Source organism: Bradyrhizobium frederickii (assembly GCF_004570865.1).
In the GTDB taxonomy this organism is placed as follows: Bacteria; Pseudomonadota; Alphaproteobacteria; order Rhizobiales; family Xanthobacteraceae; genus Bradyrhizobium; species Bradyrhizobium frederickii.
In genome coordinates this window covers 394,551-450,708 of the sequence record NZ_SPQS01000003.1, presented here as the reverse complement: position 1 = coordinate 450,708, position 56,158 = coordinate 394,551, and the positions used below count along the sequence as shown (strand labels likewise).

Here is a 56,158-nt window from a genome sequence, read left to right as displayed (position 1 = left end):
CGGCAATTACATCTTTGCCGGACTTCAGACCCAGAACTGGGTGTTCGTGCTGTTCGGCTGCCTTGCCTCGGCCCTGCTGGCACTCGCTGTCGATCAGCTGCTCGGCCTGATCGAGGGCGGCCTGCGCCAGCGCAGCCGCGCCCGCTCCGTGCTCGGCGCGGCCGGCATCGCAGCGCTGGTCGCCGCCACGCTGGTGCCGTCGATGGGGCGCTCGTCGCAGGGCTATGTCGTCGGTGCCAAGACATTCGCCGAGCAATATGTGCTGTCGGCCCTGCTCAGGGACCGGCTGCAGGCCGCCGGCCTCTCCGCGACGGCGCGCTCGGGCCTCGGCTCCAGCGTGATCTTCGGGGCGTTGAAGGCCGGCGACATCGATCTCTGTGTCGATTATTCCGGCACGCTGTGGGCCAACCAGCTGCATCGCACCGACATCAAGCCGCGCGCCGAGCTGATCGCGGAGCTGAAGACCGCGCTGGCGAAGGACAACATCACTTTGCTCGGCGAGCTCGGCTTCGAGAATGCCTATGCGCTGGTGCTGCCGAAGAAACGGGCCGAGGCGCTTGGCATCCGCACCATTACCGATCTCGCCGCGCACGCATCGACGATGTCGATCGCTGGCGACTACGAATTCTTCTCACGGCCGGAATGGGCGGCGCTGCAGAAAGCCTATGGGCTTTCGTTCCGCGCCCAGCGCCAGATGCAGCCGGACTTCATGTATGCGGCGGTCGCCAGCGGCGAGGTCGACGTCATCGCCGGCTACACCAGCGACGGCCTGATCGCGAAATATGACCTGGTCGTGCTCGACGATCCCAGGCAGGCCATCCCGCCCTATGACGCGATCCTTCTGCTCGCGCCGAAGCGCGCCGGCGACGAGCGGTTGCAGGCCGCGCTCAAGCCGCTGCTCGGCAAAATCGACATCGCCACGATGCGTGACGCAAATTTGCGCGCCAGCGGCAACGACGCGAATTCGTCGCCGGACGTGGTGGCGAAGTGGCTGTGGGAAAAGGTGGGCAAACAGTAGATTCGCCGCAAGACCGTCATCCTGAGGCGCGAGTGATGGGACGCAGAGCGCCCCATCGGGAGCCTCGAAGGATGAACGGCCACGATGCGGCTCCCGCCGGGCCGTCGCCCTTCGAGGGCCGCCGAAGGGGCGGCCGCCTCAGGGTGACGGTTAGAGAGTGGCGCGGAATTCGTAGGGTGGGCAAAGGCGCGTCAGCGCCGTGCCCACCATCTCTGGATAAGCGCGGGAGGTGGTGGGCACGCTTCCGCCTTCGCTCTTCGAGCTACGGCGGAGTCGCTTTGCCCACCCTACAAGCGATGGTCTGGATGACGGAGCAATCGGGACTACAGCCCCCGGATCATCCCGGCGTCGATCAGCAGGCGGTTCAGTCGCCGCGCTTCGGCGCCGTCCTTGCAGGCGTAGAAGGCGCCCTTGCAGCGGAGCATGATCTCCTTCTGCTCGGCAAAGGACGGGTCGAGCGGGATGCCCGCGGCCTCCTGGATGACCAGCGGCAGATAGGGGCCGTCGATCGTCTCCATCACGGCCTCGCTTCTGACCGGCTCGAAATTGACGGCGTCGATCGCGTAATAGGTCGCATAGAGGCGCGGATCGTAGGCGTCGAGCTTCTTGCCGAGAGCGCCCTCGTCGAGCCCGGGCTCGAGGATACCAGGCGCGAACTCCGGCTGATGATCGCCGTAACGCACGATCAGGAAGGGCTCGCCCGGAAATTTCTTCTTCAGCCCCGCGACGAACGCCTTGTACTGCTCGGCGCTCATCGCCTGCCGGCGCAGATATTCGTCGATGGAGGCGGCGTTGCCCGGCGCGCGCCAGTTCGGCAGCAACTCGGGACGAAAGCGCGTCTCCCAGGGGAAATGATTGGCGCCGAGATAGATGAAGGTGAACAGCGGCTTGTTGGGCGGCTGCTGGCCGATCAGCTGCAGCGCCTTGTCGTAGAAGAAGCTGTCGGGCTCGACATCCTTGGCGCCGAGATCCTTCGAATCGAGGAAGCGTTCGATGCCGGTCGTCATCTGAAAGCTGCGGGCCGCCATGAAGCCGCCATGGGCGGGATAAAGCGACATCGTGTCGTAGCCGCAGCGGCGCAGCGCCAGCGGCAACCCGCGCTCGACGCGGTTCGAGGCGATGCGTGTCACGAAATAGGCGAAGCGGCCGAACGAACGCGAGGACAGCCCCGCAAGCACGTTATATTCGGTGAACCAGCTCGGCCCGCCATTGCTCTCGGCCAGGAACGTGCGCTGCTTGCCGTCCCAGGATTTGAAGTGGCTGCCATAGCCCTGCGGCACCTTGATGCCGCGGGCGGCGCGGATGTCGAAGCTCGATTCATCATGGATCATGATGATGTTCGGCCGGCGCCCGGCGGGGTGACAGGAATCGACCAGCGGCATGTTGAGACGCTCATTGGTCGCAGCGGCCGATTCCATGAAGCCGTATTGCACGAAGTCGGAGACCGAACTGACGCCGGAGCGGAAGAATTTCGACAGATAGCCGTCGTCGTAATAGCCGCGCCAGGCCTCGTCAGGATGATAGAGCGAATAGCCGACCAGCGCGGCGAGGCAGGCCAGCTTGCAGGCGAGCGCGGGCAGGCGGCGGATGCGGAACGGATCGAGCCACCACAGCGCATACATCAGCGGCAGCGTGACCAGGCCGGCCAGGATCACCGACCAGCGCAAATTCGGGAAGATCGTGAACAGGAACGCGACGGTGTCGCGGTCGATCATCATCAGGTCGATGAAGTTGACCGTCATCTGCACGACGTCGTGCTTCAGCCGCGACAGCAGCACCAGCACGACCACCATGGTCAGCGACAGCGCGCCGGAGAGCGCCGGCCGGCGCAGCAATGTGATCCAGAAGAAATTGAGGATGCCCCAGGCCAGCGCGAACGAGAGCCGCGAGCCGAAATCGGTCTCGGTCTGGTACATCAGGGCGAGGGCGGCAAGGTGCGGCGTGGCAACGGCGAGCAGCCGCCAGATGCCAAGCGCGGCAACGCTCGCCAGCACGGCGGTGGTGGCAGAAGGACTTGGATTGGGCGCGGACGCCATCGAGGACACGCAACTCTGGTCCGGTGCGGTGATGCCAAGCCGTCTGGCCGGCCCGAAAACGACCAAGGCCTCCGGCGCAGCCGGAAGCCTGCACCGTGTCATAAAACTGTAACGGAACGGTCAAGGACAGGCAACGCGCGTCGTGATCCGACCTTCGCTTCATCCCGGTGGGCGGCGACGAGGTGCCCCACGTTTCGAGTGCCCGCTTGCCCAACTCCATCTCCTCACCCTGAGGAGCCCGCGAAGCGGGCGTCTCGAAGGGCGAGGCCCGGACCGGGGCTTTCATGGTTCGAGACGGCGCTGCGCGCCTCCTCACCATGAGGGTCCAGCGGCGGTTGCTGCGCGTCAGGATTTCGCGATCCCGGCAATGAACAGGTCGAGCATTGCTTCCGCCATCCGCTCGATCTCGCCTTCCTCGACGCCCCAGCGCGGAAAATGGCCGTCGAGATTCATCCGGGCAAAGCCGTAGACCAGCGCGCGGCCAGCGATCTGGACCTGCTTGAGGTCGGCCGGTCGCAGCAGGCCCTCTTCCGCCGCCTCGGCCAGGAGCCCCTCGGTCAGCGCGATCAGCTCGGCATTGTCGCGGCTCAAGTCGGCGGAGCTGCCGTGGGCGAAATAGCGGCCGGTGGAGATGATCTCGAAATGGGCGGGATTGCGCATCGCCCAGCGCAGGTAAGCGAGCCCGAAGGCGCGGAAACGAGCGAGCGGGCCGGCGGCCGGAGCCTCGCTCAGCGCCGCCTCGATCTCGGCACGAAAGCGCCGCTGTGCCTCCGCCGCCGCTGCCGCCATCAGGGCATCGCGGTTCGGAAAGTGCCGGAATGGCGCACCGGGGGACACCGCGGCCCGGCGCGCGGCCTCGCGGACTGAAACCTCCGCGCCTTCCGCCGCGAGCTGCAGCGCAGCATCGATCAGGACGCGGCGAAGGTCGCCATGGTGATAGGGCTTGGCTTGGGCCGTGGGGCGGCGGGCACGCGGCTTGGAGGGCTGACGAGCGGACATAGGCGCTTCTAGCATCACCCGAACGTGAATGTAAGCAGTGATTACACCATTGACCAGTCCGACGCCCTGCAATGTAATCGATGATTACATAACGAAGGGAGATCACCATGTCGCAACGTCAAGGCTGGCTCGAAGGCTGGCGGCTGCTTGCCACCCTCTCGTTGAGCCTGATCGTCCTCAGCCTCTGGATCGCCTCGATGCGGCAGTTCGAGGTCGAGGGCGTGCAGATGGTGATCCGTTTCACGGCGCGCAGCTCGCTCACGCTGTTCTGCCTCGCCTTCAGCGCCGCGGCGCTGGCGCGGCTGTGGCCCAATGCCTGGACCCGCTGGCAGCGCCGCAACCGGCGCTATCTCGGCCTCAGCTTTGCGACCTCCCACGCCATCCACGCGGCCGCGATCGTTGTTTTCGCCTGGATGGATCCTGCCAGCTTTGCGGAAGCAACCTCGGTCGTCTCCTACATCTTCGGTGGCCTGGGCTATGTCGTCATCATTGTCATGAGCGCGACCTCGTTCGACCGCACCGCTGCGCTGATCGGCCTCCGCGCCTGGCGGACGCTGCACCTGGTGGGCGGCTACTATCTTTGGTTTCAGTTCCTGGTGTCGTTCGGCAAGCGCGTGCCGGCGATGCCGCTCTATGCCGCGTTCCTGATTCCGCTCCTGATCGTGCTGGCGCTGCGCATGATCGCGATGGCACGCCATCCGCGCGGGCAGACCGTTGCGGCGGGCTGAAGCGCCTGCCTTACTGTGGCAGGAACCCGAGCCGCTTGGCGATGATGCGATCGAGCATCCGCTTCGGCAGCACGGCCGCGATCAGGTGGCGCATCGGGTCGGGCGTGATCTGGTAGCGCACCTTGGGGCTCGCCGCCGTCAGCCCCTCGAACACGATCTCGGCGATCCGCTCGGCCGGCAGGCCCTTGGCGCCGAGGTCCATCATGAAGGCCATGACCTTGTTCAGCGCCGGCAGATAGGGCGAGTTCTGGTAGACGGAGAGGTCGATCTGTTCGGCCTTGCTCCAGATCGGCGTCTTCACTGCGCCGGGAGCGACGATGATGACGTCGATGCCGAACAGCATCAATTCGCGGCGCAGGCTTTCCGACAATCCCTCGATGGCATGCTTGGAGGTGCAATAGGGCGCCGACAGCGGATTGCCGTTCTTGCCCGCGACCGAGCTGATCATCACGATCCGCCCCTTCGGCCCCTTCAGCGAGGGATCGGCGCCGAGCAGCGGCCCGAACGCCTGCGTCGCGATGACGGGGCCGATGACGTTGATGTCCATCTGGCGGCGAAAATCGTCGGCCGACAATTCGAGCACGGGACCGGCGACCGCGACGCCCGCATTGTTCACGAGGCCGGCCAGCGTCTGCCCGCCCAGCGCCTCGCGGACTTCTCGCGCAGCCGCGAGGACTGCGGCTTCGTCGGTAACGTCGAACAGCAGCGGCGTGAAATTGACACCGAACTCGGCCTTGAGCCGCTCGGCATCGGCCTGCTTACGAACACTGCCGAAGACACGATAGCCGCGCCCGATCAGGAATTTTGCAGTAGCCCAGCCGATGCCGGTGGACGCACCGGTGATGACGACAGATCGCATGGTCTCCCTCCCTCAGGTGCCCGCGATCATGCCTTGGATTCTTGGCGGTGTCCCGGACAAGCGCAGCGAAGCGCAGAGCCGGGACCCAGAGCCACAATGAACCCCGGATCAGCAGCGCAGCACCAACGTGCTGCGCTGCGTCCGGGGCACAAATACTTAGTTCTTGCTCTTGTCGACCAGCGCGCCCTTCTTGATCCAGGGCATCATGTCGCGCAGCTTCGCGCCGACTTCCTCGATCGGGTGCTGAGCGAGCTTGGCGCGGGTCGCCTTGAACGAGGTCTGGTTGACCTTGTTCTCGAGCATCCAGTCGCGGGCGAACTTGCCGCCCTGGATGTCGGCCAGAACCTTGCGCATCTCCTTCTTGGTCTCGTCCGTGATGATGCGCGGACCGGTGACGTACTCGCCGTACTCGGCGGTGTTGGAGATCGAGTAGTTCATGTTGGCGATGCCGCCTTCGTAGATCAGGTCGACGATCAGCTTCACCTCGTGCAGGCACTCGAAATAGGCCATCTCCGGCGCGTAGCCGGCTTCGACCAGCGTCTCGTAGCCGCCCTTGATCAGCTCGACCAGGCCGCCGCAGAGCACCACCTGCTCGCCGAACAGGTCGGTCTCGCACTCTTCCTTGAAGGTGGTCTCGATGATGCCGGCGCGGCCGCCACCGATGGCGGAGGCGTAGGACAGGCCGAGGTCATGGGCGTTGCCCGAGACGTCCTTGGCGATCGCGATCAGGCAGGGCACGCCGCCGCCGCGCTGATATTCCGAGCGCACGGTGTGGCCGGGGCCCTTCGGCGCGATCATCAGCACGTCGAGATCGGCGCGCGGATCGAGCAGGTTGAAATGGACGTTGAGGCCGTGCGCGAACACCAGGGCGGCGCCTTTCTTCATGTTGTCGTGCAGGTGCTCACGATAGATGTCGCCCTGGAGCTCGTCCGGGGTCAGCATCATGACGAGGTCGGCCCATTTGGCGGCTTCGGCAACTTCCAGCACCTTGAAGCCGGCGGCTTCCGCCTTCTTGGCCGAGGCCGACCCCTTGCGCAGCGCAATGGCGACTTCCTTGACGCCGGAATCCTTCAGATTGAGCGCATGGGCATGGCCCTGGCTGCCATAGCCGACGATGGCGACCTTCTTGCCCTTGATCAGGTTCAGGTCGGCGTCGCGATCGTAATAAACACGCATGGTCGTTTCCTCGTTCAGGGCCGAAATCGGCCAATGGTCAATGTCCGAAGGGTGAAATTTGCGGATTTCGAGGGCTGTCTAGAGCATTTTCAGCCCTGAGGGAAACCCGTTTCTGCATGGAAATCCGCGACATCATGCATCCACGAAAACGGGGTAGAGGGAGGCCAGCAGCAGGATCGCCATCAGGATATTGAAGGCGCGGACCAGCCGCTCCGAGGTCAGGACCGGCCGCAGCGCGGAGCCGAACAGGGCCCAGACCACGGTCGAGACGGTGCCGACGATCAGGCTGATCAGGGTCTGGATCGCGATATTGAGCGGGAATTGGGCGATCGCCGCATAGGCGGTGATGGTGCCGATCACGATCACCCAGCCTTTGGCGTTGATCCATTGGAACATCGCCGCGCCCCAGAAGGTCATCGGGCCGCGGCCATCCCCCTCCCCCGGCCTGGCCGGGCCGGACATGGCGATCGCGGCGGCAAGATAGATCAGGTAGGCGGCACCGGCATATTTCAGGACGGTCTGAAGGATCGGATAGGCCAGGAACACGGAGCCGAGCCCGAGGCCGACAGCTGCAACCATGAAGGCAAAGCCGAGGACGATGCCCACGATGTGAGGAATGGTGCGCCGGAAGCCGTAGGTCAGGCCCGAGGATAGCAGCATGATGTTGTTCGGCCCGGGCGTGAAATACATCACGACCATGAAGATGAGGAAGGCATAGAGCAGCGACTGGGACATGCTCACCTCACGCCGTCTTCGCAAGGACTTGTGGCCGCTTCGCCAGCACCATCACGGCGATACCGCCGATCACGGTCACCATGCCGGCAAGCCGCAAGGGTCCGAACCGCTCGCCGAAAACGATGCTGGAGGCGGCCGAGCCGACGAACGGGACCAGCAGTGCAAACGGCACCACTTGCGCGGCGAGATAGTCGCGCAGCAATCGGCCCCACAGCCAATAGGCGATGCTGGTGGAGATGCCGCCAAGCGCCAGCATGCAGAGAGCTGATGTCAGCGACATCCGGCTCAGCGACATCCAGGTCGGCGCCGCGCCGTTGGCGATCAGCGTCAGCACGAACAGCGGCACGGCCGAGGCGAGGCACAGCCACGCGAACAGGTCGAACATCGGCACGCCGCGGGCACTGCGCAGCAGCAGATTGCCGACCGCAAAGCTGAGCGGCGAGATCATCAGCACGGCAAACGCAGCGACGCTGAAATCGTAGCCGACGGTGCCGCAGATCATCAGCAGGCCGATCGCAGCGATACCGATGCCGAGCGTCTGCATCGGTGTCGGACGCTCGCCAAAGGCGATCGCGGCAAAACCGATCGTAAACAGCGCCTGGCTCTGCACCACGACGCTGGTCAGCCCGACCGGCACGCCGTGAGCGATGCCATAGGCCTGGCTCAGGAACTGGCCGAGGAACAACGTGGAGCTGATCGCGATCAGCAGCGACCAGGCGATCTTGGGCTTGCGGATGAACAGGCATGGCACCGCGGCAATGGCGAAGCGCAGCGCCGTCATCAGCTCCGGCGAAAGCTCGTCGAGCGCGATCCGGCTCGCCACGAAGGCAAGCCCCCAGATGATCGCCACCAGGATGGCGATGAGGATATCGGCCGGCTTCATTGTTGTTCTCGGTTCTGCCCTGTCGTGCAGCCCTGTTGTTATTCGTCTAGCCTTGCTCGCCGGCCTTTGGTTTGCGCAGCAGATACGTGCCGTGCATCGGTGCGTGGTAATCGGCCGAGACCAGCGTGAAGCCGACGTCGGTCAGCATCCGCTCCATCACCCAGCCGAAGGTGGAATATTCGTCGCGCATATGCGTCACCACGCTTTCGCGCGCGAAATCGTGGTTCTTGATCTGGAAGTCGGCCCATTGCTCGACGTCGCGCTCGATTGCGTCGGGCATCGCGGTGTAGACGATGTCGCGCAGGTAGAACGTTGATCCCGGCTTGAGCGCGCGAAAAATCCGTGACATCGCCACTGCCTTCCAGAAATCCGGCAAATGGTGCAGCGTGAATTCGCTGACGATGAGATCGTAGGACTCCGGCCGATAGGCGAAGCTGAGCAGGCCGGCGGACTGGGTCGCGACCTTTGCCTTGCGATCGCGCGCGTAGATCTCGGCGAGCGCCAGCATCGCCGGCGAGATGTCGATGGCGTCGACCTCGGCGCCCAACAGCGCCGCCTCGGTCGCCAGCACGCCGTTGCCGCAGCCGATGTCGGCGATGCGCCAGCCGCGCTGGACTCCGAGCATCTTCAGTGCGGCGCGCGCCCGCAGATCGGCATCGTCGTGGGCGTCGTAGATCGAGGCCACCGCGGGCTCGATCCCCATCCGGTTCCGCTCGTTATAGTACCAGTCGCGCGCCAGCATGGTTCACATCCCTTCAGGCCCGCGGCCGATCGCGGCAACGCCGGTGCGCGACACCTCGACGAGGCCGAGCGGGCGCATCAGGTCGATAAATTGGTTGATCTTGTCCGTGTTGCCTGTGATCTCGAACACAAAGCTCTCGGTCGTGGCGTCGATCACCCGGGCACGGAACGCATCCGCGAGCCTGAGCGCCTCGACGCGATGCTCGCCCTGCCCGCGCACCTTCACCATCGCGAGCTCGCGCTCGATCGAGCGCCGGGTCTGGGTCATGTCGACGACCTGATAGACCGGGATCATGCGGTCGAGCTGGTTCTTGATCTGCGCGATCACCATCGGCGTGCCGGTGGTAACGATGGTGATGCGCGACAGATGCTTCTGGGCCTCGGTCTCCGAGACCGTGAGGCTTTCGATGTTGTAGCCGCGGCCCGAGAACAGGCCGATGACGCGCGCGAGCACGCCCGGCTCGTTCTGCACGAGCACCGCGAGCGTGTGCGTCTCGTTCGGATCGTGGCGCTCTTCGATGAAATAGGCGGATGCGGGCTGGTTCATTGTCGTCCCCTCAAATGTCGCTCGTCACACCAGCGCCTTGCCGCCGGCGAACGCCTTCGCGGTCGCCTCGTCATTGGCCTGCTCCGGCAACAGCATCTCGTTGTGCGCCTTGCCGGACGGAATCATCGGGAAGCAGTTTTCGAGCGCCGCGACGCGGCAGTCGAACAGCACGGGGCGCTTGACCGAGATCATCTCCTGGATGGCGCCGTCGAGATCGCCGGGCTTGTGCACCTGGAGGCCGACGGCGCCATAGGCTTCCGCGAGCTTGACGAAATCCGGCAGCGCCTCCGAATAGGAATGCGACAGCCGGTTGCCGTGCAGCAGCTGCTGCCACTGCCGCACCATGCCCATGTACTGGTTGTTCAGGATGAAGATCTTGATCGGCAGCTCGTACTGCACCGCCGTCGACATCTCCTGCATCGTCATCTGCACCGAGGCGTCGCCTGCGATGTCGATGACGAGACTGTCGGGATGGGCCACCTGCACGCCGACCGCGGCCGGAAGGCCGTAGCCCATGGTGCCGAGACCGCCCGACGTCATCCAGCGATGCGGCTCCTCGAAGCCGTAGAACTGCGCCGCCCACATCTGGTGCTGGCCGACCTCGGTGGTGATGTAGGTGTCCCTGCCGCGCGTGGCCTCGAACAGGCTCTGGATCGCATGCTGCGGCAGGATGACGTCGCTGCTCTTCTTGTAATAGAGCGAGTTGCGGGCGCGCCATTGCGCGATCTGCTGCCACCACGACTTGATGTCCGGCTTCTTCGCCTCCGCCTTGAACACCTGGAGGATGTCGCCGAGGACATTGCCGCAATCGCCGATGATCGGCACGTCGACGCGGATGTTCTTGTTGATCGAAGACGGGTCGATGTCGATGTGGATCTTCTTCGAGCCAGGGGAGAACGCGTCGACGCGGCCGGTGATGCGGTCGTCGAAGCGCGCGCCGACGCACAGCATGACGTCGCAATCATGCATGGTCATGTTGGCCTCGTAGGTGCCGTGCATGCCGAGCATGCCGAGCCAGTTCTTGCCCGAGGCCGGGTACGCTCCCAAACCCATCAGCGTGGAGGTGATCGGGAAGCCGGTGACCTCGACCAGCTCGCGCAACAGCCTGGTCGCCTCGGGGCCGGAATTGATGACGCCGCCGCCGCTGTAGATCACGGGGCGCTTGGCATTGGCCAGCAGCGCCACCGCTTTGCGGATCTGCGCCGCATCGCCCTTCACGCGCGGTGCATAGGAGCGGTGCACGTCGGATTTGCGCGGCGGATGATAGGTGCCGGTCGCGAACTGCACGTCCTTGGGAACGTCGACCAGCACCGGGCCGGGACGGCCGGAGGTCGCGACGTAGAAGGCTTCGTGCAGCACCTTGGCAAGATCATTGACGTCGCGCACCAGCCAATTGTGCTTGGTGCAGGGGCGCGTGATGCCGACAGTGTCGCATTCCTGGAACGCGTCGTTGCCGATCAGATGCGTCGGCACCTGGCCCGAAATGCAGACCAGCGGGATCGAGTCCATCAGCGCGTCGGTCAGCGGCGTCACCATGTTGGTGGCGCCTGGGCCGGAGGTCACCAGCGCGACGCCCGGCTTGCCGGTCGAGCGCGCATAGCCCTCGGCGGCGTGGCCCGCGCCCTGCTCGTGCCGGACCAGGATGTGCTGGACCTCGCTCTGCTGGAAGATCTCGTCATAGATCGGAAGCACGGCGCCGCCGGGATAGCCGAAAATGTCGGTCACGCCGTGATCGATGAGCGCGCGAACGATCATCGCGGCGCCGGTCATCTGGTTCGGATTGTGGCTCTTGTCGCTCATTTGGCTTGCTCCGGATGCGCTGTTGTCAGCGGCTTCGTTCGTGTCGGGTTCAGGAAATAAAAAAGGCCCCGAAGAGGGCCCATGCACACCGCCTGTCTTGTGGATGGCAGCTAGCCATCCCCGGCGGTGTGCCTGGGTACGACGGCGATAAGGAGTTTGGTAATAATGTTACGCATGGCAGGCGCTCGGCTTCCCAAAGGTTGCGCGAACATAGCGGCCAAAGCCTGGATGTCAAGGCAATGCGGCCGTCCGCGCGCGATTTTGGCAGTGTAGCGGTGTTCCCCGGGTTCGGCGAGAAGTAAATTGGGGAACCCGGACGGAAAAGCGCGTCAGCCGCGGTGGCGGACCGCGTCCACAATCGCAGCGAGCCATCGCCTCGCCTCCTCCGGCTTGACCCATTCGAACTCCGGCAATTGATGCCGGAACCAGGTGAATTGCCGCTTGGCATAGTGGCGGGTGTCGGCGCGGCCGATGGTGGCGGCCTGCTCCAGGCTGAACTCGCCGCGCAAGTGCCGGATCAGGGCCGGCACGCCATGAGCCTTCATCGCCGGCAGCAGCGGATCGAGCTGCCTGGCGGCGAGCCGCTCGACCTCCTTCAACGCGCCGGCGGCCAGCATGGCATCGAAACGGGCGTCGATCCGTGCGTAGAGCGCGTCGCGCTCGGGCGCGAGAAACACCGCGCGAAAACTGTCCTTCGGCAGCAGCGGAGGCTGGCCCTCCCGGTGCCAGTCGAGCAGCGAACGGCCGGTCGCCTCGACCACTTCGAGCGCACGCGCGATCCGGGTGCGATCGCGCAGGTTCAATCGCTCGGCGGCGTGCGGATCGCGACGCGCCAATTCCGCGTGCAGCGCCTCCGCACCGTTCCGTTCCAGCCGCGCGCGCACGTCCTCCCGCACCTCGGCAGGAATTGGCGGCACCACGGAGAGCCCGGCCGTCAGCGCCTTGAAATAGAGCCCGGTGCCGCCGATGAAAATCGGCAGGCGGCCTTGCGCACGCGCCTCCTCGAGCGCCTTTGCCGCGTCGGCCACCCAGGCCCCGGCCGAGAAATTCACGGCTGCATCGACATGCCCGTAGAGACGGTGCGGAGCGCGCGCCTCCTCGTCCTGTGTCGGCCGTGCCGTGATGATGCGCAGGTCGCGGTAGACCTGCATGGAATCGGCATTGACGACGATGCCGCCGGTGGCGAGCGCGAGCTCCAGCGCCAGCGCCGACTTGCCGCTGGCGGTCGGGCCTGCGATAAGCACGGCCTCGCCAACAGGCCTTCTGCCGACTTGCTCCTCGCTCACGAAACCCTCAAATGTCCCTCGTCGCCACGCTGATCTGCAACCCCGACAATCCCGCGCTCGATACGACCATCGTCGACGGCGCCCGCGCCGTGCTGCCGCAGGCGGCACCCGCGCACTGGCTGTTCGACGGGGTCGCGGTCGATATCCCGTTCGGCGCCGACAGTAACCTCGAACCCGACCGTCACGCCATCGAGCAGCGGCTCCGCGAGCTTCGCGGCGACCTGCCCATCGACATCGTCGTGCAGCCAGTCGGCGCCCGGCGCAAGAAGCTTTTTCTCGCCGACATGGATTCCACCATGATCGGCCAGGAATGCATCGACGAGCTCGCCGATTTCGTCGGGGTGAAGGCGCATGTGGCCGCCATTACCGAACGCGCCATGCGCGGCGAGATCGAGTTCGAGCCGGCGCTACGCGAGCGCGTCGCGCTGCTGAAGGACCTGCCCGCCAGCGCGGTCGACGAGGTGCTGGCCAAGCGGATCACGCTGACCCCGGGCGGCCGCGAGCTGGTCGCGACGATGCGCAAGCACGGCGCCTATACCTGCCTCGTCTCCGGCGGCTTCACCCTGTTCACGACCGCGGTCGCCGCCAGGATCGGCTTTCAGGAGAACCGCGCCAACGAGCTCGTCGTGCGCGACGGCAAGTTCACCGGCGAGGTGAAGGAGCCGATTCTGGGGCGCGCGGCCAAGCTTGCCACGCTGGTCGACCTGATGGAGTCGTTCGATCTCGACGACATCGACTCGGTCGTGGTCGGCGACGGCGCCAACGATCTCGCGATGATCCAGGCGGCGGGGCTCGGCGTCGCCTATCACGCCAAGCCGGCTGTGGCTGCTGCGGCAGCTGCGCGGATCGATCATGGCGATCTCACCGCGCTGCTCTATGCGCAGGGGTACCGGCGGGACGAGTTCGTGGAGGGGTAACCGCTCTTGCTGCTCGCCCAGCAGCCGTAGGGTGGGCAAAGCGAAGCGTGCCCACCAATTTTATCCATTACAGCAAGAGAGCGTGGGCACGGCGCAAGAGCGCCTTTGCCCACCCTACGAGACCGTACTTGCGGCTACTGCACGCTCAGCGCCACAAAGCGCAGCTCGCCCTCGGCATTCGAGACCAGCAGCAGCACTGATTTCTTGCCGTCCTTCTTGAGCTGATCGACCCGCTTCTGGATGTCAGCACCGCTCGACACCGCTTCCTGCGCGACCTCGACGATGACGTCTCCGGCCGAGAGGCGCTTCTCCGCGGCGTCAGAATTGGCATCGACATTGGTGACGACCACGCCCTTGACGCTGTCCTTGATCTTGTAGCGCGTGCGCAGATCCTTGTTCAGCGCGGCGAGATCGAGGCCCAGCGCCTTCTGCGTCACCGGCTTCTCGGGCGCCGGCTCGTCGGTCTTCACCGCGGCCTGCACCTTCTCGGGATCCTGGAGGCGGCCGAGGGTGACCTTCTTGGTCTGCTCCTGGCCCTTGCGGATGATGACGACGTCGACCTCCTTGCCGACCGCCGTGTCGGCAACGACGCGAGAGAGATCCTTCGGATCCTTCACGTCCTTGCCGTCGAACTTGACGACGACGTCGCCGGGCTCGATGCCCGCGGGCTTGGCCGGGCCCTTGTCGTCGATGCCGGCGACCAGCGCGCCGCGCGCGGGCTTGATGTTGAGGCTCTCGGCGATCTCGTCGGTGACGCTCTGGATACGCACGCCGAGCCAGCCGCGACGCAGCTCGCCGAACTGGCGCAGCTGATCGACGACGCCCACGACCGTCTTCGACGGCACGGCGAAGCCGATGCCGATCGAGCCGCCGGAGGGCGAGATGATCAGCGTGTTGACGCCGATGACGTCGCCGTCGAGATTGAACAGCGGACCGCCGGAATTGCCGCGGTTGATGGAGGCGTCGGTCTGGATGTAGCTGTCGTAGGGCCCTGAGGAGATGTCGCGATTCTTGGCCGAAACGATGCCGGCGGTGACCGTGCCTCCCAGGCTGAAGGGATTGCCGATCGCGACCACCCAGTCGCCGAGCCGCAGCTTGTCGCTGTCGCCGAACTTCACCGCGACCAGCGGCTTTGGCGGCTTGATCTTGAGCACGGCGAGGTCGGTCTTCTTGTCGACGCCGACCAGTTCGGCCTTGATCTTGGTGCCGTCGTTGAGGATGACGTGGATCTCGTCGGCATCCGCAATGACGTGATTGTTGGTGACGACGACGCCCGCGGTGTCGATGATGAAGCCGGATCCGAGCGAGTTGGTCTTCTTCGGGGCGCTGCCGTTGTCGCCGCCCTTGCTGCCGCCGCCAGGGCCCCTGCGATTCTTGAAGAAATCGTCGAAGAACTCCTCGAAGGGCGAGCCGGGCGGCAATTGCGGCATGGTGTTGCCGCCGCCCTTGGCCTCCACGGTCTGCGAGGTCGAGATGTTGACGACGGCGTCGATCACCTTCTCGGCGACGTCGGCGATGCCATCCGGTCCGCGCGCCTGGGCCGGCGTGCCGAACGCACTGAAAGCACTGACGACGAGCGCGGCCAGCCCTAAACGCAAGCGGGTCGGGGCAATGTTGGCAGCGGGCATTGGTATCTCCAGAGAAAAGGATTCGGTCCAGACTGCGCTCGAACGGGGGGACGGCGCAAGCACGGAGCTTAACGGGCCTCAAGAGCCCGATAATACGGCGAAAAACCGGTCCTTCGGCTTCACTTTGGCGTTGGTGCGAGGTCTAGACCGGACGCCGCATAACCCAGATCAGGACCAGGCCGACCACGGCCGAGCCGATCCCGACCGCCCGCAGGATGTTATCCGGCGTGGCGATGGCGCTCTTCATGGCTTTGCGCATCCAGTTCGGACTCGCCGCAAACATCAGGCCCTCCAGCACGAACAGGATGCCCAAGCCGATGAGGAAGTCGGCGAACGCAATGGACCTCATCGGATTGGAACCTCCCGTTGTGCTGTTCTTGTCTGGACGAAGGGCGGCCAGACCTGCCGCCCTCAGTCTCGCTTACGGCTTCGCCGGCGTATCGGTTGCCATCTTGCCGGACGGGTTGCTGAAGTACCGGAAGAAATCGGAGTCCGGCCGCAGCAGGAAGCGGGTATCGCTCGACTTCAGGCCGTTCTCATAGGCGGTCATCGACCGGTAAAAGGCGAAGAAGTCGGCGTCCTTGCTGTAGGCTTCCGCAAACAGGCGGTTGCGCTCGGCATCGCCCACACCGCGGGTCTGCTCGGCCTGCGAGTTGGCTTCCGCGACGATCACGGTCGCCTCACGGTCGGCCTTGGAGCGGATCTCCTGCGCCTTCTGGCCGCCCTGCGCGCGGAACTCGGCCGCTTCGCGCTCGCGCTCGGTCTTCATGCGCTGATAGACCGCCTGGCTGTTCTGCTCCGGCAGGTCGGCGCGGCGGATCCGGACGTCGACGACCTGGATGCCGTAGCCGTCGGCCTCGTGATCGAGCTGGTCGCGGATGCGTTGCATCAGCTTCTCGCGGTCGTCGCGCACCACATTGATGAAGGTGACTTCGCCGAGCACGCGGCGCAGTGCCGCGTTCAGGAGCGTGGTGAGCTGGATGTTGGCAGCCTGGATCGAGCCGATGCTCTGATAGAAGCGCAGCGCATCCTTGATGCGGTAGCGCGCGAATGCGTCGACCACGAGCCGCTTCTGGTCGGACGCGATCGCTTCCTGCGACGGGTTCTCCAGGTCGAGAATCCGCTTGTCGATGTTGATCACCGAATTCCACGGCGCCTTGAAGTGCAGGCCGGGCGCGGTGACGACGTCGACGGGGCGGCCGAACAGGAGCACGATGGTCTGCTCGGTCTGCTGCACCGTGAACAGCGACATGTAGCCGAGGACCGCGACGAACAGGAGCGCGAGCAGGGTGACGAAACCTGTGACCGGAGACCTCATCGGCTGCCTCCGCTCGAGGGCTGCCCGGTGGTAGGCGGCCGCTTGCTGGTCAACTCGCCCAGCGGCAGATAGGGCACGATGCCCTGGCCCGAGGCGCCGCCGTCATAGACGAGCTTGTCCGCGCCGCCGAGCACGCGCTCCATCGTCTCCAGATAGATCCGTTCACGCGTCACGTCGGGCGCCTTCTTGTATTCGTCGTAAACCTTCAGGAAGCGCGCGCTCTGGCCCTTGGCCTCGGCGACCGCCTGCTCCTTGTAGCCTTCGGCGGCCTGCTGAATCTGCGCCGCCCGTCCGCGTGCCTGCGGCACGACCTGGTTGGCGTAGGTCTGCGCCTCGTTCTGCAGCTGCTCGAGATTGGCGCGCGCCGCCTGGACGTCGCGGAAGGCGTCGATCACCTGCGCGGGCGGGTCGACCTTCTGCATCTGCACCTGGCTGATCTGGATGCCGGCGCCGTAGGTGTCCAGCGTCCTCTGGATCAGCTCCTGCACGCCCTGCTCGGTGACGTTGCGCGCGCCGGTCAGGATCGGCTGGATCTGCGACCGGCCGATCACCTCGCGCATCGCGCTTTCGGCGACCGCTTTCACGGTGCCCTCGGGATTTTGGATGTTGAAGAGGAAGTCACCGACGCCATCAGGCTTGATGCGCCACAGCACGGTGAAATCGACGTCGACGATGTTCTCGTCGCCGGTCAGCATCAGGCTCTCTTCCGGCACGTCACGGATGGAACGGCCGCGCCGCGCCGGATCGTCGATCAGCGTCATGCCGATCGAGATGGTGTTGACGCGCAGCGCCTTGGGCAGCAGCACGGTTTCGATCGGATAGGGCAGATGATAGTTCAGGCCCGGCTGCACGGTGCGGACATGCTTGCCGAAGCGCAGCACGACGCCGAGCTCTTCGGACTGCACGCGGAAGAAGCCCGACAGCAGCCAGAACGCGATGATGAGCAGGACGATCAGCGTGATGCCGACGCCGGAGAAATAGCCGCCCGGCATGATCTGCTGGAGGCGGTCCTGGCCGCGCCGCAGAAGGTCTTCCAGATCCGGCGGCCTCGGCCCGACCGGTTGCGGGCCTGAGCCCCATGGTCCCTTTGGACCCGAGCCCCATGGGCCACCGCCCTGATTCTTCCACGGCATTCGACGCTCTCCTCGGCAGGGTGGAATTGCCCCCGCCCGCTTTGTCCGGTCCGGCTTTATAGGGGACAGGCAGGTCCCTTACAACGCAGCCCTGATCGTCTTCCGAGCTATGCTCGGGCACGAAAAAGTCAATGTAAACATTGACGAAAGCGGTTAATGGCCGCGCCGCCGACGATATGTCACATAGGAGAAGTCGGCGCTGTCGCTGGGACCGGCAGGGTGGCGGATCCGGTCAACCTCGTCCCATTCCCCCTTGTCGATGTCGAAATGCGTATCCCCTTCGGGCCGTGCATGGACTTCGGTGATTTCGAGGCGATCGGCGCGATCGAGCCATTGCCGGAAGATCTCGGCGCCGCCGATCACCGCGATGTCAGTGGCCGAACGCCGCAGGGCATCCCCGCGCGCAACCGCGTCCGCATCCGCGGCCGACGTCGTGACGATGGCCCCGTTGGCACGATAAGCCGGATCGCGCGTGATCACGATATTGGTGCGGCCCGGCAGGGGACGACGGGGCAGCGATTCGAAGGTCTTGCGGCCCATGATCACGGGCTTGCCGATGGTCAGCGCCTTGAAGTGCGCCATGTCGGATTTCAATCGCCACGGCATCGCGTTGCCCGCGCCGATGACGCCGTTCTCCGCGATCGCGACGACGAACACGATCTCCATCAGGCAGAGCTCCCGGCAAGCCGCGTCAGCGCCGGTCCGGTGACGCGGCACAGCGTCCAGTCGTCCATCATGACGGCGCCGAGCGACTTGTAGAACGCGATCGACGGCGCGTTCCAGTCGAGCACCGCCCATTGCAGGCGCGCCCAGCCGTTGTCGACGCATTCCTTCGCGAGATGGACCAGCAGCGCCTTGCCGAGGCCCCTGCCCCGATGCGACGGCCGCACGTAGAGATCTTCGAGATAGATGCCGTGGCGACCGCTGAAGGTGGAGAAATTCGCAAACCACACCGCAAAGCCGACCGGCTCACCGTTCCATTCGGCGATCGCGCAATAGAGTTGCGGCCTTTCACCGAACAGCGCGTCGTTGATGTCAGCCTCGGTCGCCTCCACTTCGTGCGACAGCTTTTCGTATTCGGCAAGCTCGCGGATGAAGGACAGAACGAGGCCGGCTTCTCCAGCCTGGGCACGACGGATGGCCAACGACATCTGCGCTAGACCGCGACTTCCGCCTTGATGTGCGGATGCGGATCGTAGCCGACGAGCTCGAAATCCTCGAAGCGGAAGGAGAAGATGTCCTTTACATCAGGGTTGATACGCATCAGCGGCAGTGCGCGCGGCGCGCGGGTGAGCTGGAGCTTCGCCTGCTCCAGATGGTTGGAATAAAGATGGGTATCGCCGAGCGAGTGCACGAAGTCGCCGGGCTTCAGCCCGGTGACCTGCGCCACCATCATGGTGAGCAGCGCATAGGAGGCGATGTTGAAGGGCACGCCGAGGAAGACGTCGGCCGAACGCTGGTAGAGCTGGCACGACAGCTTGCCGTTCGCGACATAGAACTGGAACAGCAGGTGGCAGGGCGGCAGCGCCATCTTCTCGACGTCGGCCGGATTCCAGGCGGTGACGATCAGCCGGCGGGAATCGGGAGTGCGCTTGATCATGTCGATGACATTGGCGATCTGATCGATGCTGCGCCCGTCGGCCGTGGGCCAGGAGCGCCATTGATGGCCGTACACCGGGCCGAGATCACCATTGGCGTCCGCCCATTCGTCCCAGATGGTGACGCCGTTGTCGCGCAGATATTTGATGTTGGTGTCGCCCTTCAGGAACCACAACAGCTCGTGCACGATCGCCTTCAGCGGCAGCCGCTTGGTGGTCAGCATCGGGAAGCCGGCGGATAGATTGAACCGCATCTGGTGGCCGAACACGGAAAGCGTGCCGGTACCGGTCCGGTCGGTCTTCTCGGCCCCGTCTGAAAGAATCCGCTCGAGCAGGTCCTGATACTGGTGCATATGCCAAAAACCTTAGGAAGACGGCAGCCTCTGGGGGAGGCGGCGAAGTTAGCGGCCGCCCCCATGCTGCGACAGCAGCGATTCGCTGTCTGTGGCGATTATACCCGGAAAAATGAGCGGTCCCGGCACAAACGACAAGGGCGGAACCTGCGTCCCGCCCTTCTGCCTATCAGCTTGATCGCATTGCCTAAGTTGCCGGTTTGAGCACCGGGGTCCACTTCGCGATCTCGTTCTTGACGAGGGTGGCCAGCGCCTCCGGCGTCCGCTCTGCGGCCGTGGGAATGACGCTGCCGAGCTCGAGCAGGCGCTTCTTCACGGTCTCGTCGTCGAGTGCCTTGCTGGCCGCAGCGTTCAGGCTGGCCACGATCGCCGCCGAAGTTCCCTTGGGCGCGAACATCGCATTCCAGGCCTGGGCCTGGAATTTCGGCAGGCCGGCTTCCGCCGTGGTCGGCACGTTCGGCAGCGACGGATTGCGCTGCGGTGTTGCGATCGCATAGGCCTTGATGGTGCCGGCGTTGATCTGCGGCACGGCGTTGACGATCTGGTCGCACATGTAGTCGACCTGCCCCCCCACCAGCGCGTTCATCGCAGGTCCGGTGCCGCTGAAGGGCACGCTGACCGGCTTGACGTCGAGGATCGAGTGCAGGAGCTCGCACGAGACGTGCGAGACCGAGCCGACGCCGGCATGCGCCGCGTTCACCTTCTCGGCGTTGGCCTTCACGTAGGTCACGAACTCGTTCAGGTCCTTGGGCGGGAAATCCTTGCGCGCCAGGATCAGGATCGGCGTGCCTGCGAGCAGCGCGATCGGCTCGAAATCCTTCTCGGGATGATAGGCGAGCTTCGGATAGAGCGGCACCGAGGCGGCGTGCGTGCCCATGTGCCCGGTGATCAGCGTATAGCCGTCATTGGCCGCGCGCGCGGCGCGCGTGGTCGCGGTGGTGCCGCCGGCGCCGACCACGTTCTCGATGATGACGCTCTGTCCGAGCGTCTGCGCCATGTGTCCGGTGACGATGCGCGCGACGACGTCGGTCGGACCGCCTGCCGCAAACGGCACGATCATGGTGATGCTGCGTGTCGGGTAGGTCTGAGCCTTCGCCGGCGCGGTGAAGATGCACAGCGATGCAAGCGCTACGGCACATGCGCCCGAAGTGAGCGTGCGAATGGAAGTCATATCGTTTCCCCCGGGACAAGATGCCGGCCACAAGGGCCGGCATTTTCATTTCACGAAGCCGTCACACAAGTCGATTCGACTTCCGAATGCGGCGTGCCGACGCAGGCGGTGGTCAATTCTCGGATTCGGTGAACACCTCGTCGCGCTTCGATCGGAGCGACGGCAGCACGGTGAGGACGAGGAGGCCGGCCGCGACCGCCAGCAGCACTGCCGACAACGGACGCGTCAGGAACACGCTCCAGTCGCCACGCGAGATCAGCAGCGCACGGCGCAGGTTCTCCTCCATCAACGGTCCCAGCACCATGCCGAGCAGCAGAGGTGCCGGCTCGAAATCGTGCTTGATCAGCCAGTAGCCGACGAGACCGAACACGCCGGCGAGGATGACGTCGACTGGCGCGTTGTTCACCGAATAGATCCCGATCGCGCAGAAGATCACGATCGAGGGGAACATCAGCCGGTAGGGCACGCGCAGCAGCCGCACCCAGATTCCGACCAGCGGCAGGTTGATGATGATCAGCATCAGATTGCCGATCCACATCGAGGCGATCATGCCCCAGACGAGGTCCGGCTGCTTCTGCATCACCTGCGGGCCCGGCACGATGCCGTGGATGGTCATCGCGCCCACCATCAGCGCCATCACCGCGTTCGGCGGGATGCCGAGCGTGAGCAGCGGAATGAAGGAGGTCTGCGCGGCGGCGTTGTTGGCGCTCTCCGGCCCCGCCACGCCCTCGATCGCGCCGCGGCCAAACCGCGACGGGTCCCTGGCGAGCTTCTTTTCGAGCGTATAGGCGCCGAATGATGCAATCGTCGCACCGCCGCCGGGCAGGATGCCGAGGATCGAGCCGAGCACGGTGCCGCGCAGAATCGCGGGCGTCGAGTCGATCAGATCCTTCTTCGTCGGCATCAGGCCGGTGATCTTCTGCTGCACGAGGTCGCGGCTCATCTCGGCGCCGGCGTCGAGATTGCGGATGATCTCCGCAAAGCCGAATACGCCCATCGCCACCGTCGCAAAGCCGAGGCCGTCGGCGAGTTCCGGAATGTTGAAGGCCATGCGGGAGGCGCCGGTTTCGATGTCCGAGCCGACCATCGACAACAACAGGCCGAACACGATCATCGCGATCGCCTTCAGCACCGAGCCCTTGGCCAGCACGACCGCAAAGATCAGGCCGAGCACCATCAGCGAGAAATACTCCGCCGGACCGAACGCCAGCGCCAGCTTGGTCAGGGGCGCCCCGAGCACGGCGATGAGCACGGTCGCGACGCAGCCGGCGAAGAACGAGCCGATCGCGGCGATCGCCAGCGCCGGGCCAGCGCGGCCCTGCCTCGCCATCTGGTGGCCGTCGATGGCGGTGACAACGGACGTCGCCTCCCCGGGTATGTTGACCAGGATCGACGTGGTCGAGCCGCCATATTGGGCGCCGTAATAGATGCCGGCGAGCATGATCAAGGCGCCGACCGGCGGCAGTCCGAAGGTGATCGGCAGCAGCATCGCGACCGTCGCGATGGTGCCGATGCCCGGGAGCACTCCGACCAGCGTGCCGACGAGGGCGCCGATCAGGCACATCAGCAGGTTGATCGGGGAGAGTGCGACGGCAAAACCGTGAGCGAGGTTGGCAAAGATATCCATCACAGCCTCACTGGATCAGGAAACGCGGAAGCATCGGCATCGGCAGGCCGAGCACGTAGGGAAACAGGATCGCGCAACCCAGCGTCAGGCAGGCACCGACGATGACCGCTTCACGCCAGCGCGTCTCCTGCGAGCCCGTCGCCGCGATCATGAAGCTGATGAAGGCCGTGACCACGACGCCGAGCGGCCGGATCGCCAGCGCGAAGAACAGGATCGCGGCCACCACGAACAGCGGTCCTCGCCAGGAATAATGGGCCATCGCCGGCCCATCGGTCAGAAGACCGGTCAGGGCGATGGCCGCGGACAAGGCAACCAGCAGTCCGCTGAACATGCGCGGCGCGGTGCCGGCGCCGAAGGAGAAGCCCCGCATGCCCTGCAGATCGCTTCCCGCCCACAGCGCGAACAGAGCAACCGCCATCAGGACGACGCCGCCGACATAGTCCTGCGCCGACCGTACCGTCATGAACAGCGTGAGGATCGCCACGACCAGCAGCGGATAGGTATAGATCAGGGCCAGCAGCACTTCGGACGACATCTTCTTGGTGCCGCCGCCGAACGATCCGAAGATCGCACTGGGCGCGCCAGCGAGCAACGCGGTCACGTGGCTGGTGAGCACCGTCCCCGGGCCGCGGCCGGCCCCCCAGCCGAAGATCGTCCCGATCGACCAGATCAATTCGAAGATCTGCGGCGCAATCGCCAGCAGACAGAAGCCGAGCGCCAACCGGGTATTTCGGGTGGCCGTCGCTGAGTGGCCCATCGTGTCGGCCATGCATGTCTCCTCCGCGACCCGTAAGTCACGAGCACTGTTGTTCTAAATCGGCTGGAACTGGATCCCCCGCCCGGATCATTGCCTAGCGATTTTCATTACACAATGCCAGCAAAACCCAACAGCCTGCCGGCAAGCAACAGCCACAGGGGATCGATGCGCGAGATCGATGCGATCAGCGCAACCATTGCGGTCAGACGCAGTGCAGCAATTGTGCGATCGGTCGACTGGGCTAGGATCAGGGCGCTCGCCGCCATCAATCCGATCGAGAGCGGAACCAGTGCAGCCTGAATCAAGCCGGGCCAGCGCGATTGGCCGGGCCGATCCAGGAGCCGGCTGACATAATAGGCAAGCAGCGCCGTCGGCAGGCACATCGCCAGCGTCGCCGCCAGCGCGCCGGGGATGCCGGCAACGGCATAGCCGATTAACGTCACGATAAGCACGTTCGGACCTGGCGAGAGCTGCGCGATCGCATAGGCATCGGTGAACTGCTTGTCGGTCATCCAGTGATTCACCTCGACCGCGATGCGATGCATCTCGGGCACCGCCGCAGCGGCGCCGCCGACCGCGAACAGCGACATCAGTCCAAAGATGGCGATCAGCGCCCAGATCGGGCTTTCGGCGTTCATGCTGCTACTTTCCGTCGCAGGATATAAGCGGCGCCGATGCTCACGGGGATCGCGACCAGCAGCACCGCCTGAAGCGGCAGGCGAAGCAGGCCGATGGCGAGGAACACACCGAGCATCAGGATCAGCGCGAGAGGGTCCGTCCGCTTTAGCAGCGGCGTCATCATGCGGAAGACCACCGCGATCAGGAGACCGACGGCCGCGCAGGAGATGCCGGCCAGGCTGCGGCGCAACACGTCGAGGTCGCCCCGCCGAAACCGGCCAGCGACATCCTGGCGAAGGCCAGAAACAGTTCCAGCAGGCCGGGCGGAGCAACGCTCGCCGCCGGATGATCCGGCAGTCGATCCGATTGGTGGCCGGCCGGTGCTGAATCCTCGGACATCTCAGAAGCTTAGACCGCCGGCGCCGACGCGGCCAAGATCAGGCCCGCCTCGGTGCGGAACCTATCCAAAGAGAACCTTGGGAGAGGCGCGCAAAACCCCTGTTTTTCGAAACCCTTGCGCCCTATATTGGGGGTGCCGGTTCGCCGGCTATGGAAATAAACGGTCGTCGCAATAAACCATTCGGACCCGGGGGCGGTACCCGGCGCCTCCACCAAAGCCCACCAACCGACTATCCGGAAGCGGGCTTTGGCGGGGGCGAAATAGGATCGACGAGGGCGTAAAGGGCGTACTTTTTCCCGGTATTGTTCCGCCGTTATCGGGCTACTGCAATAGTTGCCAACGACAACTTTGCTCCGGTTGCTCAGGCTGCGTAACGCAGTTTGAAAGACCATCTTAAAGTCCTAACGGGTTAAGCTCCGTTAGGCGGGGTTCGGAGGCACCTGGCAACAGAAGCCTCCACTTGCCTTTCTTTCTTCTCCGGCGGGGGACTCCTGCTGGCCCGTCGGGCGCGATATTGTTGCGGCTTGGCGAGTCGAGTCGGTAGGGTCCGGCTTCGGGGACGCAACAGGACCACCATGGCGACCGATCATATCCGATACGATGTGCTGGCCCGCGACGCGCTGCGCGGCGTGCTGCGGAAGGTGCTGACCGATGCCGCTGCCCATGGCCTGCCCGGCGAGCACCATTTCTTCATCACCTTCGTGTCGAAGGCCGAGGGCGTGAAGCTGTCGCCACGGCTGCTCGCGCAATATCCGGAAGAGATGACGATCATCCTGCAGCACCAGTTCTGGGATCTGACCGTGCTCGAGGACCGCTTCGAGGTCGGCCTGTCCTTCGGCGGCATTCCGGAGCGGCTGGTGGTGCCGTTCAGCGCCATCAAGAGCTTCCTCGATCCGTCCGTGAAGTTCGGCCTCCAGTTCGACACCTCCGATGTCGCCGAGGTCGCGCCGGAGACTTTGCCGGCGGCCCCCGCCCCATCGGCCGTATCGGTGCCCGCCGCCGCCACTGAAAAGGCGGAGACCGCGGAAGAGCCGACCCCGCCGAGCCAGGGCGGCGCCGAGGTGGTGCGGCTCGATCGTTTCCGCAAGAAATGACCTAGGTTGGCCTTGAAGCCGTCGCGGGCGGCCAAACTGCCTATATAGAAGAGCACATGAAGAGGCCGCGCGGCGTTTCGCGCGGCGGAATGGATGTGCTCATGGCCAAAGCTTCCCGCTCGAAGACCGCTCCTCCCGCGACCCGCACCGAGACCGACAGTTTCGGTCCCATCGAGGTCCCGGCCGATCGCTATTGGGGCGCGCAGACCGAACGTTCGCGCCAGAATTTTCGCATCGGAACGGATCGGATGCCGATCGCGCTCGTGCACGCGCTCGGCATCGTCAAGCTCGGCGCCGCGCAGTCCAATCTCGAGCTCGGCCTGCTCGACCAGCGCCGCGCCGGTGCCATCATCCGCGCCGCGCGCGAGGTGATCGAGGGCAAGCTGGACGATCATTTTCCGCTCGTCGTGTGGCAGACCGGCTCCGGCACGCAGACCAACATGAACCTCAACGAGGTCATCGCCAACCGCGCCAACGAGCTGCTCGGCGGCGAGCTCGGCGCCAAGAAGCCGGTGCATCCCAACGACCACGTCAACATGAGCCAGTCGTCGAACGATTCGTTTCCGACCGCGATGCACATCGCGGCCGCAAGCCGCATCAATGCCGATCTCATCCCCGCGCTCACCGAGCTGCTGCGCGCGCTGCGCAAGAAGGAGAAGGCGTTTGCGAAGATCGTCAAGATCGGCCGCACCCACACCCAGGATGCGACGCCCCTGACGCTCGGCCAGGAGTTTTCCGGCTATGCCGCGCAGGTCGAAAGCGGCATCGCCCGGCTCAAGTCCGCGGTGAAGGAGCTTTATCCGTTGGCGCAGGGCGGCACCGCCGTCGGCACCGGTCTCAATTCGAAGCCGCGCTTTGCAAAACTGTTCGCAAGACACGTCGCCGGGATCACGAAGCTCCCCTTCACCAGCGCCGCCAACAAGTTCGAGGCGCTGGCCTCGAACGATGCCTATGTGCTGGCACATGGCGCCATCAATTCGGTCGCGACCGGCCTGTTCAAGATCGCCAACGACATCCGCCTGCTCGGATCCGGCCCGCGCTCAGGGCTGGGCGAGCTGATCCTGCCGGAGAACGAGCCGGGCTCGTCGATCATGCCGGGCAAGGTCAACCCGACGCAGTGCGAGGCGATGACCATGGTGTGCTGCCAGGTGTTCGGCAATCACACCGCGATCACGGTGGCCGGCAGCCAGGGCCATTTCGAGCTCAACGTCTACAAGCCGGTGCTGGCCTACAACATGCTGCACTCGATCCGCCTGCTGGCGGATGCGGCGCGATCCTTCACCGAGCATTGCGTCAGCGGCATCCGTGCCGACGAGAAGCGCATCAACGAGCTGATGCAGCGCTCGCTGATGCTGGTGACGGCGCTGGCCCCGAAGATCGGCTACGACAACGCCGCCAAGGTGGCCAAGACGGCCCATGCCAACGGCACCACGTTGAAGGAGGAGGCGCTGCGGCTCGGCTTCGTCGCGGACGACGAGTTCGATCGCCTGGTGCGCCCCGAGAAGATGACCAGCCCGGGATAAATTCCGAATTCCGATAGCCATCCGTAATGATACGGACCCCCCTGCGTCCAGAAATGTGCGGCTTTGGGGGCGGGATTTGATTACCGTCAATGTTCTGGCGGGACGGCGTGCTACGCAGCCCTTCCGCCCCTCGACGGGGGCCAAATTCATCCTTTGATGGCCCAAGGGGCTGATTGACGAGGACGAGCTAATGGCGATCAAGTCTTGTAGGGCGCAACGCGGCACCCTGTTTCTGAATGTTTCATCCCTCCTGACGAGGATCGGATGATGGAGACACGGCATGGGGAACGTCATCAACCTGAATCGTTTCAGGAAGCGCGCCGAGCGGGAAGCCTCGGCGAAGCAGGCGGACGCCAACCGGTCGAAGTTCGGCCGCACGAAGGCGGAACGGTCGGCGGAGGAGACGCGCGCGGACAAGGCGAAGGCGCACCTGGACCGGCATCAGATCGATCGCGAGGAGCAGCCATGAAGTCGCCCGTCGTGAAACGGTCGATCGTCGTCGCCGGGCACAAGACCAGCGTCAGCCTGGAAGAGGCGTTCTGGAACGGCATGAAGGAGATCTCCGGCCTGCGCAACATGACGTTGTCCGAGCTGGTCGGCGAGATCGACAACAACCGCCAGCAGGGCAATCTGTCGTCGGCGATCCGCCTGTTCGTCCTGGACTACTTCAAGAGCCGGGCGATGGCCGCCCAGCCGGACAAGGTCCCGGCCCAATAGCCAGCCCTCGGGGGCGCCTTTGAGGGCGCCCCGCCATCCGCACTCTTTAAAATCACTCTAAGGTGCGGTTTCAGCGAGCACCCGCGCTTGACCTCAATGCCTTGCGTTGAAAATACAGGGCATGACCGACACCAATGACACGCGCCCGCACATGCCGCTGGGTCTGGCCCAGCGCGGCTATACCGGCGTTATCCAGCACCTGTCCGCTCGCGAGGCGGGCTCCGCGCTCTCGGACATCGAGCTCGAGAGCCGCCTGATCGAGCTCGGCTTCGTCGAGGGCGCCCGGGTCGAGGTCCTGCACGAGGGGCTGGTCGGCCGCGATCCGATTGCGGTGCGGGTCGACAGCATCACGATCGCGGTCCGCCGCCGCGAGGCCATGGCGGTCATCGTCGCCTAGACCGCGACCGGACGCCTCATCCCGAGTCTCTTGCCAAGCCGTTTGCCAGGCCTTGATCACATGGAATTACCCCTGCTGCATCTCGCCCTGGTCGGCACGCCAAACAGCGGCAAGACGTCGCTGTTCAACGCCCTGACCGGCAGCCGGCAGAAGGTCGCGAACTATCCCGGCGTCACCGTCGAGCGCAAGGAAGGTTTCTTCGTCACCCCCTTGGGGCGCCAGGTGTCGGTGGTCGACCTGCCCGGCACCTACTCGCTGCGCGGCCGCAGCCCGGACGAGGAAATCACCCGCGACTTCGTGCTCGGCAAGGCCTCCGGCGAGACCGTGCCTGATCTCGTGCTGTGCGTGGCCGATTCGACCAATCTGCGGCTGACCATCCGCCTGCTGCTCGAGCTCAAGCGCACCGGACGGCCGATGGTCCTCGTGCTCAACATGTTCGACATCGCGGCCCGCCGCGGCATCACCGTCGACGTCGAGCGGCTCGCCAAGGAGCTCGGCCTGCCCGTGGTCACCTCGATCGCGGTGCGCAGGGGCGGCACGGCCAACCTCTTGAAGCTGACCGACGAGATCTCGGCAAAGCTCGCCGCCGAGGCTGAGGCGAGCAGCTGGCGCGCGCTCAGCGTCTCCGAATTGCGCGCGACCCAGCGCGAGGCCGACCGCATCATTGCCGACTGCGTCAGCCTGCCTGCCAGGCCCGACACCTGGACCGCGCGGATCGACGCGGTCGTGCTGCATCCCGTCGGCGGTCTCGTCGTGCTGACGCTGATCCTGTTCGTGATGTTCCAGGCGGTGTTCGCCTGGGCGCAACCGGCAATGGACCTGCTCAAGTCCGGCTTCGACGCGCTCGGCGAGCTGGTGCAGGCCACCCTGCCCGACGGCCTGTTGCAGAGCTTCCTGCAGAACGGCGTGATCTCGGGCGTCGGCAGCGTCATCGTGTTCCTGCCGCAGATCATCCTCATCTTCCTGTTCATCCTGCTGCTGGAAGATTTCGGCTACATGGCGCGCGCCGCCTTCCTGATGGACCGCATCATGGGCGGCGCCGGCCTGCACGGCCGCGCCTTCATTCCGCTGTTGTCGAGCTTTGCCTGCGCCATCCCCGGCATCATGGCGACGCGCGTCATCGACAACAAGCGCGACCGGCTGACCACGATCCTGATCGCGCCGCTGATGACCTGCTCGGCGCGCATTCCGGTCTACACGCTGATCATCTCCGCCTTCATTCCGGCGAAGGACGTCTGGGGCTTCATCAATCTGCAGGGCCTCGTGATGTTCGGCCTCTACGCCGCCGGCATCGCCAGCGCGCTCGTCGTCTCGTTCCTGATCAAGTTCTTCATGCTGCGCGACTTTGCGCCGGCGCCATTCATGCTGGAGCTGCCGGACTACAAGATGCCGCGGCTGAAATCGATCGCGATCGGTATCTACACCCGCGCCAAGATGTTCCTGGTGCGCGCCGGCACCACCATCTTCTCGATGATGGTGCTGATCTGGTTCCTGGCCTCGTTCCCGCAGCCGCCTGCGGGCGCCACCGAGCCCGCGATCGAGTTCAGCCTGGCTGCGATGATCGGCAAGGCGCTCGAGCCGCTGCTCGCGCCCGTCGGCTTCAACTGGCAGATCGCGGTCGCGCTGATCCCGGGCATGGCGGCGCGCGAAGTCGCGGTCGCAGCCCTCGGCACCGTCTACGCGATCGAAGGCGGCAAGGAAGCGGCCGAGCAGATCGGCCAGGTGCTGGCGACGAAATGGTCGCTCGCCACCGCATTGTCGATGCTGGCCTGGTACATCTTCGCCCCGCAATGCGCATCCACGCTGGCCGTGATCCGGCGCGAGACCGGCAGCTGGGCCTGGATGGCCGTGACCTTCACCTACATGCTGGTGCTGGCCTATGCCGCGAGCCTTTTGACGTACAACGTCGCCGTCGCGCTGGGGGCGGGCTAGCGCCCTCTCGAACTCAAGAACGCGAAAACAACCCCATGCACAGTAGACGGGGTCTGTGAAATCAATGGCTTGAGTTGGGCGCGAAAATCATCTGACCGAAACTCCGCCCCGGTTGTTCCGTCGGGCAAAACAGGGGCATGATGTCGTCATCGGCCCGCAGCGACAGCGGCATGAACGACGACACGCCACCGAAGCGGCAATCTGCTCCATGAACCAATTCAGCACCGAGCGACTGACCGCCGAGAGGCTGAACGAAAGCCACCTCGCCGACCTCGTCGCGCTGCATCTCGATCCCGATGTCGCCCGCTATATCGGCGGCGTCCGTTCGGCGGAGACGACGAAGGCTTATCTCGACGTCAACATAGCGCATTGGACCAGCATGGCTTCGGCCTCTGGGCGCTGCACACGAAAGACGGCGCATTCGCCGGGCGGGCCGGTCTCCGGCACATCATGGTGGGCGACATCGACGAGATCGAGATTGCCTACGCGTTCACGCGCAGCCTCTGGGGCCGGGGATTTGCGGCCGAAGCCGCGACCGCGATGACACGCATCGGCCTGTCCGAGCTCGCCCTGCCATCCCTCATCGGCATCGTGAACATCGCAAACGGCGCATCGCGCCGCGTGCTGGAGAAATCGAATTACCTGCTCGAGCGGAGCACGAACCGTCATGGCAAGGACGTGGTGATTTACCGCATCCGCCGCTGAACGTTGCAATGACGGGATGGGAGCACGCCGACCGGAGTGACTGTGTTCAATCTTGAACAGACAGAACTGTAGCGGTCGGCACCTGCTCACAGCCGGCAGGCGAGCCCCGGCGGCCGGGAACCGGGGCGCTGCTGAAGAGTTCCTCGTACGGACCTCCTGGGGTCCCGGTCCCGGCCTCTCGACGCCTGGGCCTCGCGCTCTTCCGACATATGCTGAGGGGGTTCAATGACTGATCCATCAGGGGCTGCTTCGGCCAGTGCCCTCAAGGATTTGCCGAGAATTTCAACAGGCAGTGACGGTCTGGACGACATCCTGGGCGGCGGCTTGGACCCCAACCGGATGTATCTTTACGAGGGACGTCCGGGCACCGGCAAGACCACGATCGCGCTGCAATTCCTTCTCCGGGGCGCGCGCGAGGGTGAACGCGTGCTCTACATCTCGCTCTCCGAGACCAGGCGCGAGCTGAACCTGGTTGCCCATCGGCACGGCTGGTCGCTTGATGGCGTCGACATCTTCGAGCTGGTCCCACCTGAGACGACGCTCGATCCCGACCGCGAGCTCACGGTCTTCCATCCTGCCGAGATGGAGCTCAGCGAAACGACCGGCCTGATCTTCAGGGAGGTCGAGCGGATCAATCCCAGCCGCGTCGTGCTCGACAGCCTGTCCGAGCTGCGCCTGCTGGCTCAGAACCCGCTGCGCTACCGGCGCCAGGTGCTGGCCTTGAAGCACTTCTTCACCAACCGCAATTGCACCGTCGTGCTGCTCGACGATCTGTCCTCCTCCCAGGACGACCTGCAGCTGCATTCGATCGCACATGGCGTCGTCATGCTCGAGCAACTCGCGATCGACTACGGCGCGGAACGGCGCCGGCTTCGCGTGATCAAGATGCGCGGCATTCGATTCCGCGGCGGATACCACGATTTCACGATCTCGCAAGGCGGCTTGCGGATCTTCCCCCGGCTCGTCGCGGCCGAACATCACAAGGCGTTTCCCGGCGATTTCGTGTCCAGCGGCAACGCCGAGCTCGATCAGCTGCTGGGAGGCGGGCTCGAGCGCGGCACCAACGCGCTTCTCCTCGGATCCGCCGGTGTCGGCAAGTCGTCGGTTGCGCTGACCTATGCCATCGCGGCGGCCGCGCGCGGCGAGCACGCAGTCTTCTTCGCCTTCGATGAAGGCCGCGGCACGGTGGAAGCACGGGCCCGGACGCTCGGTCTGCCCCTGGAGAAACATCTCAATACCGGGGCAATCCGGTTTCAACAGGTCGACCCGGCCGAATTGTCGCCCGGTGAGTTTGCGGCGACGCTGCGTCGGAGCGTCGAGGTCGAGAATGCCCGCCTTGTCGTCATCGACAGCCTGAACGGTTACCTGAACGCGATGCCGGACGAGCGCTTTCTCATCCTGCAGATGCACGAACTCCTCAGCTATCTGGCACAGCAGGGCGTGCTTACGATCCTGATCCTCGCTCAGCACGGTCTCGTCGGCCCGATGGATACACCGCTCGACATCAGCTATTTGAGCGATGCGGTGGTGATGCTGCGCTATTTCGAGTTCGGCGGCACGGTGCGACGCGCGCTCTCCGTCGTCAAGAAGCGCAGCGGCAATCACGAGCACAGCATCCGCGAGTTCCGGCTCGGCAGCACGGGGATCAGGCTCGGTCCGCCGCTCCAGGAATTCAGCGGCATTTTTTCCGGCAATCCTCATTACACCGGCACGGCGTTGCCTGAAGGACCGGCCGAATGAGCGCCGAACGGGACAACCGTGTTCTGATTTTCGCCCCGATCGGCCGCGACGGACCGGCATCGGCGGAGCTCTTTCGCGGCGCGAGCCTGGAGGCGATCAATTGCCGAAGCCTGCCCGAACTCGTCACCGAGATGACGGCTGGCGTCGGAGCGGTTTTTCTGGCCGAGGAGGGATTGTTCGGCAAAGACACGGCGCCGCTCGCGCAATGGATCGCGAGCCAGCCGCCATGGTCCGACCTCCCCTTCGTCGTCCTCACCAGCCATCGGGAGCAGCCGGCCGTCGTCGCATGGAGACGCAGCATCGTCGAGCTCCTGCGCAACGTTTCGCTGCTGGAGCGGCCGGTTCAGCCGATCACGCTGACCAGTGCGATTCAATCGGCGATCCGCGCCCGGCGGCGTCAATATGAGATCCGGGCTCTGCTCGAGGCCCGCGAGCAGACGGCGCAGGAGCTCGAGAAACTGGTCGTTGAGCGGACACGCGAATTGAAAGAAGCCAACGAGCAGCTTCGCCTCGAAATGAACGAACGCACGCGCGTCGAGGAAACGCTTCGCCAGGCTCAGAAGATCGAAGCGATCGGCCAGCTTACCGGCGGCGTCGCGCACGACTTCAACAATCTGCTGATGGTGATTTCCGGCGGCCTCGACATGCTCGACCGCCAGACAGATTCAAGCCGGCGCCGGCGGCTGATGGACGGCATGATCCAGGCCGCGCAGCGCGGCGCCAGCCTGACGAGGCAGCTCCTCGCATTCTCGCGCCGGCAGAAGCTTCGGCCGGAGCCCGTCGACGTCGCTGCACAGATCGGCGGCATGCGGGAGCTGCTCGATCGCAGCCTGAGGGGCGACGTCCACGTCGAATTCGATTTCCCGGACTCGCTATGGCCGGTCGAGGTCGATCCCGGGGAGCTCGAGCTGGTCATCCTCAACCTCGCCGTCAACGCCCGCGACGCCATGCCCAACGGCGGGACGATCGTCGTGCGCGGGGAAAATCTGGCCAGTCTGAACGACGATCAGATTTCGGGCGACTATGTCCGCCTGTCCGTCGTCGACACCGGTGTCGGAATGGCTCCGGAGATCCTGTCCCGCGTATTCGAGCCGTTCTTCACGACCAAGGACGTCGGCAAGGGTTCGGGGCTCGGGCTCGCGCAGGTCCATGGATTCGCCACGCAGTCACGGGGCACGGTCCGAATCCAATCGGAGGTCGGCCGCGGCACCAGCATCGAACTGTACCTGCCGCGATCGTTCGACGTTCCTTCGAAAGAGCGGCATCTCATCGACCTCACTCGCATACGGCCGAAGAAGAACAATCATGGCCGCATCCTCCTGGTCGAAGACGACGACGAGGTCGCTGCTCTGGTCGGCGAGATGCTCGGCCAGCTCGGTTACGAAGTCACGCGCGCCGCGAGCGCCGCGGCGGCGCTCGGCGCCTTGGCCGATGGTCGCTCCGTCGACCTGATCTTTTCGGACATCATGATGCCTGGCGGCATGAACGGGGTCGAGCTCGCACGGGAAATCAAGAAGCGGCGAAGTGACATCCCGGTGCTGCTGACCAGCGGATACGCCGAAGCCTCGGTCCATGAAGCGCAGAGGGCGGGTATCCAGATCCTGGCGAAACCTTACCACATCGACGAGCTGGCCGCGGCGCTGAGCACGGCAAAGTCGAATCTTCGGCTCAATACAGAGTCCCAGCGCTCTGGTTCCTGGTGACGCTAGCCCTGATCGGGCTGTGTTCCGCCGGGCTGCGGAAGTCTACCGGAAATATCCCAGCACGAGATCGACGTCGGCGCTGCGGGCCGCCGCGCCGGTCAGCTCGGCGTCGATGACGCGGCGACAGGCTTCGATCGCGGCATGGTCGCCGAGATCATTGGCGGCTTCCAGCACGAGCCAGGCCGCGTCCACCGAGGCCTTGTCCGGTGCTCCGCCGCCGAGATCGGTGGTGGCGGCGCTGTTGAGGTTCTTTTTGCGAACGGCGGTGCCGAATTGAGGCAACATTGCAGATACTCCCTGTCCTTAATGTGTACCTGTCAGTGAACTTGGAGCTCGGGCTGACGGCCCGCATCGGCACCCGTGCCGGTCTTGCGCGACTGATAGAACTTCAAGATGCTGCGCGAGGTCTCGATCTTGAGCCGGCCGTATTCGCGCTCGTTGTCCTGGAGCTCGCGCGCCGTGATCAGATGATCCTTGGCGCCGAGGAAGAGCAGTGACATCGTCGTATCCCAGGAGAAGTCGAGCGCCTTGCACAAGACCAGGATCATCTCGCGATTGCGGTCCATCAGCGCGCGCTCGATCACGTCGACCGGCAGCGACGAGAGCAGCGACAGGCCGATCTGTACCTCGTCGAAGCGGTGCTGGCGGGCATAGTTCGAAATCGAATCCTGGTTGAGATTGCCTTGACGGTATTGCGTCGTCACCACGCGCTTGGCGACGAAATAAGTGCGCGAGGACGGACCGAATTTGGACTGGAGATCGCCGGTGACCTCGGTCACCGAGCTCTGGATCTGCGCCATCATCTCGGGCCGCTCGGTCTCGAGGCGGCGGCGGACGTCTTCCGAGGCCTTCGAGATCAGCTGCTGGAAGATGTGGCGCGGCACGTCCTTGCGCAGGCCGAGCTGCTCGGCGAGAATCGAATCGCCCTCGGCGCGGCGGACCATGTGCAACAGGCCCGAGCCGGAGAAGCGCGCGCCCTCGTTCTTCGCGACCGACGTCACGACCTCCTGGTTGCCGCGCTTGACCAGCACGTCGGTCACGGCCTCTCCGATCGACTTGCGCTGGGCGATCGCGAGCAGATGCGACTGGCCCTTGGTCATGGCGCTCTCGACCAGCATCCTGTCGTCGATGCGATTGGAGTCGCGCAGCACGGGACCGGCGACCGCGATCTCGTCGTCGAGGGCGAGCTTCTCGATCACGTTCAAGGGCGCGTGATCGCACGCCGACATCAGCTCCGAAAGCTGCGTTCGCGCGGCGACCTCGATCTCCTCGGCGAGCCGGCCGATCACCTCGCCGAACGTGCTGATCTCGTCGTCGCTGTAGCGGCCGGTGATCAGAATGTCGGTCGCGTGCCACAACGCCTTCACCCGGCTTTCGTCGGTGCCGCGCGCGATCGCGTCGTCCAGATCCTGCAGAAGCGATTTCGCCCCGTCCATCTCGATCACCCCAGTTCTTGGTCGTCTCTTGCGAACCGTTGCGCCGCAATTGACGCGACGCCGAATTCCTCTGGGAACCGACGCTAGAGATGAAACGCGAGAATTCGGTAAAATCGGCAAATCAGTTTTGCCGGGCAAAATTCATTCAAATGCGAGGGAATGGGTTAAGGGGCGGAGAAGGAAGACGGTGCGCTCCCTCTCCCGCTTGCGGGAGAGGGTTGGGGAGAGGGTGTCTCCGCAACGGGACACTCCCCTAGAGGAGAGAGCCCTCACCCGCGCCTTCGGCGCGACCTCTCCCGCAAGCGGGAGAGGTGAGCAAGCCCGCGGCTCGGTCCGAGCAGACCAAAAGCGCCCTCACGGGTTCTGCGGCGTCAGCACCAGCGGCGGCTTTGGCCTCGGCTTGGCCGGCGGCGGGCCCGGGGCGGGCTTGACGTCGATGGCCGGCGGCAGCGGCGCGAGCTGCTGGCTGGCGAGCGGCGGGCTTGGCGCAGCCGGAGCCGCCTGCGGGGCCTTCGGCATCGGCGCGACCTTTGGCTTTGCGAGCGGGCGGCGCGGATCCTGGCCGGGCAGCGGCACATTGGCGGGCGCCTGCTCGGGCGCCCCATCCGGAGACACCAGCGTCGGCAGCGCCGCGGTCGCCGGCGGCGGCTCGCCGCGCTCGATCGCGTCCAACCGGCGCGTCTCGCGGTCGATCGTGCGCACCGCAAGCCAGGAGGACAGCGGCGCAAGATCGATCGTGCGGTTGAGCTTGTCGGGGGAGCCGGCGGCGAACAGCTGAATCTCCGGCGGGGCGCCGGAGAGGCCGGTCATGATCGGCGTCAGGCTGGCGCGGATGTCGGCCTGGTCGGCGGGAATGTCGTAGCCGCCGGACACGATGGCGCGGGCGTTCTTCGCCTCCAGCGGCGTCGCGCCGACGCGCAAGCGTCCGTCGCGGATCGTGAACGGAATCTGCGCCGACGCCACCGCGATCGGTGCGGCGGCCAGCGCGGGCTCGACCAGCTGCCGCAAGCGGTTGTCGTCGGCGACCTGGCCGCCGTCGCTGGCGCGGATCGCGATCTCGAAGGCGCGCGGATTGAGACCGCCGATTTCCGCGGCCTCCAGCGTCACCGTGCCGTTGCCGGCGAGCGCGCCGGTAAGCGCTGCGACGCTGCGGCCCTGGCTGGTCAGTGCCATCTGCACCGAGGCGCGTCCCTTCGGCAGCGCGAGGTTGCGGTAGCGCAGCGCCGCCGCATCGACATTGGCGAGCTCGATGCGCGCATTCAGAGCGAGGCCATTGGCACTGTTGCGCGCGTCGAAGCTTGCCGACATCTCGCCGCCACCGAGCGCGCCCTTGAGCCCATCGAGCGCGAGCGATTGGCCGTCGCTGCGGATCGTGCCGCCGAACGGACGCAGCTCGATGCCGCCGGGCAACATCCCGCGCAACGCCTGAAAGGCGATCCGGCCCCGCCAGCCGGTGATGAGGCCGGCGCTGAGGGGGTCGCTCGCCTCACGCCCGGCTGCGCCGATCGCCATCGCAAGCGCCGGCGCAAGATCGAGCGTATCGAGACCGACCTCGCCGTCGACGCTCTTGTCGGGATGCAGCATCACGGCCAGATGGCCGCGCAGATGCGCGCCGGCCGCATTGCCGTCGAGATCGTCGAAGGTCAGCCGGTTACCCGTCAGCGTAAGGCGCGTTGACAGGCTGACGTTCTGCGCCGATTTGTCGGTCCGGCTGGTCCCGAGCAGCGGCGCCAGATTGACGTTGCGCACGCGCAAGTTCACGCTTCCCTTCGGCTCCGACAATTCGACGCTGCCCTGCGCGTCGGCATCCAGTCCGCCGCCGCTGAGCTTTGCGTTCAGTTGCAGCGGCCGCCGCCAGGCGCCGGTCAGCTTGCCCTCGAACTGCGAAGCGCCCTCGCCTGCGGCCACCACGCGGTCGAGCCCGAGCAGCGCCAGCAGCGCGCCGGCCTGCGGCATCGACACCTTCGAGTCCAGCGTGAAGTCGCTGCTGCGCAGACGCTCGAGGTCGATGCCGCCGATCGCGGAAGCCGGCGTCTGCGCGGCCAGCGTCGCGGTCGCCTTGAGCTGCGGCGCGTCGAGCTCGAGCACGGCGCGGGCGTTGCTGCGATCGGCATGCTCGGCGTTCTTGTCGAGGCTGAGATCGAGCTTGAGGCGGGTCGCGCCTGATGCGGCCGGGATGGCATCGAAGCGCGCGCGCAGCGCGGGCGCAAACGGCTCGATCAGCGCGGTGAGCTCGCGCAGCGAATTGGCCGAGGATTGCAGCGCGAGCTTGCCGGTGACTTTGGCGCGGTCGAAGCTGCCGCTCGCCACGGTGGTCACGCCGCTCGCCTGGCCGAAGCGCAGCTGCTCCAGCGACAGCGAGGCGGGGCCGTAAGCAAGCTTGGCAGCGAACGGACGCAGCTCCTGGCCGGCTGAGATCGCGCGGCCGATATCGAGCGAGAGCTTCGCTTCCTCCGGCCATTCGCCCTGCGGTCCCGCGAGCGCGCGCACGAAGCTTGCGGCGGAGTCGAGGTCGAGCCGGTCGGCCCTGAGGTCGGCGTCGATCCGCGAGCCCTTGCTCGCGCCTGATTGCACGAAGGCGATGCGGCCTTCCACGGTGCCGCCTTCGATGTCGGCCTTCACCCGGTCGATGGCGAGATGGTTGGCGGCGATCGTGACCTCGCCGGCAAGGCGCAGCGGCCGCGTGCTGCGACGGTTGATCTCGCTGCGGCCCTGGAGCCAGGCCACCAGCGTGTCGGGATCGGAGGACTCGACCGAGAGACGGCCGCTGAAGCTGTCGGCACCGGGCGTCGCGCCGTTGAGCGAGAGCTGCGTCATGCCGGGCGCGCGCAGCTCGAGCCGCTGGAAGGTCCAGGACCGTCCGTCGGTCTGGAGCTCGGCCGTGATGTTCTGCAGCGGACGGCCGCCGAGCATGATCTGGTCGGTGTTGAACTCGATCTGGGCCGGGATCGGCGCCTGCGGAATGGCGGCGAGCCCCGCGCGCAGCGCCGGCAGGATGCGGAGCGGCTCGGCATCGTCCCTGGCGGCGAGCCTGTCGGCATCGACCTGCCGCGCCGACAGCACCGCGCGCAGTAGCGGCGAGGCGCCGAATTTGAGGTCGCCGACGCCGCCGAGCTTCAGCGCGCTGTCTTCAGGGCCGAAGCTCGCGTCGATCTGCTCGAACTTCGCGCCGGCCGGATCGGCCTTGAGCCTGGTGGTGAGCTTCCAAGGGGTCGGCCCGGCCTCGCCGGCCTTCTTGGCCGCCGGCACGGCCAGCGTCAGCGCGCCCTCGAATTTCGGCAGGCGGTTGTCGAAGGCGAGCACGCCTTCGAGATCGGCGAGGATGGCGCGCTCGCCGGGATCGATGTTGAGGTGGAGGCGGGTGGCGTTGCCGTCGGCGCTCGGGCCGGACGAGACGCGGAACGGATAGCGCACCCCATTTGCGGTGAAGCGGCCGTCGCCGCGCACCGAGCCGGCGAGCGAGCGGACGTCGCCGGAGAAGGCGATGTCGTGCAGCTCCAGCGTCGAGCGGCTGGCGGCATCGTGCAGGGCAATGCGGCCGGTGAGATTGAGCCGCTCGATGGCGAGCGAGGCCAGATTGAAGGTGCCGCTCGCGGTGGAGGGCAGATCGACCCGCCCACGCGCATCGAGGCCGAGATCGACCGCCATGCCGCCCACCGAAAGCTCGGTGGCGCGCCATTCGCCGCGCATCAGCGAGCCCAGGCTGAACTCGACGTCGAGCTTGTCGGCGCGCAGGCGGCCGAGATCGTTGTTGCCGCCGAAGGTGACCTGGCGCAGCCGCAGCGTCGGCGTCGGCAACAGCCGCGCGTCGAGCTCGCCCGCGACCCGCACCGGCACGCCGATGATCTTGCCGGCCTCCGCCTCGAACTGGGGCCTGAACTGGTTCCAGTCGACGTAGTAAGGCCCGATCAGCGCGGCCAGCAGCGCAATGATGAAGGCAATCGCCAATCCGAGCAGCGTCGTCTGCACGGGTCTCCCCTCGGCCAAACCGGCACCCGGACCAAACCCTGGCCTTCGTGGACTTCAGGCGTGCCGGAACAGCCCCTTATATAGGGGGAAGTGTGGCGAAGTCACAGCGACTGTTGCGCGCGGAGGTTAACGCCGGTGTGCGACCCTCATGGTGAGGAGGCGCACCAAGCGCCGTCTCGAACCATGCAGGCCCCGCTCTCGCCCGCGGCCATCCTTCGAGACGCCCGCTTCGCGGGCCCTCAGGATGAGGGTAGCGCGTGCAGAACCAGCGCCGAAGCCTCACCAGCTCGCCGGCAGCCGCTTCAGGCCGCGCAGCACGAAGGTCGGCCGCCATTCCGGGTTTTCGACGTCGTCGATGCGCAGGTCCGGCAGCCGCCGCAGCAGCGTGGCGATGGCGATCTCGGCCTCGATGCGCGCCAATTGGGCCCCGAGGCAGAAATGGATGCCGCCGCCGAACGACAGCGGCTTCACGTTCTGGCGGGTGACGTCGAGCCGGTCGGGCCGATCAGGATAGACCGCCGGGTCGCGGTTGGCCGAGCCGAGCAGGCACAGCACGGTCTCGCCCTTGGGGATCCGCTTGCCGCCGAGATCCTCGATCTCCTCCAGCGCGACGCGCCCGGTCATCTGCACCGAGGAATCGTAGCGCAGGAATTCCTCGATCGCGCCCTCCATCAGCTCGGGACGCGCCTTGAGCAGCGCAAGCTGGTCCGGGTTGCGATGGAGCGCGAGCAGGCCGTTGCCGATCAGGTTGACCGTTGTCTCGTGGCCGGCGCCGAACAGCAGGATGATGTTGGCGGTCAGCTCCTCGTTGCTGAGCTTGTTGCCGTCCTCCTCGGCCTGCACCAGCTGGGTGATGAGGTCGTCGGCGGGATTCTTGCGGCGCAGCTCGAACAGCTGCTGGAAATACATCTGCGCCAACAGGTTGCCCTCGTTGCCCTTCTTGATCTCCTCCGGCGTGAGGGGCACGGGGTCGAGCAGCCGCCCGCCGTCGCGCGAGCTGTTGTAGAACACCTCGCGATGCTCCTCGGGGATGCCGAGCATGTCGCAGATGATGGTGACGGGCAGGCGGAAGGCGAAATCCTCGATCAGGTCCATGTGGCCGCGGTCGATCACGGCATCGATCGCCTGGTCGACGATCTCCTGGATGCGCGGCCGCATGTCCTCGACCCGGCGCGCGGTGAAGGCCTTGACGACGAGGCCGCGCAGGCGGGTGTGATCCGGCGGATCGGCCTGCAGCATCCAATGGCTCATGCTGCGGAACACCGGCTCGTCCATGATCTTGTCGCTGTAGCGGCGTTTCGAGCGTTCGACGAAATCCTTGCCGAAGCGCTTGTCGCGCATCACCAGGCTGACGTCGGCATGGCGGCTGGCGACGAACTGGCCGAACGGCGTCACATGGATCGGATCGATCGTGCGCAGCCGGTCGTAATGCGGATAGGGATCGCGGATGAAGTCCGGCGAGAGCGGATTGAACAGCGGCGCGCCGCCGGCGCCTTGCACGTGCTCGTTCATGGTGACCTCAAATCGGTTGCCGCATGACACGAATACGCCGACGCTGCCCTGCTCGCGCGGCGTAACCATCCCCTTGAAATATCAACTCGATACATTGTTGTATCGAGTTTCATTCTGCCCTACCCTGCTCCGATGTCAAGGGTGAGAACCAGGCCGACCAGGGACGATACACGCGACAAATTGTTCGAGGCGGCCGCGCGCGTGTTCGAAGCGGACGGCATCGGCGGCGCCAGCATCGAGGCGATCGCGGCGGCGGCAGGCTTCACCCGCGGCGCGTTCTACTCGAACTTCAAAAGCAAGGACGAGCTGATCATCGCCATGCTCGAGGACCATGTCGAGCAGTCGATCCGGCGCAACATGGACATCCTCGCCCAGCACGACAATCTCGACGATTTCATCGCCGCGCTGAAGGCGATGGACCGCACGCGGCAGGATCCGCTCGGCCGCTCCCCGCTGCTGCATATGGAGATGATCCTGTTCGTCGCGCGCGCCGAGAAGCGCCGGCCCGAGCTCGCCAAACGCCTGCGCGCGCGCCGCAAGCTGGTCGCCGACATCATCGAAGCGACGTTGAAGAGCAACGGCAAGAACAGCAATCTGAACCCGCCCTGGATGGCCTCGGTCGTGCTGGCGCTGGAAGACGGCTTTCGCCTGCACCGGCTGATCGATCCCGAGACCACGCCGGCCGACAGCTTTTTGCGCGCGATCACCGATCTCAGGCGCCGGACGGGACTGGCCTCGCGCCAAGATGCAACTTCGTAAAAGCGCAAGCGAGCTTCAACTCGAATGCGGCTGCGACATATGGTCGGTGCGCCGTCGAAGCTGGTGAGCTGCAGCTCGCCTACTTCTTCTTTGCAGGTCCGAAGTCCGGCTGCCAGGCGGCTTCCTTGCGGCTCGGGGCCGCGGCGATGATCTTGGACTTCTCCTTCTTCGGTTTCTTGGCTTCGCGGTTGCCGCGTTGCTGGCCCTTCGCCATGTCGCTCTCCTTTGCCGGTTCAAGTTGGTCGAATTCATCGGGTTGCAGGACCCGTCCGCGCGGGGTGCAGACCCTGACGTCCATGTAGCCTTCGCGCAGCAGTTTTCGCGCGAGCCGCAGCGCGACCGCCGCGGTGCCGCGGCCCAGATTGGAACTGCCGTATTCGTTGGTCCCACTGACCAGGTACGGCACGCGCATCGCCCTACTCATTAAGGATGGCGGCTCCGCATACGAGAAGAAACGGGGGAACGATCATTCCGAGATGCGAACACGCGACATCGAACGCTCCTGCGAAGCCTTCGGCGGGAGCACACGTGACCCTCAGTCACCGGTCGAAGCCGTCGAGACGTGCGGTGATGACCGCGATCCTACGCCCGTGCCGAAGCGATTGCGAGCGTTTAAATGCCTCGCGACGATAGTGCTGGCTATTGCCGCGCCAAGAGCGCATGCTCGCCACGGCCGGCACCGGTTGGGGCTCCACTTGCGAAAGGCAGGCCTGCATGACCATCCGCTCGCGGCGAGAGACCGTCACGTTCAGGCATCCGTTCCGCATGCGCGGCATCGACCGCCTCTTGCCGGCCGGCGCCTACGAGGTCGTCACCGACGAGGAGACGATCGAGGGCCTGACCTTCGCCGCCTATCGCCGCGTTGCCACGATGATCACCGTGCCGGCCGAAGGCGCCGGCGGCATGATGGAGATGCTGTCGATCGGTTCGGTCGATCTCGCGAACGCGCAAGCCGCAGACGCGAGCATCGCCAATGACTGATCATCCCGTTGATCTCGACAAGCACCGCGGCATGGCCGCACAGAAGGCCACCGACCTGCGCCGCGCGCTGGCCGAGGTCGAGGCCAACACCAGAGAGCTGCGCGAGCGCGAGGCCGATCTCGAGCACCGCATGATGACGGTGCCCGCCGCGTCCTGGCCGGAGGCCGCGGTGAAGGCGCGTCATTTGCTCAACCTCTATGCCGCGAGCCTGCCCGCCGAGGACACGCGTCACCGCGCGCTGGTGGCGGCGCTGCTCGACGATTTCGCCCGGCTGTCGGGGGAGAATTGAAGCGAACGACCGCCGCTTGAATTCTCAACACGTGCCGCGCGCGACGGAACGCAGGCGGCCGGTCGCCGCGCTGATTTGAGAGGTGCGATCGCGCCTGGCAATCACGCAACGGAGCAAGCCATGACATTGACCAGCGGCCGCTTTATCAGCCACGAATACGACCGGATGATCGTCCGGTTCTCGATGCATGACGGCACCAGGGAGATTCCTTGCGCCGTCTCGACCTCCGCGATGGACGATCTCGAGCGCGGCCCGCAAGTCAAGCCCGAGCAGCGGGAGGCTCAGTTCACCCGCCTGCGGGACCGCATCGAAGCACGCGCGGCGAGCAAATATCGCGCGACGGAGTTCGAAGGCACGCCGCCGGGCATCGTGCTGCGCGGCATCGATTTCAGGCCTTAGGGAAAGCTCTCTCTACTCCGCCCGAGCCTTGATCTCCGGCAAAGGCGGCTTGCGTTCGAAGGGCTTCTTTTTCGGCGGCGCGGGCAGCAACCCCTCTCTGATCGCTTGTTTCCGGGCCAGCTTGCGGGCGCGACGAATAGCTTCGGATTTCTCGCGAGTCTTTCGCTCGGACGGCTTTTCATACGAGCGCCGCTGCTTCATTTCGCGAAAGACGCCCTCGCGCTGCATCTTCTTCTTGAGAACGCGGAGTGCCTGCTCGACGTTGTTGTCTCTGACGAGTACGTGCAATTGATCCTCCCGACCGGGGGCTGCGAATGGCGACACGTCCTGCAGGCAGCCAATTGCGCAGGAGCTTCATTGCGAATTGTGAGGAAGCAGCCGCGACCTTGGTCGCGGCTTCAGACACAGGTCTGCTTGTCACGGCGATACAGACACCGTGACCATTGTCGTGCAGCGCTGTCAATCGCTAACGTCCTGCTCGCAGATCGACAGACCCACGCAAAGCGCCTCGATCGGAACAGAGGAATTGCCTCGTTCGAAAACAAAATGGCCTGGCTCCTTGCAAAATCCTGGAAATCATATATATTGATGTTGTTCGATTAGCCGCTGTGCCTTGTTGAATGCGCCCGCGGGCTCCTTTTCCAAAGACATCGACGAAGTTGAAGATGACCGCGTGATTGTCGCGCGGAATGCGCTTGCGCGCTTTGGAGAAGAAGATGACGACAGGTACGGTCAAGTGGTTCAATGGCCAAAAGGGCTTCGGTTTCATTCAGCCGAACGACGGCGGCAACGATGTGTTCGTTCACATCAGCGCCGTTGAACGGGCTGGTCTTGCAGGTCTCGGAGAGGGCCAGCAGGTCAATTTCGAGGCCAAGACCGACAAGGTGCGAGGCAAGGTCAGCGCTGAGAATCTCTCGCTGGCTTGATATCGTGGCGCCGTTTCACGGATGTACTGAAACGGTCGCCCTACCCGCTCAATCCCAGGATTGAGCGGGTTTAGTCGTTTGCGGAGCCGGGTGGACGATGAGCACCAAGAAACCGGCAGAGCCGTCACCCGCGAGCGTCGCGCGGTCCGATCGCCGCCGCTTGGCCGCTGAAGACGGAGCGCGGGCAATGGTCGACGCCGAACGGCAGGCCATCGAAGTTCGCAAGAACATGGCGCGGCTCCGAGCTGCGCGCGAGGCCAAGGAAGCGGCTGACGAAGCTGTGCGGCTGGCTTTGCCGGCGCCGGCGCTCAAGAAGCGTTCGAAGAAGCCGACACGATAATCGTCTTCAAGCCGCCGTCGCATTGAGAGGGCCGATCACATGCCGGAGAGTGCAGATCGTGCCTAGAGTGAAGCCAGACCACGGAACCATCACCTTCTTTCTCGCGTCCGGCGCAAATCGGCAGATGTGCCAGCTTGCCACGACATTCAACACGCAGAAGCAGGCCTTCAGCTATCTGCAGAAGCATCGAACTGAGTTCGAGCGGATTGCGCGGGCACAGCTTGCTTCGGGCGAGCTCGAAGACGGGATCGTCGTGCTTTCCATGCTTTAGCCAGAGCGTTGCGACGTATGGCGCTTCTCGAAGGAGAAGTGCGACGTCTAAGGCGTCTTCTCGGGCCGGTTTCGTCGTTCAGCCTCCCTCGCCAACCGCTCGGCCTTCAGTCGTTCCCGATTTGCCTGGAAAGCCTCTTCAGCCTTCTCGTAATCGGTCGCCGGCTTCGCCGCGGCCTGTTTGAAGTGGCTGTTCGCCTCGTTCGCTGCACGCGATGGGGGATGCCGTTTCATCTGTCGTCCTCATGTCTCCGGCAGCTCGAAGTCCTCCGGTGTCGGGGCCTCCTGGTGCTCGCCCTTATTCCTGGATCGGCTTGCTGCGTTTGGCTAGATCAATTCGCACGCGCCACGCGGTCGATCTTATTCCCAGCCATCTCGGGCGCGCAGCTTCTGTCGATCCTGGGCCTTTCGTCCTGAAGCGCCATCCATGCCGGTGATGGGCTCCGGCAGGTATCACTCAACCAAACCGCCGATCTGCCGATGCGTTCCTAATTGCCGAGAATATCGCGGGAAAGCAATCAATTATGCTGAGCGCCTGACCGCGCCGGCACCGGCCTGCGCGACATCGAGCCTCCCCAGCATCGACTTCGCCTGCTCGGCGCAGTGCTCGATCAGCCAGCGCTCGAAGGCGACGGGCGGAAGCGCGGGGGCGTAGAGGAAGCCTTGCACGACGTCGCAGCCGAGTTCGGCCAGCGTCTTGCGCTGGCCCTCGGTCTCGACGCCCTCGGCGACCACGGTCATGCCGAGGCCCTGGCCGACGCGCACCACGGCCGTGGCGATCGCGAGCGCGCCCGCGTCGCGCTCGATGTCGCGCATGAAGCTGCGGTCGATCTTGAGTTCGCGGATCGGCAGGTGCGCAAGGCGGCTGAGGCTGGAATATCCGGTGCCGAAATCGTCCACCGAGAGCCCGACGCCGAGCTCCCGGATCGCGTTCATCGTCTCCAGCGCTGCGACGCTGTCCTGCATGAACGCGCCCTCGGTGATCTCCAGCATCAGGGCGTCCGCCGGCAGGTCGTGGTCGGCGAGGATGTCCTTGAGCCGCGCGGCGAGCGTGACGTTGCGGAAATTGATCGGCGACAGGTTCACCGACACGCAGGGAATCTTGAGGCCGGCACGGCGCCAGCTCGCCATCTGCCGGCAGGCCTCGCGCACCGACCACAGGCCGATCTGCTCGATCAGGCCGCACTCCTCGGCGAGCGGAATGAACTTTGCCGGAGAGACGTCGCCGAGCACGGCATCGTGCCAGCGCGACAGCGCCTCGACACCGTGAATCGCGCCGTCGCAGCTACGGATCTGCGGCTGGTAGCTAAGGCTCAGCGCGCCTTCCGCGATGGCGCGGCGGAGCGCTGCGATCAGCGCCAGGCGCTGCTCGGTGAGTCCGTTCATCTCGGCACTGAAGATGCGATAGGTCGAGCGCCCGGCCTGCTTGGCCATGTACATGGCGGCGTCGGCCTGCTGCATCAGCGTGTCGATGTCGGTGGCATGGTCGGGATAGAGGCTGATGCCGATGCTGGCCGACATCGGCATCAGCTTCGATCCGAGCCTCAAGGGGGCAGCCAGCGCCTCCGTGATGTCGGCCGCGAGGCGCGCGGCGCTCTCGGCATTGCGCTGCGGCAGCAAGATGACGAATTCGTCGCCGCCGAGCCGTCCCAGCATGTCCTCGGGGCCGATCTGCTCGTGCAGACGCTGGGCGAGCTGGACCAGGAGCTCGTCGCCGGCGGCGTGACCGAGCGTGTCGTTGACGTCCTTGAAATGATCGACATCGAGGAAGGCCAGCGCGATATGACTGCCGGTCGGGCAGGCATCGATCGCCGTGGTGATCAGGTGCCGCAACTGCGCGCGGTTCGGCAGGCCGGTGAGGATGTCGTGATAGGCGAGCCGCGCGATCTCGGCGCGGGCCTCCTTGCGTTCGATCGCGAAGGCGCCGAGATTGACGCAGGCCTCGACGATGCGCCGGTGCCAGTTGCTCGGCGCGCGGGGCTCGCGGTAATAAAAGGCGAAGGTCGCGATGACGCGGCCGTCCTTGGCCTTGACCGGGGTCGACCAGCAGGCGCGCAGGCCGATCGCGAGCGGCATCGCCTTGTAGGGCTGCCAGCGGGCATCGGTCTCGAGGTCGGTCGCCAGCACCGGCTCGCCGTAGAAGGCGGCAGTGCCGCAGGAGCCGACATTCGGCCCGATCGCAATGCCGTCCAATGCGCGGGAATAGTCCTCGGGCAAGCTCGGACCTCCGAGCGGGTGGATCAGGCCGGCCGCATCGACGTGGAGCAGCGAACAGACGACGTCGGGCGCGATCTCCTCGACGCGGCGGCAGAGCCTGTCGGCGATGTCGGTAATCGGGACCTCGTCCGCGAGCGAGGCCATGATGAGCTGCTGCAGCGAGCGCAATTGCCTGGTCTCGGTGATGTCCTCGAGCAGCGCGAAGATGTGCTTGACCCGCCCCTTGTTGTCCCGAAAGGCGTCGATCCGGGCGCAGACCCAGATCTCCTCGCCGTCCTTGTCGTAGGTGAGCACTTCGGCTTCGCCGCGGCGACCGCCGCGCATCAGACGCTCGACCAGCTTCGCGATCGCCTTGCGGTCGGTGTGGCAGCCGGCGATGAGCTCGCCTGCGCGGCGGCCCTCGGCCTCACCGCTGGTGTAGCCGAACAGCGTCGTGAAGGCCGAGTTGACGTAGACGATGTTCAGCTCGGTGTCGGCGATGATCACCGCCCGGTTGGTCTGATCGGAGACGGCGTGGAGAAGCCCGATCCTGACGCGGCGCTCGGCATCCGCGGTGACGTCGCGCGCGAACACGACGCGATGGGTCGCGCCGTCATGCGCAACGGACGATAGCGATATGGCCGCACGGATCCGGCTGCCGTCCTGCCGCACGAGGCTGATCTCGTCGCGGAATTCCGCGGCCGGATCGGCCAGAAGGCAATTGAGGGTGAGAATTTCGGCATCGCGGCCGAGCACGTCCGCGCGCGCGAGCTTCCAGATCCGCTCCGCACTGGCGTTGAAATGCGTGATGCGGTGCGCATCATCGACAATGACGACGCCATCGTCGGCGCGTTCCAGTGCAGCCAACAGCACGTCCGGAGTTTCGGTCGCGGGATTATCGGGGGCAGACATCGGGACCCGGGAGCATCGGGAAGAAACGGCAATCTGCCCGAAGCTACGCTCCGATGGTGTCCAAGACGTTTTTGTAATCCCCCTCGCATCTGCCAAGCCGCGACATGCTTAACATTGGGCAAAAGAGGCGCAGGTAATTCAGTGTGTCCCCGCAACTCACTCCGCGGTTCTGCTCTGCGGATTGTGCAGCCGGCCGGCAACGGCCCGAACTTTTCCCGGCGATGCCCGCCAGATCGCGAGCGCCGACAATCCGCTCACGATCATCGCGATCCCGAAGGCGAGCGTGTAGTCGCCGGTGCGATCATAGAGCACGCCGGTCAGCCACGGTCCGGCCGCACCGCCCGCGAGCGCGGCGAGCATGATGGTGCCGAAGATGCTGCCCTGGTGCCTGCCCTGGAAAATCTCGAACACGACCGCACCCATGATCGAGGTGAGGCCGTAGCCGAGCGCGCCTTGCGCGAACACCATGAGATAGACGAGCCAGAGCGAGGGTTGATACTTCAAGCCGATCAGGGCGGCGAAGCAGATCACGAAGCCCGCGCAGCTGATCGCCCAGACCCACTCCCGTCCGATGCGGTCGGAGACATGGCCCAGCACGATCTGGCCGGGAATGCCGAGCAGGCTGACGATGCCGAGCGCCCACACCGCGACGGAAGGGCTGAAGCCGATGTCGAGCAGGAACTTGGTCTGATGCACCTGCACCGCGTACCAGATGTACAGGCCGGAGAAATAGCCGAGCGCGATCCACCAGAAGCGCGTGGTCGCGACGGCGCGCTTCAGCGTCCAGTCGGTATTGACCCAGACCGGATCGACGATGTTGGAGACCGGTTGGGCACCGCCGGCCGCCGGGGCGGCATCGCCGTCCGGTTCGAGGCCGATGTCCTGCGGGCGCTTGTGCAGCAGCAGGTTCACCGGCGCCAGCACGATCAGGACGAGCAGGCCCATCGCGGTGCAGGCGGTGCGCCAGCCGGTCGCTTCGATCATGTGCTGCACCCATGGCAGCAGCGTCACCGAGCCGATGCCGACGCCGGCGAAAGCGATGCCGATGGCGAAGCCGCGCTTGCGGATGAACCAGTTCGGCAGGAACAGCGACTGGCCGGAATAGCCGAGACACACCGAGCCGGCACCGACCATGACGCCGATGGTGACATAGAGATGCCAGGGCGCGCTGGTGAGCGGCGCAAGCAGCAAGCCGCCGCCCATCAGCACCACCCCGAGCTCCATCACCGCGCGCGGGCCGGCGCGGTCCATCAGGCGGCCGATCAGCGGGCTGACCACGCCTGACACCACGAAGCCGAACGAGAACGCGCCGGCGGTAACGCCACGCTCCCAGCCGAACTCGGAGATGATGGGCGGAAAGAACAGCGAAAAGGCGGTACGCGCGTTGACGCCGATGGCCATGGTGACGAAGGTCACGGCGACCACGACCCAGCCGTAGAAGAACGGAAGCCGCATGATGTGCTTGTTTCATCCCTGGACGATCCTTCCGACCATCCGGGGATGCCTGGGTCAAGCGCTTTTCGTGCATGCCCGTCGCGCCGCGCGCTCAGGCGGCGTCGCGCCGTGACCGTTTGACGGGGGCGTCGAACAGAATCCGCTCGATCGGGTGCGGGCGGCCGAACAGATAGCCTTGGGCGAAATTGACGCCGAGCGCTTTCAGCCGCTCGTACTCCTCGCGGGTCTCGACGCCTTCGGCCGTCACCGACATGTCGAGCCCGCGCGCCAGCGTCACAATCGCGGAGATGATGGCGGAGTTGCGCGGCTGGTGCGTGAGATTGCGGATGAACGACTTGTCGATCTTGATCTTGTCGAACGGGAACGCGGTCAGATAGCTGAGCGAGGAATAGCCGGTGCCGAAATCGTCGAGCGCGAGCTCGATGCCGAGATGCTTGAGCCGCTCCATGAAGGCGTGGTTCTCGCTGCCGCGCTCCAGCAGGACGGATTCGGTGATCTCGATCTCGAGCCGGTGGGGCGGCAGGCCGGAATCCGCGAGCGCCGCGCCGATCATCTCGAACAGCTCGGCTTCCTTGAACTGGATCGGCGACAGGTTGACGGCGACCGCGAGATCGGAGGGCCAGCCGGCCGCATCCGCGCAAGCGCGCCGCAGCACGAATTCGCCGAGCGGCACGATCAGCCCAGTCTCCTCCGCAAGCAGGATGAACTGGTCCGGCGGGATCAGGCCGCGCGTCGGATGCCGCCAGCGCACCAACGCCTCGAAGCCGCGCCGCGCCCCGCTGAGGGCGTCGACGAACGGCTGGTAATGCACCTCCAGCTGGCACTGCGCGATGGCATCGCGCAGATCCCCCTCCAGCGTGTTGCGGGCCTCCAGCTCGGCCGACATTGCCTCGTCGTAGATGGTGAAGCAGTTGCGGCCCGCCGATTTCGAGCGATAGAGCGCAAGGTCCGCCTTCTTCAGCAATTGCTCCTGATCGCTGCCGTGATCCGGCGCGATGGCGATGCCGATGCTGGTGCCGATCTCGACGCGGTGGCCGGGCAGGAGGAACGGTTCGGTCAACAGCTTGGCGATCCGCGCCGCCAGCTCGGTCGAGCAGGCACGCTGATCCGCGCCGGCCTCCTGGATGACGGCGAACTCGTCGCCGCCGAGCCGTGCCAGCACGTCGGTGGCGCGCACCGCGGATTTCAGCCGTTGTGCCACCTGGCGCAGCAGCGCATCGCCGGCCCCGTGACCGAGGGAATCGTTGACGTTCTTGAAGCGGTCGAGGTCGAGCATCAGGATCGAGAACGGCAGCCCCCGCACACCCAGCTGGTTGTTCATCTCGTCGAGCCGGCTGAGGAAGAAGGCGCGGTTCGGCAGTCCGGTCAGGACGTCGGTTTGGGCGAGCTCGAGCACCCGCCGATTGGCCAGTGACAGCCGCCGCGAATTGCGGCTCGCCAGCATGAGATAGGTCGACAGCGACAGCGTGAGCAGCATGCCGACGATCAGCACCGCGCCGGCGCGATCGTAAGTCGACTCCAGCGGACCGCCGGCGGTGGGAACGGCCCGCACCTGCCAATCGGTATCGCCGATCTTGAGGCTGCCCGACCAGTGCAGCGCCCGGGCGACGTCCCGCATCGACTGCGGCGCCCTGGCCGCCGACGAATAGTCCGGCAGCATCTGCTCCAGGCTGACGATCTGCCCCGTGAAGGGCGGATAGACGTTGATGCTGACCGCGGGGCTTGCTCCGGTGGTGACGCGAATGACCTGAATCAGCAGCGGCAGGTCGAAGATTCCGATCACGAAGCCGGCGAGATTGCGACGCCGGTCCGCGACCGTCTCGCGCGATGTCCCCTTGGCGTAAACGGGAACGGCAACGAGGACGTCGGGCAGCCGGCCTCCCTCCCTCGGTTCAAACAGGCGCGTGCGGATGGCTGCGACGTTGTCGTGGTCGCGCGCGCGTTCCAGAACCGCGCGGCGCTCCGGAACGGTGGCGTAGTCCATGCCGTAGACCGACGAGGTCTTGGGCTGGGTCGAATAGAACACCGGAAAATATTCATCGCTCTGCGGCGCCGTCGCAAAGCTCTCGCCCTGAAGCGACTTGATGTGATAGCCGGAGACGCCGTCCGTACTCGCCGCGGCCTCGTAGTCGGAGCGCTCCTTGCGGCTGACGCGCGGCAGCCAGGCAACGCGCAGCATGCCGGGATGGCGTTCGAACAGGCGGGTACTGAAGGTCTCGAACTCGCTGCGGGTGACTTCGTCGTTGGTCGATTCGAACAGCGTGCGCAGCGCGAGGAGCCTCGATATGTATTCGCCCATGCCGTTCTGCATGACGATGGCTTCGGTCTCGGCCGCGTTCTCGAACTCGATCCTGTTGACGCGATCTTCCCACCGCGCCACGGCGGCCGCGCCCACGACCGAGAACAGAAGACCGACGCCGACCGCGACGAGCGCGGGGCGATACAGCCCGAGCAGCGGCGCCGCGCGCCACCATCCGGTCATACGCCCCCGATCCTGATCGTGCTGATCGCGATCGCCCATCTCTAAAGCCGCCGTCCCCTGGCCCGCAACAAACCGAACCTCTGGTTGAGGCATCGATCCGGCTATCGGAACAAGACGGCGGTTAAGAACTGCACAATTTCGGAACCGGATCGTTCCGCAATGCACGGATTAGTTAATGAAGTGCGCGAACGATCCGGCATAGTGGAAACAAGTTGCCGATTTTGCCCGGAGTACTACGGATCGTCGACACCGTGCCGCTTAGCGAGCTATTCAGGCTCGCAGGGATATGTTGCGGAAGGTTTCCCAACTATCCGGCAAGACCTTTCCGATGTATCGATTTCGATCGACGAGATCCGTCATCCTGACCTGCGTGCTCCTGGCGGCGACCGCGCTCGCGGCCGGGGCCGAGGAGGCCGGCGTCAGCGAGGATGCGATCCTGTTCGGCCAGGCCGCCGCGCTGGAAGGTCCCTCCTCCGCGCTCGGACAGCGCATGCGGCAAGGCATCGTCGCAGCATTCACCGAGATCAACGCCAGGGGCGGCGTGCACGGCCGCAAGCTCCAGCTCATCAGCCGCAACGACGGCTACGATCCCGATCGTTCGGCGGCCCAGACGCTGCAGCTGATCGAGGACGACAAGGTGTTCGCGCTGATCGGCGCGGTGGGCACGCCGACCGCGATGGCGACAATTCCGATCACCAGCGCCAGGAACGTTCCCTTCATCGGCCCGTTCAGCGGTGCCGAATTCCTGCGCGACCTCGAGCTCACGAACGTCGTCAACATCCGCGCGAGCTACAGTGCGGAGGCCGAAGCGTGGATCAAGCACCTCACCGAGGATCGCCACTTCACCCGCATCGGCATTTTCTACCAGGACGATTCCTTCGGCCGCGACGGTCTGAGGGGTGTGAAACGCGCGCTCGCCAGGCGAGGCCTCGAGCTCGCCGCCGAAGGCACCTTCGAGCGCAACACCCGCGCGGTCAAGGCCGCCTGGCGAACGATCAAGCGGGCCGAACCCGAGGCCATCGTGATGGTCGGGACCTATGGTCCCTGCGCGGAATTCATCAAGCTCGCACACCGCAGCGGCTTCTATCCGACCTTCGTCAACATCTCCTTCGTCGGCGCCGTCGCACTCGCCAGCGAGCTCGGCCCCGAGGGCGAAGGCGTCATCGTCTCGCAGGTCGTGCCGTCTCCATGGGATCGCTCGCTCAAGCTCGTCGCCGACTACCAGGCGGCGCAGAAGGCGGTCGATCCGACGCAGACACCGGACTTCGTATCGCTGGAAGGCTACCTCTCCGGCCGCCTCGCGGCCGCAGCGCTGGAAAAGGCCGGACCGGACCCGACCCGCGCAAGCCTGCTGCGCGCCATCAACGATATCGGCCGCTTCGACATCAGCGGCAGCACCGTCAACGTCGGCATCCGCATGATCGACGCGCCGCCGAAAGTGTTCCTGACGGTGATCCAGAAGGATGGAACGTTCAAGCCGGTGGACCGGCTGTAGGGCCCTTCATGGCCGCCGCGTCCAGCGCTCGGCGTTGACCGCGCCCGGCGGGACCTCGCCCTTCACGATCGCTCCGACCTGCCGCACGGTTTCCAGCGACTGATATTCGATCGCCTGCGGCGTCAGCCCGCCGACATGGGGTGTGGCGATCACGTTCGGCAGCTTCGCCAGCTCGGGTGTCGGCATCTGGTCCGGCGCGCGGCCGACATCGATCGCCGCACCGGCGATGCGGTTCTCGCGCAACGCCCGCGCCAGCGCCGGTTCATCGACGAGATTGCCGCGCGAGAGGTTGATGAAGACGGCATGCCTCTGCATGCGCGTCAGCGCCGCCTCGCCGATCAGATTCTCGGTCTGCTCGTTGGCGATCGCAAGGCAGACGACATAGTCCGATGCCGCGAGCAGCTCGTCGAGGCCGACCTGCCGGATCGCGGCATCGCTGACATCGGCGAAAGGATCGGAGACCAGCACCTCCATCCGCAGCGCCTTTGCGATCCCAGCGAGATAGCGCCCGATGCTGCCATAACCGATGATGCCGATCGTGCTGCCGGCGAGCTGGCGGCCCATCCGCGCCTCCGGCTGGCGGCCGGCCTGGTAGTCCGCCGTCGTCCGCGACACGCCGCGGGAGAGATCGACCATGAAGCCGAGCGCGAGCTCGGCGACGGCCTGCACGAAGCCGGGACCGGCGCGGGTGACGAGCACGCCGGCCTTCGAAGCCGCTTCCACGTTGACGTTGCGGATATCGACGGCACAGCGGACGAAGGCGCGCAGACGCGGCAGCTCGGCGAAGATTTCGCCGCGGCCTTCGGTCATGCGATCGGCGACGATGATGTCGGCGTCTTTCGCCGCACGCACGAGGCCGGCGGCGTCAAGGGGTTCGTCGCTTTCGTGCAGAATGACCTCGGCGGCCGCCCGCAGGCCGTTCAAGCTGCGGTCGCCGTAATAGTTGCGCCGCATCTGCGGCGTGTGAGCGAGCAGAACCTTCACGACTGGGACTCCTTCAGCAACCGATGCCCGCGGCAGCGCCGTCGAAATCTGGCACAAGGCCAGCTGCGGCAGGCATCCTGTCACAATTTGCCGCAGCGCGCAGCGTGATCCAGCGCACAGACGGACGCATGGCGGCCCCCTAGAAAAAGTGACATCATCGCGCGTATTGCCGTTGGAGGTGACATGATGCGCCGTCCAGTCTTTTCAAATCTCATAGTTGCATCCGGTTTTCTCGCCCTCGCCCAGTTGATGACGCCGACGGACGCCGCGGCCGAAGCGCGGCTTGCGCTGGTGATCGGCCAGTCCGCCTATCGCACGGTGCCCGAGCTGCCCAACGCCGCCAACGACGCCAAGGGCATGACGGAACTGCTCGGCAATGCCGGCTTCACCGTCACCACGGCGGCCAATCTGGCGCAGAACGAGATGCGCACGGCGATCTCGGATTTCGCCGGCAAGGTCGGCGCCAGCGGCGCCGACACCGTCGCGCTGGTGTTCTATGCCGGCCACGGTCTGCAAATCGACGGCGAGAACTATCTCGTTCCGGTCGACCTCGATCCCAAGCGCGAGGCCGACATTCCGCTCCAGGGCGTGCGCCTCAACGACCTGCTCAACACGCTCGGCGCGCTGCCGACACGCGCGCGCATCTTCATGCTCGATGCCTGCCGCAACAATCCGTTCCCGGCGCTGAGCGGCGCCGGCCACGGCCTTGCGATCGTCGACACCAAGGCCGGCGCGCCCGGCTCCTTCATCTCCTATTCGACGTCCCCGGGCGCCGAGGCCGAGGACGGCAACGGCATCGACAGCCCCTACACCACGGCCGCGCTGACCATCGCCAAGCAGCCCAACCTGCCGATCGAGGAAGTGTTCAAGCGCATCCGCGTCGCGGTCGCGCAGTCGACCGACGGACGGCAGATCCCGTGGGAAAGCTCCTCGCTGACCACCGACTTCAGGTTCTTCGGCGAGAGCAGCGGCAGCACGCCCGCTGTTCCCGGCGCATCCGCGATGGCGCTCGCCAGCGGCACGCGCAGCGTCGAGGACTGGCGCAAGACCTTGCGGGGCAAGCCGGCCATGGCCGCCTACGAGCTCGTGATCACTGAGGACACCGTGGAGGCGTATCAGGCCTATATCGAGCTGTACGCACAGGACACCCGCACGCCGCGTCTGCGCACGGTGCTGGAACGGCGCCGCCAGATGCTGGCCTGGGAGCGCGCCACCGCGATCAACACCCGCGCTTCGTTCGAGGCCTATCTCGCCAACTGGGACAACAGCGACCTCGCCGCGACCGCGCGCCGGCTACTGCTGCGCGTGCAGAACCGCAATTATGGCGTGCCTGTCGCCGCCGCGGCGACCCCGGTCGCGGTCGCGATGGCTCCGACCTGCCCGTGCTCGACGCCGACGGCACCGGCGACGCCGGCCAATCCGAGCGTCGCGCCCGTGATCAAGAAGCGCGTCGACGACACGCCGCCAAAGCGCAAGGTTGTCGAGACGCCGCCGAAGCGCCGGCCTCCGCCTGAGGAAGTGGTCTACGAGCGCGCCCCGCCCCCCGGCCCGCCGCCCGCTGCCATCATGCAGGGCGTCGGCATCGGGATCGGCATCGGCATGGGAATGGGCGGC

53 protein-coding genes, 1 other RNA gene and 1 pseudogene (2 of these 55 only partly in view) are annotated in these 56,158 nt (G+C 65.5%); 22 read left to right on the top strand and 33 right to left on the bottom strand.

Going from position 1 to position 56,158, the window contains the following annotated elements; all coding sequences use genetic code 11:
- Positions 1-1,018, top strand: partial view of a glycine betaine ABC transporter substrate-binding protein gene (locus E4K64_RS07650; protein ID WP_135162963.1) — the 3' portion only. It extends 542 nt beyond the left edge of the window; the window shows 1,018 of its 1,560 coding nt (coding positions 543-1,560); the start codon falls outside the window, past its left edge; its stop codon occupies positions 1,016-1,018.
- A 323-nt stretch (positions 1,019-1,341) separates the two neighbouring features.
- Here the strand turns inward: E4K64_RS07650 and E4K64_RS07645 are convergent, their stop codons facing one another.
- A complete protein-coding gene (locus tag E4K64_RS07645) occupies positions 1,342-3,054 on the bottom strand; it encodes a sulfatase-like hydrolase/transferase (RefSeq protein WP_167771866.1) in 1,713 nt (570 codons plus the stop codon).
- A 345-nt stretch (positions 3,055-3,399) separates the two neighbouring features.
- Positions 3,400-4,053, bottom strand: coding sequence for a TetR/AcrR family transcriptional regulator (locus E4K64_RS07640; protein ID WP_235884571.1), 654 nt, complete (start codon positions 4,051-4,053; stop codon positions 3,400-3,402).
- Between the two features lie 107 nt (positions 4,054-4,160).
- On the opposite strand from E4K64_RS07640, the gene E4K64_RS07635 reads away from it, so the two are divergent.
- Entirely contained in the window at positions 4,161-4,781 is a 621-nt protein-coding gene (locus E4K64_RS07635) for a hypothetical protein (RefSeq protein ID WP_135162960.1), read from the top strand.
- A 10-nt stretch (positions 4,782-4,791) separates the two neighbouring features.
- Here E4K64_RS07635 and E4K64_RS07630 read toward each other — a convergent pair whose 3' ends face one another.
- From E4K64_RS07630 to miaA, 8 genes are all read right to left on the bottom strand, one after another.
- Positions 4,792-5,640 (bottom strand): SDR family oxidoreductase, encoded by an 849-nt coding sequence (locus E4K64_RS07630; protein ID WP_135162959.1) that lies wholly within the window; start codon positions 5,638-5,640, stop codon positions 4,792-4,794.
- A gap of 156 nt (positions 5,641-5,796) precedes the next feature.
- Positions 5,797-6,816, bottom strand: coding sequence for a ketol-acid reductoisomerase (ilvC, locus tag E4K64_RS07625; RefSeq protein ID WP_126255348.1), 1,020 nt, complete (start codon positions 6,814-6,816; stop codon positions 5,797-5,799).
- A 132-nt stretch (positions 6,817-6,948) separates the two neighbouring features.
- On the bottom strand, positions 6,949-7,551 hold the full coding sequence (locus tag E4K64_RS07620) for a LysE family translocator (protein WP_167771865.1): 603 nt from the start codon (positions 7,549-7,551) through the stop codon (positions 6,949-6,951).
- A 7-nt stretch (positions 7,552-7,558) separates the two neighbouring features.
- Positions 7,559-8,434 (bottom strand): EamA family transporter, encoded by an 876-nt coding sequence (locus E4K64_RS07615; protein WP_135162957.1) that lies wholly within the window; start codon positions 8,432-8,434, stop codon positions 7,559-7,561.
- 46 nt (positions 8,435-8,480) lie between these two features.
- Positions 8,481-9,176 (bottom strand): class I SAM-dependent methyltransferase, encoded by a 696-nt coding sequence (locus tag E4K64_RS07610; RefSeq protein WP_135162956.1) that lies wholly within the window; start codon positions 9,174-9,176, stop codon positions 8,481-8,483.
- Between the two features lie 3 nt (positions 9,177-9,179).
- Complete coding sequence (gene ilvN / locus E4K64_RS07605; protein ID WP_028137987.1) at positions 9,180-9,722, bottom strand: acetolactate synthase small subunit; 543 nt, start codon at positions 9,720-9,722, stop codon at positions 9,180-9,182.
- Between the two features lie 24 nt (positions 9,723-9,746).
- Positions 9,747-11,522: an acetolactate synthase 3 large subunit gene (locus tag E4K64_RS07600; protein ID WP_135162955.1), complete on the bottom strand. Its 1,776-nt coding sequence runs from the start codon at positions 11,520-11,522 to the stop codon at positions 9,747-9,749.
- 329 nt (positions 11,523-11,851) lie between these two features.
- Positions 11,852-12,808: a tRNA (adenosine(37)-N6)-dimethylallyltransferase MiaA gene (miaA, locus tag E4K64_RS07595; RefSeq protein ID WP_135162954.1), complete on the bottom strand. Its 957-nt coding sequence runs from the start codon at positions 12,806-12,808 to the stop codon at positions 11,852-11,854.
- Between the two features lie 11 nt (positions 12,809-12,819).
- On the opposite strand from miaA, the gene serB reads away from it, so the two are divergent.
- A complete protein-coding gene (gene serB / locus E4K64_RS07590) occupies positions 12,820-13,725 on the top strand; it encodes a phosphoserine phosphatase SerB (RefSeq protein ID WP_135162953.1) in 906 nt (301 codons plus the stop codon).
- A 134-nt stretch (positions 13,726-13,859) separates the two neighbouring features.
- Here serB and E4K64_RS07585 read toward each other — a convergent pair whose 3' ends face one another.
- The 12 genes from E4K64_RS07585 to E4K64_RS41860 form a co-directional block, all read right to left on the bottom strand.
- Positions 13,860-15,353, bottom strand: a complete 1,494-nt coding sequence (locus E4K64_RS07585) for a Do family serine endopeptidase (RefSeq protein WP_135162952.1) — start codon at positions 15,351-15,353, stop codon at positions 13,860-13,862.
- A gap of 142 nt (positions 15,354-15,495) precedes the next feature.
- Positions 15,496-15,702 carry a DUF2065 domain-containing protein gene (locus E4K64_RS07580; protein ID WP_028137993.1) on the bottom strand — a complete coding sequence of 69 codons (207 nt, stop codon included), beginning with the start codon at positions 15,700-15,702 and terminating at the stop codon, positions 15,496-15,498.
- A gap of 72 nt (positions 15,703-15,774) precedes the next feature.
- Entirely contained in the window at positions 15,775-16,671 is an 897-nt protein-coding gene (gene hflC, locus E4K64_RS07575; RefSeq protein ID WP_135162951.1) for a protease modulator HflC, read from the bottom strand.
- The gene (hflK, locus tag E4K64_RS07570; RefSeq protein WP_135162950.1) at positions 16,668-17,804 is read right to left on the bottom strand and encodes an FtsH protease activity modulator HflK; all 1,137 of its coding nucleotides are present in this window, start codon (positions 17,802-17,804) and stop codon (positions 16,668-16,670) included. The genes hflC and hflK overlap by 4 nt, the downstream gene beginning before the upstream one ends.
- Positions 17,805-17,957: 153 nt before the next feature.
- On the bottom strand, positions 17,958-18,470 hold the full coding sequence (locus E4K64_RS07565) for a dihydrofolate reductase (RefSeq protein ID WP_135162949.1): 513 nt from the start codon (positions 18,468-18,470) through the stop codon (positions 17,958-17,960).
- Positions 18,470-18,955: a GNAT family N-acetyltransferase gene (locus E4K64_RS07560; RefSeq protein WP_135162948.1), complete on the bottom strand. Its 486-nt coding sequence runs from the start codon at positions 18,953-18,955 to the stop codon at positions 18,470-18,472. Before E4K64_RS07560 ends, E4K64_RS07565 begins: the two co-directional genes overlap by 1 nt.
- Positions 18,956-18,960: 5 nt before the next feature.
- Positions 18,961-19,755, bottom strand: a complete 795-nt coding sequence (locus tag E4K64_RS07555) for a thymidylate synthase (protein ID WP_135162947.1) — start codon at positions 19,753-19,755, stop codon at positions 18,961-18,963.
- A gap of 187 nt (positions 19,756-19,942) precedes the next feature.
- The gene (locus tag E4K64_RS07550) at positions 19,943-20,926 is read right to left on the bottom strand and encodes a tripartite tricarboxylate transporter substrate binding protein BugD (RefSeq protein WP_135162946.1); all 984 of its coding nucleotides are present in this window, start codon (positions 20,924-20,926) and stop codon (positions 19,943-19,945) included.
- Positions 20,927-21,038: 112 nt separating this feature from the next.
- Complete coding sequence (locus tag E4K64_RS07545) at positions 21,039-22,553, bottom strand: tripartite tricarboxylate transporter permease (protein ID WP_167771864.1); 1,515 nt, start codon at positions 22,551-22,553, stop codon at positions 21,039-21,041.
- Positions 22,554-22,560: 7 nt separating this feature from the next.
- The gene (locus E4K64_RS07540) at positions 22,561-23,322 is read right to left on the bottom strand and encodes a tripartite tricarboxylate transporter TctB family protein (RefSeq protein ID WP_135162944.1); all 762 of its coding nucleotides are present in this window, start codon (positions 23,320-23,322) and stop codon (positions 22,561-22,563) included.
- A 95-nt stretch (positions 23,323-23,417) separates the two neighbouring features.
- Positions 23,418-23,948, bottom strand: a complete 531-nt coding sequence (locus E4K64_RS07535; protein ID WP_135162943.1) for a chromate transporter — start codon at positions 23,946-23,948, stop codon at positions 23,418-23,420.
- Positions 23,945-24,181 carry a hypothetical protein gene (locus E4K64_RS41860; RefSeq protein ID WP_430642479.1) on the bottom strand — a complete coding sequence of 79 codons (237 nt, stop codon included), beginning with the start codon at positions 24,179-24,181 and terminating at the stop codon, positions 23,945-23,947. The genes E4K64_RS07535 and E4K64_RS41860 overlap by 4 nt, the downstream gene beginning before the upstream one ends.
- 242 nt (positions 24,182-24,423) lie before the next feature.
- Between E4K64_RS41860 and ssrA the strand changes: the two genes are divergently transcribed.
- The 7 genes from ssrA (at position 24,424) to feoB (ending at position 29,991) form a co-directional block, all read left to right on the top strand.
- Positions 24,424-24,789: a transfer-messenger RNA gene (gene ssrA, locus E4K64_RS07525) on the top strand.
- Positions 24,790-24,903: 114 nt separating this feature from the next.
- Entirely contained in the window at positions 24,904-25,422 is a 519-nt protein-coding gene (locus tag E4K64_RS07520; protein ID WP_135162942.1) for an SspB family protein, read from the top strand.
- An 89-nt stretch (positions 25,423-25,511) separates the two neighbouring features.
- Entirely contained in the window at positions 25,512-26,945 is a 1,434-nt protein-coding gene (fumC, locus tag E4K64_RS07515; RefSeq protein WP_135162999.1) for a class II fumarate hydratase, read from the top strand.
- A gap of 280 nt (positions 26,946-27,225) precedes the next feature.
- Positions 27,226-27,414, top strand: coding sequence for a DUF4169 family protein (locus E4K64_RS07510; RefSeq protein ID WP_135162941.1), 189 nt, complete (start codon positions 27,226-27,228; stop codon positions 27,412-27,414).
- Positions 27,411-27,662: a ribbon-helix-helix domain-containing protein gene (locus tag E4K64_RS07505; RefSeq protein ID WP_025038043.1), complete on the top strand. Its 252-nt coding sequence runs from the start codon at positions 27,411-27,413 to the stop codon at positions 27,660-27,662. Before E4K64_RS07510 ends, E4K64_RS07505 begins: the two co-directional genes overlap by 4 nt.
- A 121-nt stretch (positions 27,663-27,783) precedes the next feature.
- Positions 27,784-28,059 (top strand): FeoA family protein, encoded by a 276-nt coding sequence (locus E4K64_RS07500; protein ID WP_135162940.1) that lies wholly within the window; start codon positions 27,784-27,786, stop codon positions 28,057-28,059.
- Positions 28,060-28,119: 60 nt separating this feature from the next.
- The gene (feoB, locus tag E4K64_RS07495; protein WP_135162939.1) at positions 28,120-29,991 is read left to right on the top strand and encodes a ferrous iron transporter B; all 1,872 of its coding nucleotides are present in this window, start codon (positions 28,120-28,122) and stop codon (positions 29,989-29,991) included.
- A gap of 61 nt (positions 29,992-30,052) precedes the next feature.
- Here the strand turns inward: feoB and E4K64_RS41085 are convergent, their stop codons facing one another.
- Entirely contained in the window at positions 30,053-30,361 is a 309-nt protein-coding gene (locus tag E4K64_RS41085) for a hypothetical protein (protein WP_235884573.1), read from the bottom strand.
- Here E4K64_RS41085 and E4K64_RS07490 point away from each other — a divergent pair.
- The 3 genes and pseudogenes from E4K64_RS07490 (at position 30,272) to E4K64_RS07480 (ending at position 34,139) form a co-directional block, all read left to right on the top strand.
- A pseudogene (locus E4K64_RS07490) lies at positions 30,272-30,696 on the top strand (GNAT family N-acetyltransferase). The gene E4K64_RS41085 and the pseudogene E4K64_RS07490 overlap by 90 nt on opposite strands.
- Positions 30,697-30,921: 225 nt before the next feature.
- Positions 30,922-32,436: an ATPase domain-containing protein gene (locus E4K64_RS07485; protein WP_135162938.1), complete on the top strand. Its 1,515-nt coding sequence runs from the start codon at positions 30,922-30,924 to the stop codon at positions 32,434-32,436.
- The gene (locus E4K64_RS07480; RefSeq protein ID WP_135162937.1) at positions 32,433-34,139 is read left to right on the top strand and encodes an ATP-binding protein; all 1,707 of its coding nucleotides are present in this window, start codon (positions 32,433-32,435) and stop codon (positions 34,137-34,139) included. The genes E4K64_RS07485 and E4K64_RS07480 overlap by 4 nt, the downstream gene beginning before the upstream one ends.
- A 42-nt stretch (positions 34,140-34,181) precedes the next feature.
- Here the strand turns inward: E4K64_RS07480 and E4K64_RS07475 are convergent, their stop codons facing one another.
- From E4K64_RS07475 to E4K64_RS07460, 4 genes are all read right to left on the bottom strand, one after another.
- On the bottom strand, positions 34,182-34,424 hold the full coding sequence (locus tag E4K64_RS07475; protein ID WP_135162936.1) for a hypothetical protein: 243 nt from the start codon (positions 34,422-34,424) through the stop codon (positions 34,182-34,184).
- 32 nt (positions 34,425-34,456) lie between these two features.
- Positions 34,457-35,575, bottom strand: a complete 1,119-nt coding sequence (locus E4K64_RS07470) for a DUF2336 domain-containing protein (RefSeq protein WP_167771863.1) — start codon at positions 35,573-35,575, stop codon at positions 34,457-34,459.
- A gap of 354 nt (positions 35,576-35,929) precedes the next feature.
- On the bottom strand, positions 35,930-39,544 hold the full coding sequence (locus E4K64_RS07465; RefSeq protein WP_135162935.1) for an AsmA family protein: 3,615 nt from the start codon (positions 39,542-39,544) through the stop codon (positions 35,930-35,932).
- Between the two features lie 279 nt (positions 39,545-39,823).
- A complete protein-coding gene (locus tag E4K64_RS07460) occupies positions 39,824-41,056 on the bottom strand; it encodes a cytochrome P450 (protein ID WP_167771862.1) in 1,233 nt (410 codons plus the stop codon).
- Positions 41,057-41,188: 132 nt separating this feature from the next.
- On the opposite strand from E4K64_RS07460, the gene E4K64_RS07455 reads away from it, so the two are divergent.
- Positions 41,189-41,815 (top strand): TetR/AcrR family transcriptional regulator, encoded by a 627-nt coding sequence (locus E4K64_RS07455; RefSeq protein WP_135162933.1) that lies wholly within the window; start codon positions 41,189-41,191, stop codon positions 41,813-41,815.
- A 79-nt stretch (positions 41,816-41,894) separates the two neighbouring features.
- Here E4K64_RS07455 and E4K64_RS07450 read toward each other — a convergent pair whose 3' ends face one another.
- Positions 41,895-42,227, bottom strand: a complete 333-nt coding sequence (locus E4K64_RS07450; RefSeq protein ID WP_135162932.1) for a hypothetical protein — start codon at positions 42,225-42,227, stop codon at positions 41,895-41,897.
- A gap of 302 nt (positions 42,228-42,529) precedes the next feature.
- Between E4K64_RS07450 and E4K64_RS07445 the strand changes: the two genes are divergently transcribed.
- The 3 genes from E4K64_RS07445 (at position 42,530) to E4K64_RS07435 (ending at position 43,484) form a co-directional block, all read left to right on the top strand.
- Positions 42,530-42,796, top strand: a complete 267-nt coding sequence (locus E4K64_RS07445) for a hypothetical protein (protein ID WP_135162931.1) — start codon at positions 42,530-42,532, stop codon at positions 42,794-42,796.
- On the top strand, positions 42,789-43,085 hold the full coding sequence (locus tag E4K64_RS07440; RefSeq protein WP_126255318.1) for a hypothetical protein: 297 nt from the start codon (positions 42,789-42,791) through the stop codon (positions 43,083-43,085). Before E4K64_RS07445 ends, E4K64_RS07440 begins: the two co-directional genes overlap by 8 nt.
- A 120-nt stretch (positions 43,086-43,205) precedes the next feature.
- Positions 43,206-43,484: a DUF1488 family protein gene (locus E4K64_RS07435; RefSeq protein ID WP_126255317.1), complete on the top strand. Its 279-nt coding sequence runs from the start codon at positions 43,206-43,208 to the stop codon at positions 43,482-43,484.
- Between the two features lie 12 nt (positions 43,485-43,496).
- On the opposite strand, the gene rpsU is transcribed toward E4K64_RS07435, so the two are convergent.
- Positions 43,497-43,772: a 30S ribosomal protein S21 gene (gene rpsU / locus E4K64_RS07430; RefSeq protein WP_027572522.1), complete on the bottom strand. Its 276-nt coding sequence runs from the start codon at positions 43,770-43,772 to the stop codon at positions 43,497-43,499.
- A 428-nt stretch (positions 43,773-44,200) separates the two neighbouring features.
- On the opposite strand from rpsU, the gene E4K64_RS07425 reads away from it, so the two are divergent.
- From E4K64_RS07425 to E4K64_RS07415, 3 genes are all read left to right on the top strand, one after another.
- Positions 44,201-44,410: a cold-shock protein gene (locus E4K64_RS07425; protein WP_126255860.1), complete on the top strand. Its 210-nt coding sequence runs from the start codon at positions 44,201-44,203 to the stop codon at positions 44,408-44,410.
- Positions 44,411-44,597: 187 nt separating this feature from the next.
- Positions 44,598-44,750 (top strand): hypothetical protein, encoded by a 153-nt coding sequence (locus tag E4K64_RS41855; protein WP_430642478.1) that lies wholly within the window; start codon positions 44,598-44,600, stop codon positions 44,748-44,750.
- Between the two features lie 49 nt (positions 44,751-44,799).
- Positions 44,800-45,021, top strand: a complete 222-nt coding sequence (locus E4K64_RS07415; RefSeq protein WP_135162930.1) for a hypothetical protein — start codon at positions 44,800-44,802, stop codon at positions 45,019-45,021.
- A gap of 521 nt (positions 45,022-45,542) precedes the next feature.
- On the opposite strand, the gene E4K64_RS07405 is transcribed toward E4K64_RS07415, so the two are convergent.
- From E4K64_RS07405 to E4K64_RS07395, 3 genes are all read right to left on the bottom strand, one after another.
- Complete coding sequence (locus E4K64_RS07405; RefSeq protein ID WP_135162928.1) at positions 45,543-48,128, bottom strand: EAL domain-containing protein; 2,586 nt, start codon at positions 48,126-48,128, stop codon at positions 45,543-45,545.
- Between the two features lie 156 nt (positions 48,129-48,284).
- Positions 48,285-49,583: an MFS transporter gene (locus tag E4K64_RS07400; protein ID WP_135162927.1), complete on the bottom strand. Its 1,299-nt coding sequence runs from the start codon at positions 49,581-49,583 to the stop codon at positions 48,285-48,287.
- 91 nt (positions 49,584-49,674) lie between these two features.
- Entirely contained in the window at positions 49,675-52,065 is a 2,391-nt protein-coding gene (locus E4K64_RS07395) for a bifunctional diguanylate cyclase/phosphodiesterase (protein ID WP_167771861.1), read from the bottom strand.
- A 328-nt stretch (positions 52,066-52,393) separates the two neighbouring features.
- Here E4K64_RS07395 and E4K64_RS07390 point away from each other — a divergent pair, with 328 nt between their 5' ends.
- A complete protein-coding gene (locus E4K64_RS07390; RefSeq protein WP_135162925.1) occupies positions 52,394-53,560 on the top strand; it encodes an ABC transporter substrate-binding protein in 1,167 nt (388 codons plus the stop codon).
- A 6-nt stretch (positions 53,561-53,566) separates the two neighbouring features.
- Here the strand turns inward: E4K64_RS07390 and E4K64_RS07385 are convergent, their stop codons facing one another.
- On the bottom strand, positions 53,567-54,544 hold the full coding sequence (locus E4K64_RS07385) for a hydroxyacid dehydrogenase (RefSeq protein WP_135162924.1): 978 nt from the start codon (positions 54,542-54,544) through the stop codon (positions 53,567-53,569).
- A gap of 186 nt (positions 54,545-54,730) precedes the next feature.
- Between E4K64_RS07385 and E4K64_RS07380 the strand changes: the two genes are divergently transcribed.
- Positions 54,731-56,158 carry the 5' portion of a caspase family protein gene (locus tag E4K64_RS07380; protein WP_135162997.1) on the top strand. The gene runs 45 nt beyond the window's last position, so 1,428 of the gene's 1,473 nt are visible here — the first part of the coding sequence; it begins with the start codon at positions 54,731-54,733; the stop codon falls past the right edge of the window.

Coding starts and splice junctions, on each gene's coding strand:
- E4K64_RS07645 (WP_167771866.1), bottom strand. CDS start 3,054: ATGGCGTCCGCGCCCAATCCAAGTCCTTCTGCCACCACCGCCGTGCTG.
- E4K64_RS07640 (WP_235884571.1), bottom strand. CDS start 4,053: ATGTCCGCTCGTCAGCCCTCCAAGCCGCGTGCCCGCCGCCCCACGGCC.
- E4K64_RS07635 (WP_135162960.1), top strand. CDS start 4,161: ATGTCGCAACGTCAAGGCTGGCTCGAAGGCTGGCGGCTGCTTGCCACC.
- E4K64_RS07630 (WP_135162959.1), bottom strand. CDS start 5,640: ATGCGATCTGTCGTCATCACCGGTGCGTCCACCGGCATCGGCTGGGCT.
- ilvC (WP_126255348.1), bottom strand. CDS start 6,816: ATGCGTGTTTATTACGATCGCGACGCCGACCTGAACCTGATCAAGGGC.
- E4K64_RS07620 (WP_167771865.1), bottom strand. CDS start 7,551: ATGTCCCAGTCGCTGCTCTATGCCTTCCTCATCTTCATGGTCGTGATG.
- E4K64_RS07615 (WP_135162957.1), bottom strand. CDS start 8,434: ATGAAGCCGGCCGATATCCTCATCGCCATCCTGGTGGCGATCATCTGG.
- E4K64_RS07610 (WP_135162956.1), bottom strand. CDS start 9,176: ATGCTGGCGCGCGACTGGTACTATAACGAGCGGAACCGGATGGGGATC.
- ilvN (WP_028137987.1), bottom strand. CDS start 9,722: ATGAACCAGCCCGCATCCGCCTATTTCATCGAAGAGCGCCACGATCCG.
- E4K64_RS07600 (WP_135162955.1), bottom strand. CDS start 11,522: ATGAGCGACAAGAGCCACAATCCGAACCAGATGACCGGCGCCGCGATG.
- serB (WP_135162953.1), top strand. CDS start 12,820: ATGTCCCTCGTCGCCACGCTGATCTGCAACCCCGACAATCCCGCGCTC.
- E4K64_RS07585 (WP_135162952.1), bottom strand. CDS start 15,353: ATGCCCGCTGCCAACATTGCCCCGACCCGCTTGCGTTTAGGGCTGGCC.
- E4K64_RS07580 (WP_028137993.1), bottom strand. CDS start 15,702: ATGAGGTCCATTGCGTTCGCCGACTTCCTCATCGGCTTGGGCATCCTG.
- hflC (WP_135162951.1), bottom strand. CDS start 16,671: ATGAGGTCTCCGGTCACAGGTTTCGTCACCCTGCTCGCGCTCCTGTTC.
- hflK (WP_135162950.1), bottom strand. CDS start 17,804: ATGCCGTGGAAGAATCAGGGCGGTGGCCCATGGGGCTCGGGTCCAAAG.
- E4K64_RS07565 (WP_135162949.1), bottom strand. CDS start 18,470: ATGGAGATCGTGTTCGTCGTCGCGATCGCGGAGAACGGCGTCATCGGC.
- E4K64_RS07560 (WP_135162948.1), bottom strand. CDS start 18,955: ATGTCGTTGGCCATCCGTCGTGCCCAGGCTGGAGAAGCCGGCCTCGTT.
- E4K64_RS07555 (WP_135162947.1), bottom strand. CDS start 19,755: ATGCACCAGTATCAGGACCTGCTCGAGCGGATTCTTTCAGACGGGGCC.
- E4K64_RS07550 (WP_135162946.1), bottom strand. CDS start 20,926: ATGACTTCCATTCGCACGCTCACTTCGGGCGCATGTGCCGTAGCGCTT.
- E4K64_RS07545 (WP_167771864.1), bottom strand. CDS start 22,553: ATGGATATCTTTGCCAACCTCGCTCACGGTTTTGCCGTCGCACTCTCC.
- E4K64_RS07540 (WP_135162944.1), bottom strand. CDS start 23,322: ATGGCCGACACGATGGGCCACTCAGCGACGGCCACCCGAAATACCCGG.
- E4K64_RS07535 (WP_135162943.1), bottom strand. CDS start 23,948: ATGAACGCCGAAAGCCCGATCTGGGCGCTGATCGCCATCTTTGGACTG.
- E4K64_RS07520 (WP_135162942.1), top strand. CDS start 24,904: ATGGCGACCGATCATATCCGATACGATGTGCTGGCCCGCGACGCGCTG.
- fumC (WP_135162999.1), top strand. CDS start 25,512: ATGGATGTGCTCATGGCCAAAGCTTCCCGCTCGAAGACCGCTCCTCCC.
- E4K64_RS07510 (WP_135162941.1), top strand. CDS start 27,226: ATGGGGAACGTCATCAACCTGAATCGTTTCAGGAAGCGCGCCGAGCGG.
- E4K64_RS07505 (WP_025038043.1), top strand. CDS start 27,411: ATGAAGTCGCCCGTCGTGAAACGGTCGATCGTCGTCGCCGGGCACAAG.
- E4K64_RS07500 (WP_135162940.1), top strand. CDS start 27,784: ATGACCGACACCAATGACACGCGCCCGCACATGCCGCTGGGTCTGGCC.
- feoB (WP_135162939.1), top strand. CDS start 28,120: ATGGAATTACCCCTGCTGCATCTCGCCCTGGTCGGCACGCCAAACAGC.
- E4K64_RS41085 (WP_235884573.1), bottom strand. CDS start 30,361: ATGCGCTATGTTGACGTCGAGATAAGCCTTCGTCGTCTCCGCCGAACG.
- E4K64_RS07485 (WP_135162938.1), top strand. CDS start 30,922: ATGACTGATCCATCAGGGGCTGCTTCGGCCAGTGCCCTCAAGGATTTG.
- E4K64_RS07480 (WP_135162937.1), top strand. CDS start 32,433: ATGAGCGCCGAACGGGACAACCGTGTTCTGATTTTCGCCCCGATCGGC.
- E4K64_RS07475 (WP_135162936.1), bottom strand. CDS start 34,424: ATGTTGCCTCAATTCGGCACCGCCGTTCGCAAAAAGAACCTCAACAGC.
- E4K64_RS07470 (WP_167771863.1), bottom strand. CDS start 35,575: ATGGACGGGGCGAAATCGCTTCTGCAGGATCTGGACGACGCGATCGCG.
- E4K64_RS07460 (WP_167771862.1), bottom strand. CDS start 41,056: ATGAACGAGCACGTGCAAGGCGCCGGCGGCGCGCCGCTGTTCAATCCG.
- E4K64_RS07455 (WP_135162933.1), top strand. CDS start 41,189: ATGTCAAGGGTGAGAACCAGGCCGACCAGGGACGATACACGCGACAAA.
- E4K64_RS07450 (WP_135162932.1), bottom strand. CDS start 42,227: ATGCGCGTGCCGTACCTGGTCAGTGGGACCAACGAATACGGCAGTTCC.
- E4K64_RS07445 (WP_135162931.1), top strand. CDS start 42,530: ATGACCATCCGCTCGCGGCGAGAGACCGTCACGTTCAGGCATCCGTTC.
- E4K64_RS07440 (WP_126255318.1), top strand. CDS start 42,789: ATGACTGATCATCCCGTTGATCTCGACAAGCACCGCGGCATGGCCGCA.
- E4K64_RS07435 (WP_126255317.1), top strand. CDS start 43,206: ATGACATTGACCAGCGGCCGCTTTATCAGCCACGAATACGACCGGATG.
- E4K64_RS07425 (WP_126255860.1), top strand. CDS start 44,201: ATGACGACAGGTACGGTCAAGTGGTTCAATGGCCAAAAGGGCTTCGGT.
- E4K64_RS41855 (WP_430642478.1), top strand. CDS start 44,598: ATGGTCGACGCCGAACGGCAGGCCATCGAAGTTCGCAAGAACATGGCG.
- E4K64_RS07405 (WP_135162928.1), bottom strand. CDS start 48,128: ATGTCTGCCCCCGATAATCCCGCGACCGAAACTCCGGACGTGCTGTTG.
- E4K64_RS07400 (WP_135162927.1), bottom strand. CDS start 49,583: ATGCGGCTTCCGTTCTTCTACGGCTGGGTCGTGGTCGCCGTGACCTTC.
- E4K64_RS07395 (WP_167771861.1), bottom strand. CDS start 52,065: ATGACCGGATGGTGGCGCGCGGCGCCGCTGCTCGGGCTGTATCGCCCC.
- E4K64_RS07390 (WP_135162925.1), top strand. CDS start 52,394: ATGTATCGATTTCGATCGACGAGATCCGTCATCCTGACCTGCGTGCTC.